Raw genomic sequence first — 56,483 nt, forward strand, 5'->3', positions numbered from 1 at the left:
GGACTTGGCCGGCAATTTTGTATTGGAGGATTTGGGCTTCATCTTCGTTCCTTCGTCACTACGACGAAGCCCAAATCCTCCTTAAATCACAACCTCAAATCTGTGCCATGGGCGCTGACGGGGGACACCTTCGTGACTGCGCCGCCATACTTGAGGCGGCTGGTCGATCCTTTCTGGCGCGAGACCGCCGCCGAGCTTCTGCGGCTGCCGCAAGCAGCTTGATCACACCAACCAGTTTTCACCATCCTTGCCTGAGTCTCCAGACCGGCCTCGCCACGGCGTTCAAGCTGATGATCGCCGCGCAAGTCAAATGGCGCAAGCTCGACGGCCTGAACCAGCTGCCCGAGATCACCCAAGGGGTTGAGTTGCGCGACGGCCTGCGCCAGCTTCAAACCGCCGACTGATCCGCCTGAGTTCAGAATTTGTCACCGACCGGTCAGACCTGCCTGGGAAGTACCCCCCAGACGAGTCATTGACCAGCCCAGATCGATCACCGCAAGATTGCGCTGATTTCACGGAGGATTCTTGTGCTCTATCGGCGGATTGTGATCGGAACTGCGACGTTTACCTTCGAAGCTGACATCGCGTTCAAGACGCACCGCAGGTCGGCACTGCGATTTATCGATAAGGTCTCGCGCAGACTGGAGATTGAATACGCCTCCGGCTTCACGGTCGACGGACATTGGGTGCCCACGGACGCAATCTTTCTTGACCCAGCTTCCTTAGAACCCGGAAGTCTTAAGGCCGTCGCGCACATCGCTACGATTGTCGGGGTATTAGGGGGCTTGGTTGCAAACTACTCTGAGATCAAAGAGGAGATCCCGCACGTCATCGAGGATATCACCTCCTCGTCCGTGTTCACCAGCATCGAGAGGTATGTCGCCGAGATCGTCGCTGAAGCTCCGCTCAACTGGCCGCCATCGAGGGTCCTCTATCCGGTCCAAACGGCCATCGTGCCCCGCACAACGGACGAACTGCTGCAGGAGTTTAATCTGCAGCGGAAGAATGTCAGCGAGCCGCAAAAGCAGAAATTGATCCGCGGGGATTGAGATGGTGCAGTTCATCGCCGGCGTTTTGGAGCAGCTAACCGACGCATTCACCCGAGTTGATGAGCTAGCTCTCGGCGGAGCATGCCGGAGCGTCGCTGCAGTGCCCGTGGAACGGCGGCTTTGGGGAGTGCAGCGAAGCAGCATCCTGTCCGGGCGACTGGCGGCTTAGGGCCGAACTGGTCGAAGTCCGCACCGAGGCGAGGATGTCGCATTGGAAGACGTGTCAGCCTCACTGCCACAAAGGAAGGATAGTGGCAAAAAAGGACGTCTATTGTGGCAATCCACAAATCACGGGAAAAATGGTCGGAGCGAGAGGATTCGAACCTCCGACCCCCTGCTCCCGAAGCAGGTGCGCTACCAGGCTGCGCTACGCTCCGACCGTAGGGTGGGCAGGTAGCGCGGGGCGGGGCGGAATGCAAGCCCCCTCAGCCGCGCGGGGGCCACAATCTTTGCAGGATCGTCGTTTTCGGCGCCGTCACCGTATCGGGGCGCACGCGCGAGGCGGTCACCGGGCGGTATTCGGAATTGCCGCCGACGCCCTCGCGCCAGAGGATGTAGATGCCCGAGCCGATGATCACCGTCGCCCCCAGGACGGTCGCCGCGTCCAGGGCCTCGCCGAACAGGAACCAGCCGTAGCCCGTCGCCCAGAGGATCTGGGAATATTGCATCGGGGCGACGATGGCGGCCTCGCCGGCGCGATAGGCCATGATCAGCAGGAAGCCCGCGATCAGGCCCAGGACGGCGATCACCCCGGTCAGGGCCAGGTCCGCCAGCTCCATCGGGCGATAGGCCAGCCCGAGGGACGCCCCGGTCAGCACGAAATTGCCCAGCATCGGCCACATGATCAGCACCAGCGGGCGCTCGGTGCTGCCCAGCTTGCGCACCACGACGGCCGCCACCGCGGTGCCGATGGCGCCCAGCAGCGCCGCGGCATGGCCCGCTTCCAGCGCCTGGCCGCCGGGGCGCAGCACGATCAGCACGCCGGTCAGCCCCATGACGACGGCGGCCCACCGATGGATGCCGACCCGCTCGCCCAGGATCGGGATCGACAGGATCGTCACCAGCAACGGGGCCGAGAACAGGATCGCATAGACCTGCGCCAGCGGCAGGGTCGAGAAGGCGTAGAAGCCGCACATGCCGCTGAGGATGTTGGCGATGGCCCGCAGCGCCACCCAGCCCGGCCGGGCCGGGCGCAGGGTGCCGGGGGTCCGGTCCCGCATCAGCACCATCGACACCATCGGGAAGGACAGCAGCGAGGCGAAGAACAGGATCTGCAGGGCCGGATAGGTACTGCCCAATGCCTTGATGACGACGTCATGGGTCGCATAGAGACCCATCGCCAGGAGGGCCAGCACCGCCCCCCTGACATTGGGCGACAGTGCCAATCAGGCCCCCGCGGCCAGCGCCGCGACGATGCGGTCGCCCATGCCGGCGGTCGAGACCGGGCTGCCGCCCTCGGGTCCCATCAGGTCGGCGGTGCGCACGCCCTCGGCCAGCACGCGCTCGACCGCGCGTTCCAGTTCGGCTGCCGCGTCGCCCTGGTCGAAGCTGTAGCGCAGCGCCATGGCGAAGGACAGGATGCAGGCGATCGGATTGGCCTTGCCCTGCCCGGCGATGTCGGGGGCCGAGCCATGCACGGGCTCATAGAGCGCCTTCGGCCGGCCATTCGCCATCGGCGCGCCCAGGCTGGCCGAGGGCAACATGCCGAGGCTGCCGGTCAGCATCGCGGCGGCGTCCGACAGCAGGTCGCCGAACAGGTTGTCGGTCAGGATCACGTCGAATTGACGGGGCTGGCGGACCAGCTGCATCAGCCCGTTATCGGCATACATATGGGTCAGCTCGACATCGGGATATTCGTTGTCATGCACCCATTGCACCTCCTCGCGCCACAGGATGCCGGATTCCATCACATTGGCCTTCTCCATCGAGCAGACCTTGCCCCGGCGCCGCCGCGCCATCTCGAAGGCAGAGCGCGCCACGCGGCGGATCTCTCCGCTGGTATAGCGCTGGGTGTTGATGCCGACGCGGCCGCCCTCGTTCTCGGGGTTGTTGTCGTCGTCATGGATGCCGCGCGGCTGGCCGAAATAGACGCCCGAGGTCAGCTCGCGCACGATCAGGATGTCCAGCCCGGCCACGACCTCGCGCTTCAGCGAGGAAAAATCCGCAAGCGCGTCAAAGCATTGCGCCGGGCGCAGGTTGGCGAAAAGGTCCATCTCCTTGCGCAGGCGCAAGAGCCCGCGCTCGGGCTTCACGGCGAAGTCCAGCACGTCGTATTTCGGCCCGCCCACGGCCCCCAGCAGCACCGCATCCGCGGCCTGGGCCTTGGCCATCGTCTCGTCCGTCAGCGGCACGCCATGCGCGTCATAGGCCGAACCGCCGACCAGGTCATGGGTGACGTCGAAGCTCATGCCGCGATTGGCCTGGAACCAGTCGATGACCTTGACCACCTCGGCCATGACCTCGGGGCCGATCCCGTCGCCGGGCAGGATGAGAAGCGAATAGCTGTCGGGCATGGGAACCTCCTTCTTGGCGCAGGAACGGTTAGACGGCGCCATGATCGCGGTCAAGTTCGCGCCGCCGCTCACGGTGAGTTGGGTTGCGATGCGCGCCCGGATCGGGCGGGATGGCGCCTCGATGGCAGGACTGCGAAGACGCAAGGAAGGATGGCCGCGATGAAACTGTGGGACGCGATCATGATCGGCACCGTCGCCCTGGGCGCGACGCTGGTGGCCGGTGCGCAGACGGTCTTCGGACAGGACCGGGTCGAGGTGCCGCTGCCCGATGTCTCGCAGCTGGACGAGGCCGAGGCCACCGAACTGGCGCGCCGGATCGGCGAGGTCGACGTGATCACCTCGAACTGCCAGGACTTCGGAATCTCGGGCGGCGAATGGACCCTGCTGGCGGGAACCGGCGACCTGCTGGCCCAGCAGCTGGGGCTGGACCCGGCGGAATACGACCGGCAGTTCAACGCCCCCGCCTATGCGCTGCTGGACGATCCCGAGGCCTGCGACCGCCTTGGCCCCGACGCGAAACCGCTGATCGGCCAGCTGGTCGAGATGGGCGGCGCCACCGAGCCCGCCCAGCCCGAGCCTGCGGAGGCCGAGGAGGCCCCGGCCGAGGATGGCGACGATACCGCCACCGCCAATGCCGATGCCGACGCGGAAGACGACAGCGCCGACTGATCCCGGAACTTGCAGGTATTGCAACTTCCCTGCCCTTCGCGCAGCTTGAGCCGCCGGAGGGGAGAGGAGACGTCACGCAATGCCAGCGCTGTCCGCGGGAATCGTCAGCCTGGTGCTGGCCTATGTGCTCAGCCAGTTCTATCGCGCCTTCCTGGCGGTGCTGACGCCCGTCCTGGGGCAGGAGCTGGGCGCGACGCCCGGCGACCTGGCGCTGTCCTCGGGGCTGTGGTTCATCGCCTTCGCGGTGCTGCAGATGCCGGTCGGCTGGGCGCTGGACCGCTTCGGGCCGCGCCTGACCGTGGCGGTGCTGCTGGCACTTGGCGGCGGCGGAGGCGCGGTGATCTTCGCGCTGGCGACCGCGCCCTGGCACCTGCACCTGGCGATGACCCTGCTGGGCATCGGCTGTTCGCCCGCGCTGATGGGCCCCTATTACATCTTCGCGCGCGAATATCCGCCCGCCGCCTTCGGCGCGCTGGCGGGGATCGTGGTGGGCTTCGGCTCGCTGGGAAACATCCTCGGCGCCACGCCGCTGGTCTGGGCGATCGAGGCGATCGGCTGGCGCGCGACGCTGTGGGCGCTGGCCGCGGTCACGGTCGCGGTGGCAGCGCTGATCGCGCTGGTGGTGCGCGACCCGGCGCGGCTGGGCGAGGATCACCCGAAGGGCTCGGTGCTGGAGGTGCTGCGCATCCGCGCGCTGTGGTTCATCCTGCCGCTGTTCTTCGTGAACTACGCGGCCTCGGCGGCGATCCGGGGGCTGTGGGCCGCACCCTATCTGGACCAGGTCTTCGCGGCGGGCGAACAGGTCATCGGCCGGGTCACGCTGGCCATGGGGCTGGCCATGGTGCTGGGCAACTTCCTGATCGGCCCCGCGACGCGGCTGGTCGGCAGCATCCGCCGCACGGCGCTGATCTTCACCGCAGCCACGCTGGTGGTCATGCTGGTGCTGGTGCTGTTCCCCGATGCCAATATCGCCGCGGCCACGGCCCTGATGGCGCTGATCGGCCTGTCGGGCGCCGGCTATCCGCTGCTGATGGCCCATGGCCGCGCCTTCCTGCCACCACATCTTGTCGGGCGCGGCGTCACCTTCCTCAACATGTTCTCGATCGGCGGGGTGGGGGTGATGCAATTCGCCTCGCGACCGGTCTATCAGGCGGCAAGCGCGGCCTATCCCCCGGCGCAGGCCTTCGCTATGTTGTTCCTGTTCTTCCTGGTCCCTGTGGCGATCGGGTTCGCCCTGTATTTCATGACGCCCGAGGCCGAGCATGGCTGAGACCCCACCCGCCACCCCGCTGGTCATCGCCCCCAACCTGAAGCGCCGCCTCTCGGGGGTCACGGCGACGGTGGTGCGGCTGATCCCGGTGCAGGCGCGGATGATCGCGATCCGCGCCACCGGCCCCGGCCTGCCGCCCGAGCTGCCGCATATCCCGCTGATCCGCGCCATCCTGATGCCGCGCGACCGCTGGCGGGTCTGGCACGCGCGCCGGAATACCGAGATGGCGCTTGGCCTGATCCTGCGCCGGCTGCTGCGGCGGCGCTATCGGCTGCTGTTCACCTCGGCTGCGCAGCGCCACCATACCGGCTTCACCCGCTGGCTGATCCGCCAGCAGGACGCGCTGGTCGCCACATCGGACAAGGCCGCCAGCTATCTGGAGCGTCCGGCGACCGTGGTCATGCACGGGGTCGACACGCAGGTCTTCCACCCCGCCGCCGACCGCGCGGCGCTGCGGCGCCAGCTGGGGCTGGATCCCGACGCGGTGCTGATCGGCTGTTTCGGCCGGGTGCGCGCGCAGAAGGGCGTCGACCTGCTGGTCCGCGCCGGGCTGCGGCTGCTGCCCGACCGGCCCCGCGCGCAGATCGTCTTCACCGGCCGCATCACCCCCGACAACCGCGCCTTCACCGAGGAATTGCAGGCCGAGATCCGCGCCGCCGGGCTGCAGGACCGCATCCGCTTCCTGGGAGAGCTGCCCTGGGACCAGGTCGTGCGCCATTACCAGGCGCTGGACCTGTTCGCCGCGCCCGCCCGCTGGGAAGGCTTCGGCCTGACCCCGCTGGAGGCCATGGCCTGCGGCGTGCCCACCGTCGCCGCCCGCGTCGGCGCCTATGAGACGCTGATCCGCGACGGCGAAACCGGCAGCCTGGTCCCGGCGGACGATCTGGACGCGCTGACCGGGGCGCTGCGGAACTGGCTGGACGACGATGCCGCCCGGCAGGCGGCGGGCCGCGCCGCCCGCGCCCATGTCGAAACCCGCCATGCCATCGAGGGCGAGGCCGCCGCGCTGGTCGCGATCTACAGGGACCTGCTGGCAAGACCATGAACCGCGCCGCCTTCTACCTTGCCCGCACGCTGCGCAACGAATCCGCGCTGACATCGCTGTCGGTCAGCCAGGGCGACCTGCTGGCCGCGACGGCGGGCAAGACGGTGGCGCTGGTGGGCAATGCCCGGTCGCTGGCGCAGGCCGGGCACGGCCGCCAGATCGACGCCGCGGGGCTGGTGGTGCGGATCAACCGCGCGCCGATGCCCGCCGCCGAAAGCCATGGCCGCCGCACCGACTGGCTGGCGCTGGCCGTGCGGCTGCCCGAGGCCGAGCGCGCCCGGATCGATCCCGGCCGGATCCTGTGGATGTCGCCCAAGCGCAAGCGGCTGGACTGGCAAAGCGCCACCAGCCCCGGATTCTACCTCCATCCCCTGCCCGATTTCCTGGCGCTGAAGGACCGGCTGGGCGCGCCGCCGACCACCGGCGCCATGCTGATCGACCTGCTGCTGCGCGCGCCGCTGGCCAGCCTGACGCTTTACGGTTTCGACTTCTTCGCCAGCCTCAGCCTGTCGGGCAGCCGCAACGCCGCCCAGGTGCCGCATGATTTCGCCGCCGAGGCCGCCTGGGTCGCCGATCGCGAACGGACCGACGCAAGGCTTTCGGTGGTCCGCTAGGGCCGCGCCCTCTTTCATTTCACCGGTGATTGCGCTAAGGCCCCCCGACCGCAGAACAAGGAATCCAGAAGATGGGGTATAAAGTCGTCGTCGCCGGCGCCACCGGGAATGTGGGCCGCGAAATGCTGAACATCCTGGCCGAGCGCCAGTTCCCCGTGGACGAGATCGCCGTCCTGGCCTCGCGCCGTTCGCAGGGGACCGAGGTCAGCTTCGGCGACAAGACCCTGAAGATTCAGGATATCGAGCAGTTCGACTTCTCCGGCTGGGACATCGCGCTGTTCGCCATCGGCTCGGACGCGACGAAGAAATACGCCCCCGTGGCCGCCAGGGCGGGCTGCGTGGTGATCGACAACAGCTCGCTCTATCGCTACGACCCCGAGATCCCGCTGATCGTCCCCGAGGTGAACCCCGAGGCGATCCACGGCTACAAGAACAAGAATATCATCGCGAATCCCAACTGCTCGACCGCGCAGATGGTGGTGGCGCTGAAGCCGCTGCACGACCGCGCCCGGATCAAGCGCGTGGTGGTCTCGACCTACCAGTCGGTGTCCGGCGCCGGCAAGGACGGCATGGACGAGCTGTGGGACCAGACCAAGGGCATGTATGTGCCCGGCCAGGAGGTCGCGCCGAACAAGTTCCAGAAGCAGATCGCCTTCAACGTCATCCCGCAGATCGACGTGTTCATGGAGGACGGCACCACCAAGGAAGAATGGAAGATGGTGGCCGAGACGAAGAAGATCGTCGACCCTTCCATCAAGGTCACCGCGACCTGCGTGCGCGTCCCGGTCTTCGTCGGCCATTCCGAGGCGGTGAACATCGAGTTCGAGGATTTCCTGGACGAGGACGAGGCCCGCGACATCCTGCGCGAGGCGCCCGGCATCCTGGTCGTCGACAAGCGCGAGCCGGGCGGCTACACGACGCCGGTCGAATGCGTGGGCGATTACGCCACCTTCATCAGCCGCATCCGCCAGGATTCCACGGTGGAAAACGGCCTGAACCTGTGGTGCGTCAGCGACAACCTGCGCAAGGGAGCCGCGCTGAACGCCGTCCAGATCGCCGAGCTTCTGGGCAACCGCGTCCTGAAGAAAGGCTGACGGGCCCGTGTTCGACTGGATCACCGGCATTCTCGAGGGCGGCGGGGCATGGGCCATCGCCGCCCTCATGCTGCTGGAAAACGTCTTTCCGCCGATACCGTCGGAACTGATCATGCCGCTGGCCGGCTTCAACGCCGCGCGCGGCGGCACGCCTCTGTGGCTGGCGATCCTGGCCGGGGGGCTCGGGTCGCTGGCCGGGGCCTATTTCTGGTATGCGGTCGGCCGCGCCTTCGGGCGCGAGCGGCTGCGCTGGCTGATCGCCCGCCACGGCCGCTGGCTGACGCTGAACCTGTCGGAATTCGAACGCGCCGAGGCCTGGTTCAACCGCCACGGCCGCGCCATCGTCTTCTTCGGCCGCTTCATCCCGACCGTGCGCACGCTGATCTCGATCCCCGCCGGCATCGAGCGGATGCATCGCGGCCAGTTCCTGTTCTACACCGCCATCGGCAGCTTCATGTGGTCGGGCGGGCTGGCCGTCGCCGGCTATCTGCTGGAGGACCGCTACGAGATGGTCGAGGACTGGATCAACCCGCTGTCCACCGCCGTCGTCGTCACCGTCGTTGCGATCTATGTCTGGCGCGTCATCCGCTGGAAGCCCGACATCCGGGACACGCGGCTTTGATCGCCCGCCCCTCTTGTCTTGCGGGGCGCGCTGACCGAACCTGAGCCGGCATTTCAGTCAGTCCGTTCAGGGGGGCTCATGTCTTTCCGCCATCTTTTCGCGGCCACGCTTTGCGTCGCCGCCACACCCGCGCTGGCCGACCGCATCGAGGCCGAGCCCCGCACCGATCACGTCACCGTCTTCCCGCAGGGCGCCAGCATCCGCTGGAACGTGGACCTGGCCGCCGCCCCTGCCGGCACGCATCAGCTGGTCCTGCCCGGCCTGCCCGCGGGCATCGACCCCTCCAGCCTGCGCATCGAGGCGGAAGGCGCGCGCGTCGGCAGCGTCTCGTTGCAGACCGGCCGCCCCGAGCCCGGCAGCGCCGATGAGCCCGCATCCGTCACCGAGGCCCGCGCCCGCCTGCGCGAGGCCCAGGCGGCGCTGGTCGATTTCGACCATGGCATCGCCCTGAAACGCGCCGAATCCGACGGCTGGCGCGAACGCGCGGCGATGATCCGCGACCTGATGCGCGGCGATGCGCGCGTCGAGGCGGACCAATTGCAGGACAGCGTCGATCAGGCGGGCGGCATGATCGCCGACCATCTGGCCCGCGCCGCCGAGGCGCTGCGCGAGGCCGACCTGCTGGAAACCGGGCGCGAGGACATCCAGCGCGACATCCGGCGCGCCGAGGAGGCGCTGGCGGCGGTGCTGAACGATTCCGCCCGCGAAACGCTGCTGGTGGTGGTGGAAAAGACCGACGAGGCGGCCAGCCTGTCGCTGACCGGCTTCACCGATGCCGCCAGCTGGGCGCCCGACTACGACCTGCGGCTGGATCGCGACGCGGGCCGGATCGAGGTCGAGCGCGGCCTTGTCGTCACCCAATCCAGCGGCATCGACTGGCAGGACGTCACGCTGACGCTGTCGACCGCGCGCCCCTCGGGCCAGGTCGCCCCGACCGAGGTCCCGGTCTGGATGCCCAGCATTTTCGACCCCGCCAAGCGGTCGGGAGGCGCGGCGCCGGACACGCCCCAACGGCGGATCGCCCCTCAGATGGCCTACGAATCGATGGCCGATGCCGCCGCCCCGGTCGTCGCGAATGCGCAGCTGGCCAGCATCGGCATGACCGTCGCCTATGACTATCCGGCCCCGGTCACGATCCGCGACGGCGCCGACGCGATGCGGCTGAAGCTGGACCAGAAGCAGCTGGAGGCCGAGGTCTTCGCGCAAGTCGCGCCGCGCTTCGACGATGTCGCCTATGTCGTCGCCGAAACCGGGAACACGCTGGGGGAGCCGATCCTGCCGGGCCAGGCGACATTGTGGCTGGATGGCGCGATGGTCGGCCAGGCCGCGCTGGCCCTGACCGCGCCGGGCGACGACCTGGAGCTGGGCTTCGGCCCGATCGACGGGATCACCGCCGAATTGCGCATCCCCGACGAAAGCCGGGGCGAACGCGGGCTGATCCGCCGCTCGAACGCGCAGGAAATGACGGAACTGTTGATCCTGCGCAACCTGACGGACAGCGAATGGCCGCTGCGCGTGGTGGACCGCGTCCCCGTCTCGCGCCAGGACGACCTGAAGATCGACTGGAGCGCCGATCCCCGCCCGACCGAGACCGACCCCGACGGGCGGCGCGGCGTGCTCTACTGGCAGGACCCGCTGCCCGCCGGGGAAACCCGCGAGATCACGCTGACCACCCGGATGCAATGGCCCGAGGGGATGGAACTGTCGCGCTAGCGTTCAGATCTCGGCCCAGCGGCGGCCGCCATCCTCGGCCTGCATCAACGTGCCGTTCTTGATGTCGTGGACGATGCCGTGCAGCGACAGCTCGCCGCTTTCCACGGCGGTCTTGACGAAGGGGAAGGTCATCAGGTTCTCGATCGAGACCATGACCGCCTCGCGTTCCAGCGCGCCGACCTGCTGGTCCTCGGGCAGGTCCTTCACCCGCTCGTAGCCGGGGCGCAGGATGTCCATCCAGCGGCCGACGAAGCTGGATTTCTCCTCCAGCTCGGGGGCGCGGCCCGAACACATCGCATGGCAGCCGGCCACGCCGCCGCAGCTGGTATGGCCGACGACGATCAGATGCGCGACATGCAGCGCCGTCACCGCATATTCCACCGCCGCCGAGGTGCCGTGCTGCAAGCCGTCGGGCGCATAGGGCGGCACCAGGTTGGCGATGTTGCGGTGGATGAAGAACTCGCCCGAATCGGCGCCGAAGATGCTGGTCACATGGACCCGCGAATCGCAGCAGGAAATCACCATGGCGCGGGGTCGCTGCCCGTCCTCGGCCAGGCGCCGGTACCAGGCGCTGTTTTCCGCGTAGGAGGTTGCCTTCCAGCCGTGATAGCGACCGACCAGGTATTGCGGCAGGGGACGAACGTTCTGCATGGGTGACCTCGCGTAGCTGCCCGCTTGATATGCGGTGATTGAGGAAAATTCGAGCGGTTTCTTGCGCTCAACCTAAGGCTTTGTTCACGGGTTCCGCGCAATCTCGCCGGACTGGAAGGCAACAAGGCAGTTGGAGCGGTCATGGCACAGATCACGGCACTTGCCGTATCCGAAACGGTGCGCGTGGATGCGCGCCGCGTGGGCGACATCGTCAACGAACTGGGCGAGACCGCGGCCCAGAACGTCATCGGGCTGGCGCTGGAGCAGCTGGCTTCGGCCCTGACCGCGACCGACCAGGCGATCAAGCACGACGACCTGGCGGCGGCGGTGGGCCATGCCGACCGGCTGGCGCGGCTGGCATGGCAGATCGGGCTTCTGTCGCTGGCCGGGGTGGCGATGGATCTGGGCGGCTGCGCGGAACGGCGCGACCTGGCATCCCTGGCCGCGGTCCGGGCACGGCTGATGCGGGTCGGCAACCGCTCGCTGACCGAGATCTGGGACCGCGCGGGCATTGCCTGAACGGCTTGCGGCAGGCGTCTTGCAGGCCGGGCGGCAGGATGTAGTCTGGCGCGGAACGCCACCCAGGAAGGAGCCCGCCATGACCCCCGAATTCGCCCCGCCTTCCGATCAGGCCCTGCCGATCTGGCCGGTGGCGCAGGGCGCGCCGGTGCCCGCCGGGGCCGGGGCGGGCGACTGGCCCTCGGCCACCGGCTTCACCGGCAAGGCCGGGGAAATCTGCCTGCTGCCCGACGGCAAGGGCGGGCTTGCGGGCGCGCTGTTCGGCCTGGGTGATCCGGCCCATGCGGGGCGCGAGCGTTTCGCCTTCGCCCGCGCCGCGGCGCTGCCGCTGGCCGACTGGTACCTGGCCGACATTCCCGAAGGTCTGGATGCCGACCAGGCCGCGCTCGGCTGGCTGCTGGGCCAGTATCGCTTCATCCGCTACAAGGGCGCGCCGCGGCCGGGGGCGCGGCTGGTCTGCCCCCAGGGCGTCGATGCCGCGCGGATCCAGGCCATCGCGCTGGGGGAATTCCTGATCCGCGACCTGATCAACACCCCGGCCAGCGACATGGGCCCCGACCAGCTGGAGGCCGCCGCCCGCGCCCTGGCCGAGGATCTGGGCGCGCGGATCACCGTGACCGCGGGCGAGGACCTGCTGGCGCAGAATTTCCCGATGATCCACGCGGTCGGGCGGGCGGCGGAACAGGCGCCCCGGCTGATCGACATCCGGCTGGGCGAGGAAGGCCCGGCGCTGACCATCGTCGGCAAGGGCGTCTGCTTCGATACCGGCGGGCTGGACATCAAGCCGCCGGCCTCGATGGGGCTGATGAAGAAGGACATGGGCGGGGCGGCGACGGCGCTTGGCCTGCTGCGGATGCTGGCCGGGACCGGCGCGGCCGGGGGGCGGCGCATCCGGGTGCTGATCCCGGCGGTGGAAAACGCCATCGCGGGCAATGCCTTCCGGCCCGGCGACGTGCTGACCAGCCGCAAGGGCCTGACGGTCGAGGTCAACAATACCGATGCCGAGGGCCGGCTGGTGCTGGCCGACGCGCTGGCCCTGGCGGCCGAGGAAGGGCCCGAGCTGATGATCTCGCTGGCGACGCTGACCGGGGCGGCGCGGGTGGCGCTGGGGCCGGACATCCCGCCCTTCTATTGCGACGACGACGCCACCGCGGATGCGCTGTCGCGCGCGGCCACGGCCGTCGCCGATCCGCTGTGGCGGATGCCCTTCTGGCAGCCATACGAGCCGATGATCGAACCGGCCATCGCCGACCTGGACAACGCGCCTTCGGGCGGGATGGCGGGCTCGATCACCGCCGCCCTGTTCCTGCGCCGCTTCGCCGAAGGGGCCGGGCGCTATGTGCATCTGGACATCTATGGCTGGCAGCCCGCCGCCGCGCCCGGACGGCCCAAGGGCGGCGTGGGCCAGGGCGCCCGCGCGATCCTCCAGGCCCTGCCCGATCTGCTGACCCCCGAGCTGCCGGCATGAGCCTGGACCGCCGCCTGACCCCGGCCACGGATCGCGTCGCCCATGACAGCCTGCAGGGCGTGCTGCAGCGCCCGGAATACACCCCCGGCCAGCCGGCGCGGGTCCGGGCGCCGCTGGCCGACCTGCAGACCGCGCCGGACGGGCGCCGCGACCGGCAGGTGAATTTCGGCGCCGACCTGACGGTGATCGAGACCCGCGGCGGCTGGTCCTTCGTGCGCATGGCGCTGGACGGCTATTGCGGCTGGCTGCCTGATGGCGCGATCACCCGCGAGCTGCCGCCGATCACCCATCGCGTGACCGCCCCGGCGACGCATCTCTATCCCGCCCCCGACATGAAACAGCAGGAACTGGCGGGCCTCTCGATCGGCGCGCGCCTGTCGGTCGAGACGGTCGAGGGCCATTTCGCACGCCTGGCGACCGGCGGCTGGGTGCCCGTCCAGCATATCGGCGACCGGCCCGCCGAGGATCCCGTGCCGGTGGCGGAAAGCCTGCTGGGCACGCCCTATCTGTGGGGCGGCAACAGCCGCTGGGGGATCGACTGTTCGGGCCTGGTGCAGGCGGCGCTGACCGCCTGCGGGATCGCCTGCCCCGGCGACAGCGACCTGCAGCGGGCGGCCTTCCCCGAAACGTCAAGCATCCGGCGCGGCGACCTGCTGTTCTGGCCCGGCCATGTGGCGCTGGCCCTGTCGGAAAGCCGGATGATCCACGCCACTGCCTGGGCCATGTCCGTCATCCACGAGGACATTGCCCCCGCCATCGCCCGCATCGACGCGGCGGGCGACGGCCCCTTCCTGGGCGCGCACCGGCCTAGAGCGTGATGCGGAACCGCGCGAAGCCGTCCGCGCCCTCGCCCGCCGGCTCGATCGCCAGCCCGGACAGGTCGTCCAGCCAGCGGGCCGCCGCCGGGCCGGTATCGAACAGCACCGTCGCGCCCTGCAGCGGCGCGAAGGACCAGTTGCCGTCCGCCTTGGGGTCGATGGTCCCCTGTTCGACGATATAGCGCACGATGATGTCGCGATTGGTGTCCGGCCCCTCGAACACAACGGTCGAGCCGTCATTGCCCGGAAAGCTGCCGCCGCCCTCGGCGCGGTAATTGTTGGTGGCGACGATGAATTCGGCATCCGGGTCGATGGGCCGGCCGTCGAAGGCCAGGTCCACGATGCGGCTCGCCTCGGGCGCCACCACCGCCCCGTCGCGGTCGTATTTCGAGGGCTGCGACAGGTCGATCCGATAGCTGACCCCGTCGATCACGTCGAAATTGTAGCTGGGAAAGGCCGGGTCCAGCAGCATCTGGTCGGGCTCTCCCGGCGTGATCCGGTTGAAGGCGCCGGCGCTGCGCTCCAGCCAGTCCCTGACCTCCGCGCCTGTCACCTTCACCGCGCGGATCGTGTTCGGATAAAGATACAGATCCGCCACGTTCCTGATCGCGATGTCGCCCGCCGGCACGTCGGTATAGTAATCCGGCCCGCCCCGCCCGCCGGCCTTGAAGGGCGCGGCCGCCGACAGGATCGGCAGCCCCTCATGCGGGGTGCCGGTCATCATCTGCCGCACATACCATTCCTGCGCCTGCGAGACGATCTGCACGGAAGGATCGTCCGCCACCAGCGCGAAATAGCTGTAGAGCGGCGCCGCCGTCCGGCCCACGGCGCGGCGAACGTAGTCCAGCGTCGCCTGGTGCTCGGCCGCGACGCTCTGCTCGACGGCCTCGACGCCCTCGACCAGCGCCACGATATTGCCATCCGCGTCGCGTTCATGGATCGGACGCGCCTCGGAGGTATGGCCAAGGATCGCCCAGCCGTCGCCCCGCCGCTCCAGCAGCAGGTCGACCAGCCCCATATGCGATCCCCAGAACCCCGCCATCACGCCGGGGTTGCCGCCGATCGTGCCCGCCGCGACATCGACGCCCTCGGCGCCCTCGTAATCGGGGCCGGGAAAGACTAGATGCGCATGGCCGGCCAGGATCACATCGATGCCCTCGACCCCGGCCAGCGGGATGGCGGCGTTCTCCATGCCCTCCTCGTGGCTGGCCGCGCCGATGCCGGAATGGCACAGGGCGATGACCAGGTCGGCCCCCTCGGCCCGCAGCTTCGGCAGCCAGGCCCGCGCCGAGGCCAGGATGTCGCGGGCGATCACCTTGCCCTCGAGATGCTGGCGGTCCCATTGCATGATCTGCGGCGGCACGAAGCCGATCACGCCGATGCGGATCGGATGCGCCTGGCCCGCGCCGTCGGTCAGCTCGCGCTCCAGGATCACATAGGGCGGCAGCAGCGTCTCGTCCTGCGCGGGATCCTGGCCCTCGGTCACCGCGACATTGGCACAGACCAGCGGGAAGCCCGCCCCGGCCAGCGCGGCCTGCAGGAAATCCAGGCCATAGTTGAATTCGTGATTGCCAAGCGTGCCGGCCTCGATCCCGACGGCATTCATCGCCGTTATCACCGGATGGGCCTGGCCCTCCTCCATGCCGCGCTCATAGGCGATGAAATCGCCCATCGGGTTGCCCTGCAGGAAATCGCCATTGTCCAGCAGGATGGAATTCGCGGCCTCGGCCCGCACCGCCTCGACCAGCGCGGCGGTGCGCGACAGCCCGACCGTATCCACCGCCTTGTCGGCGTAATAGTCATAGGGCCAGACATGCACATGCAGGTCGGTCGTCTCCATGATCCGCAGATGCGCCTGCCCCGCCGAGACGCGGGCCGAGAACGGATGCAGCACCGCAAGCGTCAGCCCCGCCGCGCCCGAGGACAGGAACCCGCGCCGGGTCATCGGAAGGATCGGGACCATGGCGAACACCTTTCTTCTGTCGTGAGAACCGCTTCGGCCCGGATCATGCGCCCGCCCGCCGCGAATGGCGATACCGAATCCGCCCCCGCCGCGCGCCCTTCGACCGGTGTCCGCAATGCCCGCTTCGCAGGCAAAGCCGCCGCCCCGGCCAAGGCAGAGATTGCAGCGCCCCGCCGCCCTGCCTAGGATGCCCGCAGAATGGAACGCGGAAAGCCCCTCGGATGACCTATTGCGTCGGTCTGAAACTGAATGCCGGCCTGGTGCTCTTGTCCGATACCCGGACCAATGCCGGGCTGGACAACATCGCCTGCTATCGCAAGATGTATTTCTTCGAGGAACCGGGCGAGCGCGTCGTGGTCGTCATGACCGCCGGCTCGCTGTCGGTGACGCAGACGACGCTGGCCCGGCTGGACGAGGCCATCACGGACGAGATGGCCGACGAGACGACCTCGATCATGCTGGCGCCCACCATGCTGCAGGTCGCCACGATCATCGGCGACACGCTGTCGCGCACCCGGCGCGAGATCATCGAACAATGCCGCGACCTCACGCAGCAGGCCTCGGCCAGCATGATCGTCGCCGGCCAGCGCAAGGGCGGCGACATGCGCATGTTCCTGATCTATCCCGAGGGCAATTTCATCGAGGCGACCGAGGACACGCCCTTCCTGCAGATCGGCGAGCACAAATACGGCAAGCCGATCCTCGACCGGGTGGTGACGCCCGCGACCAGCCTTGCCGATGCGCAGAAGGCGGTGCTGCTGTCGATGGATTCGACGCTGCGCTCGAACCTGTCGGTCGGCATGCCGCTGGACCTGGCGATCATCGAAAAGGATGCCTGCGCGATCACCGCGCGCCGCCGCATCCTGGACGGCGATGCCGATTTCATGCGGATGAGCGCCGCCTGGTCCGCCGCCCTGCGCGAAAGCTTCGTGAAGGTCACCATCTGAACCCCGCCCGCCCCGCCGCTTCTTCGTTGCGCAAATACCCCCAGGGGGGAGTCGCCGGAACGGCGACGGGGGCGGGACGCCCCCGCCCGTCCCTCAAATCGCGCCCGAACGCTTTGCCGAAGGCGATTTCCCCCAGCCGCGCAATACTGTTTTACGCAGAACTTCTCTCCCGCAGCTTTCTTTCGCGTTGAGCCGCCGCTGCCGCCGCGTTAATCAGCGCCAGTGCCAATGCCCGGAGGAGCCCATGACCGAAAAGACCAGCCGCAGCGCCCGCATCACCCCGGAAGAGGCGCTGGCCTATCACATGGAGCCCCGGCCGGGCAAATACGACATCGTCGCCTCGACCCCGATGGCGACGCAGCGCGACCTGTCGCTGGCCTATTCGCCCGGCGTCGCGGTGCCTGTCCAGGCCATCGCCGACCAGCCCGGAACCGCCTATGACTACACCACCAAGGGCAACATGGTCGCGGTGGTCTCGAACGGCACGGCGATCCTCGGGCTCGGCAACCTGGGCGCGCTGGCCTCGAAGCCGGTGATGGAGGGCAAGGCGGTGCTGTTCAAGCGCTTCGCCGACGTGAACGCCATCGACATCGAGCTGGACACCGAGGATCCCGAGGAAATCATCCAGGCCGTCCGGCTGATGGGCCCGACCTTCGGCGGCGTCAACCTGGAAGACATCAAGGCGCCCGAATGCTTCATCATCGAGCAGCGCCTGAAAGAGGTGATGGACATCCCGGTCTTCCACGACGACCAGCACGGCACGGCGGTGATCTGCGCGGCGGGTCTGCTGAACGCGCTGGAACTGTCGGGCAAGAAGATCGAGGAGGTGAAGATCGTCCTCAACGGCGCCGGCGCGGCAGGCATCGCCTGCCTGGAACTGCTGAAATCCATGGGCGTGCGGCACGAGAACTGCATCATGTGCGACACGAAGGGCGTGATCTGGCAGGGCCGGACCGAGGGCATGAACCAGTGGAAATCGGCCCATGCGGTGGCGACCGAGGCCCGCACGCTGGAAGACGCGATGCGCGGCGCCGACGTGTTCCTGGGCGTCTCGGCCAAGGGCGCGGTGACGCCCGAGATGGTCCAGTCCATGGCCGACAACCCGGTGATCTTCGCGATGGCCAACCCCGACCCCGAGATCACCCCCGAGGAGGCCCATGCAGTCCGCCCCGACGCGATCGTCGCGACCGGGCGCAGCGACTATCCCAACCAGGTCAACAACGTGCTGGGCTTTCCCTATCTGTTCCGGGGCGCGCTGGACATCCATGCCCGCGCCATCAACGACGAGATGAAGATCGCCTGCGCCCGCGCGCTGGCCGAGCTGGCGCGCGAGGACGTCCCCGACGAGGTCGCCGTCGCCTATGGCCGCAAGCTGCAATTCGGCCGCGACTACATCATCCCGACGCCCTTCGACCCGCGGCTGATCCATGTCGTCCCGCCCGCCGTGGCACGGGCCGGGATGGAGACCGGCGTCGCCCGCCGCCCGATCATCGACATGGAGGGCTATGTCCAGTCGCTGAAGGCGCGGATGGACCCGACGGCGGCGATCCTGCAGGGCATCCACGCCCGCGCGCGCCAGGCCCAGGCGCGGATGATCTTCGCGGAAGGCGACGATCCGCGCGTGCTGCGCGCGGCCGTGGCCTGGCAGCGCGGCGGCATGGGCCAGGCGCTGGTGGTGGGCCGCGAACATGACGTGAAGGAAAAGCTGGAGGCCGCGGGCCTGGGCGACGCGGTGCGCGAGATCACCGTCGTGAACGCGGCCAATTCGCGTCACCTGGATGCCTATCACGAATATCTCTATGCCCGGCTGCAGCGCCGGGGGGTGGACCGCGAGGACGCCCACAAGCTGGCCAATCGCGACCGCCATGTCTTCGCCTCGCTGATGCTGGCCCATGGCCATGGCGACGGGCTGGTCACCGGCGCCACGCGCAAGAACGCCCATGTGCTGGCCCAGGTCGGCCAGGTCTTCGACCTGCGCCCCCAGGACGGCGCGGTGGGCATCACCGGCGTGCTGCTGAAGGGCCGCATCGTGCTGATCGGCGACACGCTGGTCCATGAATGGCCCGAACCCGAGGACCTGGCCGACATCGCCACCCATGGCGCCGCCGTGGCGCGCGGGCTGGGGCTGGATCCGCGGGTGGCCTTCCTGTCCTTCTCGAATTTCGGCTATCCGGTCAGCGAGCGCGCGATCAAGATGGCCGAGGCGCCCAAGGTCCTGGACCGGCGCGGCGTCGATTTCGAATACGAGGGCGAGATGACCGTGGATGTCGCGCTGAACCCGGAATCGGCGGCGCGCTATCCCTTCAGCCGCCTGACCGGCCCGGCCAATGTGCTGGTGGTCCCCGCGCGGCATTCGGCCTCGATCTCGGTCAAGCTCCTGCAGGAAATGGCGGGCGCCACGGTGATCGGCCCGATCCTGACCGGCGTGCCGCAATCGATCCAGATCTGCTCGACCACCTCGACGGTGAACGACATCCTGAACATGGCGGCGATCTCTGCCGGAGGGCTGGGCGCCACGAAATAGGGGGCGCTGCCCCCGCCGCCTGCGGCGGCTCCCCCGGGATATTTCTGCCAAGATGAAAGCGGCTGTCTTCATCTTGGTTCAAATATCCTGCGGGGGGTCGCGGGTTGGTGCGCCATTGGTTCAAGAACCAACCGGCGACGGGTGCAAAACCCCCGGATTCACCGCGGGCTTCAGTTGGTGCCGCGATCCGCGGCCAGGTCGAACTGGCGCTGGCGCTCGCGGAATCGCGCACGGTCGGCGTTGTCGTATTCCGCAAGGCAGCGATGACAGCTGACGCCGTCCTCGAATTCGGGCCGGTCGCGATCCTCGGGCGCCAGCGGGCGGCGGCAGGCGTGGCACAGCCCGTGCCGGCCCTGCCTCAACCCATGGGTCAGGCTGACGCGCTGGTCGAAGACGAAGCATTCGCCCTGCCAGAGGCTGTCCCCTTCCGGCACGTCCTCCAGGTATTTCAGGATGCCGCCCTTGAGGTGGAACACCTCCTCGACGCCCTGCGACAGCAGGTAGTTGGTGGATTTCTCGCAGCGGATGCCACCGGTGCAGAACATCGCGATCCGCTTGCCCTGGAAGCGATGGGCGTTCTGCTGCCACCATGCCGGGAAATCGCGGAAGGACCGCGTGCCCGGATCGACGGCGCCCGCGAAGCTGCCGATGGCCACCTCGTAATCGTTGCGGGTGTCGATCACCGCCACGTCGGGCGCGCGGATCAGTTCGTTCCAGTCCTGCGGCGCCACATAATGGCCCACGGCGGCGCGCGGATCGACATCGGGCTGGCCCATGGTCACGATCTCGCGCTTCAGGCGCACCTTCATGCGGCCGAAGGGCATGGTCTCGGCCGCGCTTTCCTTCCATTCCAGCCCGGCGCAGCCCGGCAGGCCGCGGATATGGGCCAGGACCGCATCGATGCCCGCCCGTGTGCCGGCGATCGTGCCGTTGATCCCCTCGGGCGCCAGCAGCAGCGTGCCGCGCACCCCGTTCGCGCAGGCGACCCGCGCCAGCGGCCCCTTCAGGGCGGCGGGATCCGGGAAACGGGTGAAGTGGTAAAGCGCGGCAACGGTCAGCATGAGCGGGCCATAGCCAGCAAAGCCCGGCCTTGCAAGACGGGCGCCGTAGGCCGGCCGAAGATCGCGCCAAGGATCACGCCGAAGATCACGGGGCATTGACCCGACTGCCCGCAGTTTCTACCCATTGGGGGACATGCAGGAGAAAGACCGATGCCGCGGGCGCTTATCGTGATCGACATGCAGAACGATTTCTGTCCCGGCGGCGCGCTGGCCGTGGCGGGCGGGGATCAGATCGTCCAGCCGGTCAATGCGCTGATGGGCGAATTCGACGCCGTGGTGCTGACCCAGGACTGGCATCCCTCCGACCATGCCAGCTTCGCCGACAACCATCCCGGCGCCGCGCCCTTCAGGGAAACCCGGATGCCCTATGGGCCGCAGGTCCTGTGGCCGGCCCATTGCGTGATCGGGACGCCGGGCGCGGATTTCCACCCCGGCCTCGACCTCGGCCGCGCCGACCTGGTCATCCGCAAGGGGTTTCGGCCGCAGATCGACAGCTACTCGGCCTTTTACGAGAACGATCACGAAACGCCCACCGGCCTTGCCGGCTATCTGCGCGAGCGCGGGTTGACCCACCTGAGCCTGGTCGGCCTGGCCCATGACTTCTGCGTCGCCTACAGCGCCATCGACGCCGCAAGGCTGGGCTTTCAGGCCACCGTCATAGAATCAGCGACCCGTGCCATCGACCTGGACGGCAGCCGCGACCGTGCCCGCGCCGAGATGCGCGCCGCCGGCGTCATCCTGGAGTAAGCCCGATGGTCGATATCGCCACGCGCGTCTACAACCACAAATGGAAGATCGACCCGATCGTCCGCTCGCTGATCGACACCGATTTCTACAAGCTGCTGATGTGCCAGTCGGTGTTCCGCAACCGGCCCGACACGGTGGTGCGCTTCAGCCTGATCAACCGCACGACGAAGATCCGCCTGGCCGAGCTGATCGACGAGGGCGAGCTGCGCGAACAGCTGGACCATGTGCGCGGGCTGTCGCTGGCGCGCGGCGAAAGCACCTGGATGCGCGGCAACACCTTCTATGGCAAGCGCCAGATGTTCCGCCCGGATTTCATGGAGTTCCTGGAAAACCTGCGCCTGCCGCCATATCAGCTGGAAAAGCGCGACGGCCAGTACGAGCTGACCTTCGAGGGCCCCTGGCCCGAGGTCATGCTGTGGGAGATCCCGGCCCTGGCCATCCTGATGGAGCTGCGCTCGCGCGCGGTGCTGAAAGAGCTGGGCCGGTTCGAGCTGCAGGTCCTCTATGCCCGCGCCATGACCCGGCTGTGGGAAAAGATCGAGGCGCTGCGCGAATTGCCCGACCTGCGCATCGCCGATTTCGGCACGCGGCGGCGGCACAGCTTCCTGTGGCAGGACTGGGCCGTGCAGGCGATGATCGAGGGGCTGGGCGACCGCTTCACCGGCACCTCGAACTGCCTGATCGCCATGCGCCGCGACATCGAGGCCATCGGCACCAATGCCCACGAGCTGCCGATGGTCTATGCCGCGCTGGCCGACAGCGACGCGCAGCTGCGCCAGGCCCCCTACGAGGTGCTGGCCGACTGGCACGAGGAACATGACGGGATGCTGCGCATGATCCTGCCCGACACCTATGGCACGGCCGGCTTCCTGGAACATGCGCCGGACTGGCTGGCGGGCTGGACCGGGATCCGCATCGACAGCGGCGATCCGGCGGCGGGGGCCGAGACCGCGATCCGCTGGTGGCAGGACCGCGGCGAGGATCCGCGCCGCAAGCTGGTCATCTTCTCGGACGGGCTGGACGTCGAGAAGATCATCGAGCTGCATCACCGCTTCCACGGCCGGGTGAAGGTCAGCTTCGGCTGGGGCACGCTGCTGACCAACGACTTCCGCGGCCTGGTGCCGGGGGACGGGCTGGCGCCCTTCAGCCTGGTCTGCAAGGCGGTTTCCGCCGATGGCCGCCCGACGGTCAAGCTGTCGGACAACCCGGCCAAGGCGATGGGACCGGCGGCAGAGGTCGAACGCTACAAGCGGGTCTTCGGCGTCGGCGCCCAGGCCGCGCAGGAGGTCGTGGTCTGAAAGACGCGCTCAGGCCCCCGCCGCCCGCATCACCAGCCGGCAGCACAGCGCGCCAAGACCTGCGGTCAGCGGCACGGTCACCAGCCAGGCCACGCTGATCGTGGCGACATGGCTGCGGCGGATCAGGACGCGGCGGCGGACCTCTTCGGCGGGCAGCTGCATCCGGGCGCGCTTCTGGCGCCGGTCCAGCCATTCGCGCACGAAACCGACGCCGAAGACCCCGCCGACCGCGACATGGGTGGTCGAGACCGGCAGCCCTACCCCCGAGGCGGCCAGCACGATCATCGCCGTGGCCAGCGTGATGCAGAAGGCCCGGACCGGGTTCAGCCGGGTGATGCCGCTGCCGACCATGACCACCAGCCGCCGCCCGAACAGCACCGCGCCAAGCGCGATCGAGGCCCCCGCGCCCAGCAGCAGCAGCACCGGCACGCCCGCCGCGCCGCCGGTCTCGGCCGCGCGCAGGATCACCAGCAGCGGGCCGGCGACGTTGCCCGCATCGCCCGCGCCATGCGCGAAGGCCATCATCACCGCCGCGAACAGCAGCGCCGGGCGGAACAGCTGCTTCATGCCGGGCCTGTCGCCGGCGTGGGCAAGCTCGACCTCGACCTGGCGCCGCGTCGCCCATCCGGCCAGAAGGCCCGCCCCCAGCCCCGGCAGCAGGTCCAGCCACAGGGGCGAGCCCGGCCACAGCAGCAGCAGCAGATAGGTGATGAACAGGCCCACCATCGTGCCGATCAGCGCCGGCACCCAGCGGCGGGCGGCGGCGCCGCGATCTTCGGCATCGCGGATCTTGCGCTGCACGAAGGCAAGGATCCCCCCCGCCAGCACGGCCGAGGCCAGGGGGGTCAGCACCCAGGCCGAGGCGATGACCGCAAGCGAGACCCAGTCGACCGCATGCGCCCCCAGCGCGGCGATCCCCGCCCCGGCGATGGCGCCGACGATGGAATGCGAGGTGCTGACCGGCAGGCGCGCCCCGGTCGCGATGGTGATCCACATCGCCGCCGCGATCAGCGCCGACAGCATCACCAGCTGCGCCTGGACACCCGAGGCCAGCTGCGCGGTGTCGAAGATCCCCTCGGCCAGCCGCGCGGTGACGGGGCTGCCGGCCAGGACCGCGCCCGCGACCTCGGCCAGCGCGACCAGCGCCAGCCCGCCGGTCAGCCCGATCGCGCCCGAGCCCACCGCCGGACCCAGCGAGTTCGCGATGTCGTTCGCGCCGATGGCCAGGCCCAGCCAGCCCGCCACCACCAGCGCCGCGCCGATGCCGATCAAGCCGGGCTCGCGCCCGGTCAGCCCGATCGCCAGGATGACCAGCGCGACCAGCAGCAGGATCCCGGCGCCCAGCTGCAGCACCGGCCGGATCGCATGGACCTGCGCGCTTTCGACATGGGTGATGCTGCCAAGATCCTTGTCCAGAACGCGATAGTCACGCCCAGGCAGCTTCATGCGCCGCGATCCCGTGCTGGTTGCGGCATGGGGCCTAGACCTCCGCTTTCGGCAGGCCGCGCAGCAGGGCCTTCAGGCCCGGTTCGGCCACCATGCGGATGGCATCCCGGGGCGTGAACCAGCGCCGCTTGCGCTGCGCGGATTCGGGGAAATCGCCCGACAGGCGGGTGACATGCAGCGGGTAGACCCGCACCTCGACCGGCACGGCGAAGCCGCTGTCCTGGTCCTTGTCATAGCTGTAGCGGCCGATCTCCTCGCGGCCGATCCGGCCCTCGGCCCCGGCCTCCTCCCAGGCCTCCAGCGCGGCGGCGGCGGGCAGCGTCCTGCCCTCCATCGGCCAGCCCTTGGGGATGATCCAGCGGCCGGTGCCCCGGCTGGTGATCAGCAGCACCTTGCCGGTCTCGGGGTCCAGGCACAGCGCCGCGACCTGCATCGCGGGCGGCCGCTTGCCGATCAGCATCCCAAGCGATCTGCGCAGGACGTTCATTCCTCGACCTCCACCCGGCCGCGCATCGACTTGACCCCGGCGCGGACCGCCTTGGCCTTCAGCCGCCGCCGCTGGCTGCCCGCCGTGGGCCGCGTCGCGATCCGCGGCTTGACCGGCACCGAGGCGCGCCGGACCAGATCGGCCAGCCGTTCCCGCGCCAGTTCCCGGTTGCGGGCCTGGCTGCGCGTTTCCTGCGCAAGGATCACCACCGCCCCGTCCTGGGTCCAGCGCCGCCCCGCCAGCCGCTGCAGCCGGCGCTTGACCGGATCGGGCAGATTGGGCGAGCGCGCGGCCTCGAACCGCAATTCGACCGCGGTTTCCACCTTGTTCACATTTTGACCGCCCGGTCCCTGCGACCGGGTAAACTGCTCGGACAGTTCCCACTCCTCTATGATTATCTTGTCGGTCACATATAGCATGACCGCAAAATATGGCGCGTTTCAGGGCCAATAAAAGCGATAATCATGAAGAAGTGGTAAATTTTTGCGAACCTGCCGCAATATCCGGTCAACCCGGAGGGCGCTTCTACATCAGCAGATCGAAGGCGTCGATCACGGCGCCGTTGCGAATGGCGATCGAATGATCCGCCAGACCATCGCCATTGCTGTCGATGACCAGCAGCGAATCGACCTGGCGCACCTCGGGGCCATTGCCGGAAAAGCGTTCGTTTCCAATGAATTCCGCCGGCTGCGAGAACAGCGCGCGCAGATCGATCCGGTCCGCGCCATTGCCGAAATCGGTGATCGTGTCGCGCTGGAGCCCGACCGAGGAGCGCTTCGCGAAGACGAAGACATCCGCGCCGGCGCCCCCCGTCAGCGTATCGGCGCCCGCGCCGCCGGTCAGCGTGTCATCGCCCGGACCGCCGATCAGCCGGTCCGCGCCGGCCCCGCCGAACAGCATGTCGTTTCCGGCGCCACCCTGCAGCGTGTCGGCTCCGGCGGCGCCGTTCAGCCGGTCGTCGCCCGCCCCGCCGGCCAGCAGGTCGCGGCCGGCGCCGCCCTGCAGAAGATCGTCGCCCTGCGCCCCGTTCAGCGTATCGTCGCCGGCGCCGCCCCGCAGCGTGTCGCTGCCCGCGCCGCCATTCAGCCGGTCATGGCCCATGCCGCCATCCAGCAGGTCGCGGCCATTGCCGCCGCGCAGATCGTCATTGCCCGCATTGCCGTAAAGGCGGTCGTCGCCGCGCCCGCCGATGATCGTGTCGTTCCCGATCCCGCCATGAACGGTGTCATTGCCGTCACCGGTGAAGACATGGTCGTTGCCGCCGCGCAGATACATCAGGTCGTCGCCGCGGAAATTCAGCTCGATCCCGTCGGCATTGCGCACCCCCTGCGGCAGCAGGTCGGCATTGGCATTGCCGTAATAGGTATAGGATTTCGTCAGCAGCAGATCCTCGACCGCCGCGTTGTCGGTTCCCAGCGCCTCGGCGATATAGGCATCCAGCATCTGCTGGACGGGCAGATCCATCTGCCTCATCGACATGCCGAACTCGCCATCGATATTGACGATGACCTGATCGATCCGGCCATGGCTGAGATAAGGCCCATAGGACGTGCTGCGCGTCTGGAAACCGCTGCCCACCAGGATGAAATCCAGCCGGCCGAACGACATCTCGACCCGCGAGGGCATGACCCGGTCCAGCGAGGCGTAAAGGACGATCGCATCGATCATGATCGGAATATCGACGATACCGCTGTCGATGGCGGGATTGAAACGGATGACCGGCATGGAAACCTGCAAATGAAAAATGGCAGGCCGAAAAGGCATCATTCCGGCCGCCGGGTCAACAAGGCGTGAGCGGCTTTAGCGCCGCCGTGGCCGAATTACAGCCCCGCCTCCTCGTCCAGGTCCAGCATGATGTTAAGGTTCTGGACCGCGGCGCCCGAGGCCCCCTTGCCCAGGTTGTCCAGCACCGCGACGACCGTGGCGCAGCCATTGTCGTCATCGCCATGCACGCTGATGCGCATCATGTTGGTCCCGTTCAGGTCGGTCGGCACGATCCGGGCGCCGATTTCCCCGGCCTCCACGACCTCGACGAATTGCTGGCCGGCATAGTGATCGGCCAGCGCCTCGAACAGCGCGGCGGTGGTGCGCTGCTCGTCCAGGTGCAGCGGCAATTGCACCGCCATGCCCTGCGCGAAATTGCCGACCGAGGGCGCGAAGATCGGCTGCACGCGCAAGCCGGTATGGACCATGATCTCGGGGATATGCTTGTGGCGCTGGTTCAGGCCATAGACGAAATGGTCCGGCGCCCCGCCATCCTCGTATTCCGCGATCAGCGCCTTGCCGCCGCCGCTATAGCCGCTGACGGCATTGATCGCCAGGTATTCGTCCTCGTCGACCAGGCCGGCGGCGATCAGCGGCGCGATCATGGCGATCGCGCCGGTGGAATAGCAGCCCGGATTGCTGACCAGCCGCGCCGAGGCGATCCGGTCGCGCTGATCGGCGGCCAGTTCGGGAAAGCCGAAGGTCCAGCGCTCGTCCACCCGATGCGCGGTCGAGGCGTCGATCAGCCGCACATCGAGGCCCCGCGCCAGCTCGACCGCCTCGCGCGCGGCTTCGTCGGGCAGGCAGAGGATCGCGAGATCCGCCTCGGCAAAGGCCTCGCGGCGCGCATCGGCATCCTTGCGGCGGGCGGGGTCGACCTGGATCAGGCGGATCTCCTCGCGCGATTCCAGACGCTCGCGGATCTGCAGACCCGTGGTTCCGGCCTCGCCGTCGATGAAGATGCTGTATTCCATGTGATGCCCTCCGCGAATGCCGGTGCTTATAGGCGAAATCCGGGCGGCTCACAATCGGCGGGGACATTCAAATGGAACAGATCTCCGAGCGGACCAGGAAGCGTTTCTCGCGCCCGTTGTCCAGGCTGAACATGCCGCCGCGCCCCGGCACCACGTCGATGACCAGGTCGGTATGTTTCCAGGTCTCGTACTGGCTGGCCGAGATGTAGAAGGGCGCGCCGCCAATCTCTCCCAGCTTCACGTCGCGCTCGCTGACCCGGAAATCGCCCTGCGGATAGCACATCGGCGACGAGCCGTCGCAGCAGCCGCCCGACTGGTGGAACAGCACCGGGCCGTGATCGGCGACGATCTCGGCCAGCAGCTTCAGCGCCTCGGGCGTGGCGGTGACGGTGGACATCCTGCGCTTCCTTTCCGGCTGCGGCCCGGCCCTGCGGGCGTCTCTTTCGGGTATTTTGACAACGAAGAAGCCGAACATGCGTTTCTTCGTTGCGAAAATACCCCGCGGGGGGTGCGGGGGGCGCGAAGCCCCCCGCCGGGCTCAGAAGAAGCCCAGCTTCTTCGGGCTGTAGCTGACCAGCATGTTCTTGGTCTGCTGATAGTGGTCCAGCATCATCTTGTGGGTCTCGCGGCCGATGCCCGACTGCTTGTAGCCGCCGAAGGCCGCATGGGCCGGATAGGCGTGATAGCAGTTGGTCCAGACGCGGCCCGCCTTGATCGCCCGGCCGAAGCGGTAGCAGGTATTGGCATCGCGCGACCAGACGCCGGCGCCCAGGCCGTAGAGCGTGTCATTGGCGATCGACAGCGCCTCGTCCTGGTCCTTGAAGGTGGTCACCGACACGACCGGGCCGAAGATCTCCTCCTGGAAGACGCGCATCTTGTTGTTGCCGCGCAGCACCGTCGGCTCGATGTAATAGCCGCTGGACAATTCGCCGCCCAGATCGGCCGACTTGCCGCCGGTCAGCACCTCGGCGCCTTCCTTGCGGCCGATGTCGAAATAGGAGAGGATCTTCTCCTTCTGCTCGGAACTGGCCTGCGCGCCGATCATCGTCGCGGCATCGCGCGGGTCGCCCTGCTTGATCGCCTTCACGCGGGCCAGCGCGCGGTCCATGAAGCGGTCATAGATCGATTCATGGATCAGCGCGCGCGACGGGCAGGTGCAGACCTCGCCCTGGTTCAGCGCGAACATCACGAAGCCCTCGATCGCCTTGTCGAGGAAATCGTCATCCTCGCGCGCGACATCCTCGAAGAAGATGTTCGGGGACTTGCCGCCCAGTTCCAGCGTCACCGGGATCAGGTTTTCCGAGGCATATTGCATGATCAGCCGGCCGGTCGTCGTCTCGCCGGTGAAGGCGATCTTGGCGATGCGCGGGTTCGAGGCCAGGGGCTTGCCGGCCTCCAGCCCGAAGCCGTTGACGATGTTCAGCACGCCCGGCGGCAAGAGATCGCCCACCAGGTCGGCCCAGACCATGATCCCGGCCGGGGTCTGCTCGGCCGGTTTCAGCACCACGCAATTGCCGGCGGCCAGCGCCGGGGCCAGCTTCCAGCAGGCCATCAGCAGCGGGAAGTTCCAGGGGATGATCTGGCCCACGACGCCAAGCGGCTCGTGGAAGTGATAGGCCACGGTGTCGTGGTCGATTTCCGACAGCGAGCCCTCCTGGCCGCGCAGCACGCCCGCGAAATAGCGGAAATGGTCGATGGCCAGCGGCAGGTCGGCGGCCATGGTCTCGCGGATCGGCTTGCCGTTGTCCCAGGTCTCGGCGCTGGCCAGCAGTTCCAGGTTCTGCTCCATCCGGTCGGCGATCTTCAGCAGGATGCCGGACCGTTCCGCGGGCGAGGTCTGGCCCCAGCGGTCCTTGACGGCATGGGCGGCATCCAGCGCGGCCTCGATGTCGTCGGCATTCGAGCGGGCGATCTCGCCGATCTCGCCGCCGGTGATCGGGGTGGTGTTGGTGAAATATTTGCCCGATTTCGGCGCGACCCACTGGCCGCCGATGAAATTGTCGTAGCGACGGGCGAAGGGCATCACGCCGACACCCTTGAATTCATGCGTCTGGTCGTTCGGCATCGTCTTCCTCCTCTGACATTGTCCGCCGGTCTCTCCCCGACCGGGCTGCGGTAAAGCTTGGCCGACCCCGGATTCGAATCAACGCCTCCTTTGGTCGACCCCGCGGGACCTGTCTCGGCAGCGAGACAGGTCGGCGATCATTTCGCGTTCAGCCCCAGCCGGCCCATCCGCCGATAGAGCGTCGCACGCCCCACCCCCAGGGCCCGCGCGGCGGCCGAGACATTGCCCCCGGCCCGCGCCAGCGCCCGGCTGACGGCGGCGCGTTCGGCCCGCTCGAACCCCGCCAGGTCGTCGTCGCGGCCCAGCAGGTCGGCGGCAGGCCGCGGGCGGATCGCGCCTTCGCGTTCCAGCCCCAGCGCACGGCGAGCGGCGCGGGTGGCGCCGATGGCGATGTCGTCCCTGTCCACCGCCAGCAGCATCGTCGCCTCGGGATGGTCGTCCATCGCCACCACGATCCGCGCCTCGGGGAAGCTGGCGCGGAAGAACATCGCCTCGATCGCGCGGGCGGTCTGGCCGACCTGGGCCGAGATCAGCCGGTTGTAGCGCCCGGTCTGGTCGGCGCGGGCCGAGCTGACGTCCAGCGCCGCCAGAAGTCGACCGTCCGGGCCCCAGATCGGCGCGTCCATGCAGGACAGGCCGGTATTGCGGGTGTGGAAATGTTCGTCGCGATGGATGGTGACCTGCCGGCCCTCGGCCAGGCAGGTGCCGATGCCGTTGGTGCCCTGCGCCGCCTCGGACCAGTCGGCGCCCTGCCACAGCCCCCAGTCGCGGAACTGCGCGGCATCGCCGTCGCCGACCCGCTGGTCCAGCACCACGCCATCGGCATCGGTCAGCAGCACGTTGCAGCCCGGCAGCGCGACCAGGCTGTAGAGTTGGTCCAGCTGCGGCCCGGCCACGCGCAGGAAATGCGCCATCGCCTCGCGCCGCTGCGCCAGTTCGGCGCGGCCGACCCGTTCCGGCCGCCGCCGGTCGGCAGGGTCCAGCCCGTGCTTCAGCATGGAGCGTCGCCAGGATGCGGCAAGGGCCGATGTCGCGGATTTCGACTGCGACTGCTCGGCCACCAGATCCGCGTGGCTGCGTTGCGTCATGATTCCTCTCCCGGTGGGGCGAGTATATCAGGAAAGGCCGGCGGCGGTTTACGACTTTGGTCGAAGGGCGACGATCCGGCGCAGCCCCGGGCCGAGGGATCGCTGCTTATGCCGGGATCGCCGCGCGGGGCTGGTAGGGCGGCAGCTCCACCCCCTCGCGATACAGCAGCGACTGGCCCTGATGAAACAGGTGCAGCGCCTGCGGATCGGCGGTCAGCCGCACCCGGCGGCCGTCCAGCGCCGGGTGGATGCCGGGCAGCTTGGCGATGACCGGCACGGGCCTGTCCCGCGTGCCGAAATAGAGCAGCGTGACCTCGCCCAGGGCCTCGGTCAGGTCCACCACGCCCTCGAAGATCGCCTCGCCCTCGGTCTCGCGCATGTCCTCGGGGCGGATGCCGACATTGACCGCCATGCCCTGATCCTCGTGCCGGGTCGGGATCCCCACATGCGCCACGCCGCCGCCGTCCAGCGCCACCACCGTCTCGGCGCCGGTCTGCGCGACCTTGCCGGGCAGCAGGTTCATCGCCGGGCTGCCGATGAACTGCGCCACGAATTCGTTGATCGGGCGCTCATACAGCTCCAGCGGCGCGCCGACCTGCGCGATGCCGCCGCCGGCCAGCACCACGATGCGGTCGGCCAGGGTCATCGCCTCGGTCTGGTCGTGGGTGACATAGATCATCGTGCGGTCGGGCATCGAGGCCTTCAGCTGCGCGATCTCGATCCGCGTCGCCACGCGCAAAGCGGCGTCCAGGTTCGACAGCGGCTCGTCGAACAGATAGACTTGCGGGTCGCGGACGATGGCCCGGCCGATGGCCACGCGCTGGCGCTGGCCGCCCGACAGCGCCTTGGGCAGCCGGTCCAGATAGGGCGTCAGCTGCAGCATCCGGCCGGCGCGGTCGGTGGCCTCGCGGATCTCGGATCTCGACTTGCCGGCGATCTTCAGCGCGAAGGCCATGTTGTCGCGCACCGTCATATGCGGATAGAGCGCGTAGGACTGGAACACCATGGCGATGCCGCGCTGGCTGGGCGGGATGTCGTTCATCCGCTGCCCGGCGATTTCCAGCACCCCGCCCGAGATCTGTTCAAGCCCCGCGATCATCCGCAGAAGCGTGGACTTGCCGCAACCCGAGGGGCCGACGAACACGATGAACTCGCCCGACCGGATATCGAGGTCGATGTCACTCAGCACCTGCACGTCGCCATAGGACTTGGCGACGCCCGTCAGTTTCAGATCGGCCATGTTGCAGCCTCCTCCCTCTCGCTATCCCTCGATGATCTGGACCTGCCACGGGTTCAGCCCGCCCGCCTCCTCCTCGGACAGGTTGGCGCGGATCAGCAGGCACTGCGCCTCGTCCTGGCGGCGGAAGCTGAGGACCGGGCCATCCGCCTGCATCCCGAACTGCCTGCCGCCGCGCAACGCGCTGTGCTTGCGGCGCAGCCCGATGGCCCAGCGATAATGGTGCAGCACCGATTGCGCATCGGCCTCTTGCCCGACGACGGTGCGCTGCAGATGGCTGTGCGGCACCGGCAGCCAGGGCTGGCTGGTCGAGAAACCGCCATTGACGCCCATGTCCCAGACCATCGGCGTCCGGCAGCCGTCGCGGCCCTTGAATTCGGGCCAGAACTCGATGCCGTAAGGGTCGCGCAGATCCTCGAAGTTCAGCTCGGCCTCGGGCAGGCCCAGCTCCTCGCCCTGGTAGAGACAGACCGAGCCGCGCAGGCACAGCAGCACCGTCGCATAGGCCTTGGCCGCCTGGTCGGACAGGTTCCAGCGGCTGATATGGCGCACCACGTCGTGGTTCGACATCGCCCAGCAGGGCCAGGCATTCGGCGCCACCTGGTCCAGCCGCTCGAACACCTCCAGGAAGCGTTCCGCGGGAAGGCCGTCGCCCGACAGGAAGTCGAAGACATAGGACATCTCGATCCGGCCGGGCACGCCGGTATATTCCTCCAGCAGCTCCAGCCCGCGCTCGCTGTCGCCGATCTCGCCCACCACGGCGGCGCCGTAGGGGCGGATCACCTGCGCGAAACGTTCCAGGAAGGCCAGGTTCTCCGGCTGCGACTTGTCGTAGCGGTGGCTTTGGTGATTGTAGGGGTTCACGGCGGGCGCGGTGTCGGCCTTGCGCAGATCGGGCGCAAGCGGCGGGTTGTCGCGCAGCTGGGCGTCGTGGAAATAGAAGTTGATCGTGTCCAGCCGGAAGCCATCCACGCCCTTTTCCAGCCAGAATTTCGCCATCTCCAGCAGCGCGTCCTGCACTTCGGGGTTGTGGAAGTTCAGGTCCGGCTGCTGGGCCAGGAAGTTGTGCAGGTAATACTGTTCGCGCCGCGCGTCCCATTGCCAGGCGCTGCCGCCGAAGATCGACAGCCAGTTGGTCGGCGCGGTGCCGTCGGGCTTGGGATCGGACCAGACATACCAGTCGGATTTCGGATTGTCGCGGCAGGCGCGGCTTTCGCGGAACCACGGGTGCTGGTCCGAGGTATGCGACATCACCAGGTCGATCATCACCTTCAGCCCCAGCTCGTGGGCGCGCTCGACCAGCCAGTCGAAATCCTCCATCGTCCCGAAGATCGGATCGATGCCGCGGTAATCGCTGACATCATAGCCGAAATCCTTCATCGGAGAGCTGAAGAAGGGCGAGATCCAGACCGCATCCACCCCCAGCGAGGCGACATAGGGCAGGCGCTGCGCGATACCGGCAAGATCGCCGATCCCGTCCCCGGTCGTATCCTGGAAGCTGCGCGGATAGATCTGATAGATGACTCCGCCCTTCCACCATTCCACTGTCTTTCCGTTCAATTCATCCACCTTTCACGGACCCGGCCAGCAGTCCCCGGACCAGGTATTTCTGCATTGCGAAGAACACCGCCAGCGGCACGGCAATCGAGATGAAGGCCGATGTCGCAAGGATTTCCCATTCGCCACCCTTCGATCCCATCAGCTCGCGCAGCACGCCGGTCATGACCAGCTGTTCGCGCGTGTTGCCCAGGAAAACGGTCGCCACCAGCAGGTCGTTCCACACCCACAGGAACTGGAAGATCGCGAAACTGGCCAGCGCCGGGAAGGACAGCGGCAGGATGATGCGCCGGAAGATTTGGAACTCGGTCGCGCCATCGACGCGGGCGCTTTCGATCACCTCGCGCGGCAGGCCGATCATGTAGTTCCGAAGCAGATAGATCGCCAGCGGCAGGCCGAAGCCGGTATGGGCCAGCCAGATGCCCAGATAGCCCTTGCCGATGCCGATCTCGTTGTGCATCCGCAAGAGCGGGATCAGCGCCACCTGCAAGGGCACGACCAAGAGCCCGACCACCGCCGCGGTCAGCAGCGCCCGGCCCGGAAAGCGCATCCAGGCCAGGGCATAGGCGGCGAAGGCGGCGATCAGGATCGGGATCACCGTGGCCGGGATCGTCACCGTCAGCGTGTTCATGAAGGCCCGGCCCAGCCCCTCGGCGGTCAGCACGCGCTGGTAATTGGCGGCGGTGAATTTCGGCGGCGCCTTGGTGGTCAGGAAGATCCGCTCGCCGCGCCGCATCTCGAAGGGGGTGGGCGAGGTCAGCACATAGGCGCCGTCCTCGGCCACGGTCAGCTGCCAGCCGTCGCTGGTCTCGACCGTCTCGCCCGGCTGATGGGCGCCGGGATCGCGGGCGCGGGTGCCCCAGGCGACCAGTGACTGGCCCTCGGCCAGCACATTGCCCTCGATGACGTAAAGCCCGTCGCGCTGCACCGCATCCGCGTCGGTTCCGGTCCGCACGAAGCCGGTCTGTTCCGACGCCGAGAAGGACTGCCACCAGCCGCTGGAGGCGATCTGGTCGCGGTCGCGGAAGGACGAGACCAGCAGCCCCAGCGTCGGGATCGTCCACAGCAGCACCAGAAGGAAGGCCGAGATGTTGACCGCCCAGACCAGCGTGGATTTCTGTCCAGCCATGCCCTCCATCAGCCTGCCTCCCTGCGCGCGTTGCGGATGTTCCAGATCATGATCGGCGTCACCAGGATCATCAGCACGATGGCGATGGCCGAGCCGCGCCCGTAATCGGGCGTGCCGCGGAACATCCAGTCATACATCAGGTTCGCCAGCACCTGCGTGCCCCATTGGCCGTTGGTCATCACGAAGACGATGTCGAAGACCTTCAGCACCACGATGGTGATGGTGGTCCAGACCACGGCGATGGTGCCCATGATCTGCGGCACCTTGATCTTGAAGAACACCTGCCAGGGCGAGGCGCCGTCCAGGATCGCGGCCTCGATGGTTTCCTCGGGGATGCCGCGCAGTGCGGCCGACAGGATCACCATGGCAAAGCCGGTCTGGATCCAGACCAGCACCAGCATCAGGAAGAAGTTGTTCCAGACCGGCAGGGTCAGCCAGATCTGCGGCTGGCCGCCAAGGCTGGTCACGATCCAGTTCAGCAGGCCGATCTGGGTCTCGCCTGCGGCGCGGTATTCGTAGATGAACTTCCAGATCACCCCCGCGCCGACGAAGCTGATCGCCATCGGCATGAAGATCAGCGACTTGCCGATATTGCCCCATCTGATCCGGTCGGTCAGCTGCGCGGCGATCAGCCCGAACAGCGTGGACAGCGCCGGCACGACCAGCAGCCACAACATGTTGTTGCGCATCGATTCGCGGAACTTGCCGTCGCCCAGCAGCCAGCTGTAATTCGCCCCGCCGACGAAGCGGCTGCCATTGGCATTGTGCAGCGACCGCCAGAAGCTGTCGATCACCGGATAGACCAGGTAGAGCGTCAGGAACAGGATCGCCGGTCCCAGGAACAGCCAGGGCCGGACCTGGTTCGCCTTGCGGATATTGTCGCCGGCATTGGGGCCGCGCGGCGGCCAGATCCGGTCCAGGATCATGTTCGATCCCCAGAACCAGGCCACGCAGCCGAAGACGCCCACGGCGATCGTGCTGACGGCCAGCCAGAACAGGTCCATCCCTTTGTCCCCCGTTGTTGTTTCGGACGCGCCGGTGTTGTTTCCGTCGCGCCCGGTCCGCGCCTTTGCGGCGTCAGTTCAGCGTCGACCAGGTCTGCTGGATCCGGTCGGCCACCTGTTGCGCCGGCCTGCCGCCGACGAAATCGACCATGCCGGTCCAGAACGCCCCCGCGCCGATCGCGCCCGGCATCAGGTCCGAGCCGTCGAAGCGGAAGGTCGTCGCATCCAGCAGGATCTGGCCCATCTTCTTCAGCGTCTCGTCCCCGTAAGCCTCGGGATTGACGCCGGAATGGGGGGTCACGAAACCCTTCTGCGCCATCCAGATCTCATGCGCGGCCGGGGTCTTGAGGAATTCGACGAAGGCGGCCGCGGCGGCATTGTCGGACAGAAGCGCGAACAGCGTGCCGCCGCCCAGCACGGGCTGGCCCAGGTCGCCCTCGGCCGGGGCGGGGAAATAGAAGAAATCCGCATCCTCGCCGATCACCGTGCCGCCGGGGAAGAAGGACGGGATGAAGCTGGCCTGGCGATGCATGTAGCAAGCCGGCGGGCTGTCGAACAAACCCTTGGGGCTGTCGCGGAAATCGGTCGAGGACACCCCGCGCGTGCCGCCGGCCACGAAATCGTCATTGCCGGCGAACCAGCCGAATTCCTCGATCGCGGCGACCACCTTGGGATCGTTGAAGGGCAACTCGTTGGTGGTCCAGGCGTCGTAATCCTCGGGGCTGTTCATGCGCAGCATCAGGTCCTCGACCCAGTCGGTCGCGGGCCAGCCCGTCGCCCCGCCCGAACCCAGCCCGATGCACCAGGGCGTCTCGCCATCCTCGGCGATCTGTTCGGTCAGCGCCTTCAGATCCTCATAGGTTTCGGGGATCTCATAGCCGGCATCCTCGAAATTCTCGGGGACGTACCAGACCAGCGACTTCACGTCGGCCTTGTAGGGAAAGGCATAGAGCGCCTGTTCGCCGTCGGGGCCGGCATAGGTCCCCAGCGCCGCCCAGCTTTCGCCCGCCGCGTAATTGTCGCGCAGCCATTCCGCGGTGTCCTCGCCCAGGGGCTTCAGATGGCCCTTCTCGGCCAGGTCGGCGGCAAGCCCCGGCTGGGGAAAGACCGCCATGTCGGGGGGCGATCCCGCCTCGCTGTCGATGACGATCTGCTGCTCGAAACTGTCCGAGCCGGAATAGTTGACGCGGGCGCCGGTCGCATCCTGGAAATAGGCGATGACCGAGGTGAACAGCTCCTGGTCGGCACCCAGCCAGGGGCCCAGCAGAGTGAAGGATTGCCCCTCCAGATCGGGATGGGCGGCCTTGAAATCCTCGAGGCTCTGCCAGTTGATCCGGTCGTCGCTGCCCGGCTCGATCACAAGCTGGGCCGCGGCGCCGCCCGCCGACAGGGCCGCCGCCGACAGCGCCGTGGCGGTCAGATAGAGAATGGTCCTCACGTCTTCCTCCCTCGATGTGCCGGATTCGGCGCAGGGCCCCGGCAGTTAGCGATAACAACACACGCGCCGACCATCTGTCAAACGCTTATCATCAATGCGCCGGAAACTGGTCCGACCGGCGCCGCGTCCTGGTTTTTGCCAAAGCCGGACTTCATCCGGAAAGCACCATAATTTCCAATGTTTTCCGTGAAAATATGGATCTCCTGACCATCTCCATCCGATCCCATGCTTCCGCGCCCTGCCTTGAAAGCGCTTTCGATATTCGCGGACCCCGGCCGCTGCGGAACGGCCGTCCCGCCGTGACGAAACGCCCCGGCGCGGCCGCATCATCGGTTCAACCCTAAGCTGCCGAATCCCCTGTGCCAATCCCGTCCTGGCCGGGCGAAAGCCCCGCGCCGGCCCTGCCGCGTGATTCGAAAGACGGCATCGCAATGATTTGACCCGCGACCGCCTTGCCGCCCGAACCGGCCGAATCGCGTGAAACATCGGCATTTCAGGGCGTTGGGCCCGGCGAATGGCAGGGAAAATGTCCCGAGGATTGCGACCTTTGTCGGGTTGACCCAACCCCGTCGTGATCTACATTGATTACCAGTCGCCACGGCGACGCCCATGGCCTGGAGGAGGAATTGCATGGCTTGGACCAAACCGACCCTTAAGGAAATCGCCTGCGGCATGGAAATCAACATGTACGCACCGGCCGAGGACGAACCGGTTCTGTTCTGATTCCCTCAGGACATGAATGGGTTGAAGACCCCGTCCGACGGTCTCGGACGGGGTTTTTCGTCTGAAACGGCATGTGAATCGGGGAATTGATGCGGATCATCCTGCTGGGCGCGGCGGCTGGCGGCGGTTTGCCGCAGTGGAATTGCGGCTGTTCGAATTGCGACGCGGCGCGGGCGGGGCGCATCCCGGCGATGAGCCAGAGTTCGATCGCGGTCAGCGCGGATGGCGAAAGCTGGGCGATCCTGAACGCCTCGCCCGATATCCGCCAGCAGCTGGCCGCGACCCCGGCGCTGCACCCGACCGGGCTGCGGCAGTTGCCGCTGCGCTCGGTCCTGCTGACGAATGGCGATATCGACCATGTGGCCGGGCTGCTGACATTGCGCGAAAGTCAGCCGTTCGAGCTGTTCGCCACGCAGGCCATCCACGACGCGCTGGCCGCCAACCCGATGCTGGGCGCGGTCCGCGCCGATCTGGTGCCGCGCCTGGCCGTCGCGCTGGACCGGCCGGTCGAACTGGCCCCCGGCCTGCAGGCCACCCTGTTCGCCGTGCCGGGCAAGGTGCCGCTGTATCAGGAGGGCGAGGTGGTCGAGACCGGCCTGCTGGGCGAGACCACCGTCGGGGTGGAGCTGACGGCAAAGGGGCGGCGCGCGCTCTATATCCCCGGCTGCGCCGAGATGCCGGGCTGGCTGAAGGACCGCATCGCGGGTGCCGACGCGCTGCTGTTCGACGGCACATTGTGGTCGGATGACGAGATGATCCGCATGGGGCTTGGCGCCAAGACCGGGCGCCGCATGGGCCATATGCCGGTCAGCGAAACGCTGGAGATGCTGGAGGATATCGACGTGGACCGTCGCGTGCTGGTGCATCTGAACAATTCGAACCCGCTGTGCGACCCGGAAAGCCCCGAAGCCGCCGAGGCCGGGGCGAAGGGCTGGCATGTCGGCCGCGACGGAATGGAGATCGAGCTGTGAAAGACATCGTCAACGCCGCCCAGTCCCGCGAAAAACAGTCCCGCGAGGATTTCGAGGCCAGGCTGCGCGCCATCGGGGCGGAACGCTATCACGACCGCCACCCGTTCCACGCGCGGCTGCATGGCGGGGAATGCAGCCCCGACGAGGTGCGGGCCTGGGTCATCAATCGCTGGATGTACCAGTCGCGCATCCCGATGAAGGACGCCGCCTTCATGTCGCGCGTCGAGGATCCCGACCTGCGCCGCCACTGGCGCAAGCGGATCGAGGACCATGACGGCGGTACCGAGGAAGGCGGCGGGATCCGCCGCTGGCTGGCCCTTGCCCGCGCGGTGGGGCTGGATCCCGACTATGTCGCCAGCGGCAGGGGCATCATGCCGGCCACCCGCTTCGCGGTCGATGCCTATGTCCGCTTCGTGCGCGACATGCCGCTGCTGGATGCCGTCGCCGCCAGCCTGACCGAGCTGTTCGCGCCGAAGATCCATGCGCAGCGGATCGAGGGCCTGCTGGCCCATTACGATTTCGCCGACGACACCAGCCTGGCCTATTTCCGCAAGCGCCTGACCGAGGCGCCCGAGGACGTGGCCTTCGGGCTGGACTATGTGCTGACCCATGCCGACACGAGGGAAAAGCAGGACGCGGCGGCGGCGGCGCTGGTCTTCAAGACCGACGTGCTGTGGGCGCAGCTGGACGCGCTGTGGCACGGCTATGTCGAGGGCAACATCCCGCCCGGCGCCTGGCGTCCCGGAGAGGGGCTGCTGCCATGACCGTCCAGCCAGCCATCCCCCGGCCAGCGACCGCGCAATCCAGGCCGCAACCGACGGCCCGGCCCGCGCCGCTGATCGGGTCGGACGACATCCCCTATCTGCCGCGCGGCGTGCGGCTGGCCGATGACCGGGTGCGCGGCATCCGCGTCCTGCAGGCCCCCGAGCGCGCCTTGCAGCTTGACCCGATCGGCGATGCGATCCTGTCGGAACTGGACGGCAACCGCAGCATGGCGGCGATCGTCAGCGACCTGGCCGCGCGCTATCACGCGCCCCGGGACCAGATCGCCGGCGACGTGCGCGATTTCCTGACCGGCCTGATCGAGCGCCGCATGGTTTTCCTGAGGAAGCAGCCATGAAGGACCAGCCGGTTTCCCCGCAGCCCCGCGACATCGACGGCAACCCGGTCACGCCCGGCCTGCCCATGGCCATGCTGGCCGAGATCACCCATCGCTGCCCGCTGGCCTGCCCCTATTGCTCGAACCCGCTGGAGCTGGTGCGCGCGCAGGGCGAGATGCCGGCCGAGGACTGGGCCCGCGTCTTCCGGCAGGCCGCCGACCTGGGCGTGCTGCAGGTCCATGTCTCGGGCGGGGAACCCGGCGTGCGCCGCGACCTAGCGCAGATCGTCGAAGCGGCGCGGGATGCGGGGCTCTATGTGAACCTGATCACCTCGGGGATCGGCATCACCCGCGAAAGGCTGGAGGAGCTGGACCGCGCCGGCGTCGATCACGTGCAGCTGTCCTTGCAGGGCATCCGGCCCGACATGGCCGACCGGATCAGCGGCCATCCGGGGTCCTGGGACAAGAAGATGGGCTTCGCAGCTTGGGTGGCCGAGATCGGCTTTCCGCTGACCATCAATGCCGTCGTCCACCGCCAGAACATGGAGCGCCTGCCAGACATGATCGACCTGGCCGAGACGCTTGGCGCGCGGCGGATCGAGGTGGCGACCGTGCAGTTCCACGGCTGGGCCGACCTGAACCGCAAGGCGCTGATGCCCACCCGCGAACAGGCCGCCTTCGCGCGGGCCGTGGTCAACGAATCGCGCCTCCGGCTGCGCGGGCGGATGGTGATCGACTATGTGCCCGCCGACCACCACGCGATCTATCCCAAGGCCTGCATGGGCGGCTGGGGCTCGACCGGGCTGAACGTCTCGCCCGACGGGACGGTGCTGCCCTGCCATGCCGCGCCCTCGATCAAGTGGATGCGCTTCGAGAATGTCCGCGAACGCTCGCTGTCCGACATCTGGCACCTGTCGGAGTCCTTCAACGCCTTTCGCGGCACCGAATGGATGCCCGAGCCCTGCCGCAGCTGCGAGCGCAAGACCGTCGATTTCGGCGGCTGCCGCTGCCAGGCGATGGCGCTGGCCGGCGATGCGCGGGCGACCGATCCGGTCTGCTCGAAATCGCCGCTTCATGCCGGGCTGGTCGCCCAGGCCGAGGAGGACGCGACCGGCGATACGGCCGAGTTCATCTATCGCCGCATCAGGAAATGATCCGCCACGGCGAATCGGCGGCCGCGTCATCGGCGCCGCGCGGCTGCCGGAATGCGGCGCCCGCGGGCGGGGATGCCCGCCAGGACCGCATTTTCGGCGGGGAATGACGGTCCAAGGTTGCAGGATCCCGCGACGGGGCTTGCTTTGCCCGGCCCCCCTCCTACAATCGCCCCCAGGACCAGGCGGCAGGAGGAGGCCGCCATCCACAAGCTCACGGGAGGAATAGAAATGACAGCCGCAGCCGTGCAGGCCAAGCCGTCGTCCACGCCCCGGCCAAGTGCGGACCGGGTCCGCGAGATCCTGATCGTCGACGACCATCCGCTGATGTGCGATGCCCTGGCACTGACGCTGAAGATCAGCTTCGGGTTGAAGAATGTCCGCACCGCCCGCAGCCTTGGCGCGGCGATCGAACAGATCCGCGCGCAGGGGGCGCCCGACGCGGTGATCCTGGACCTGAACCTGCCGGACGCGCGCGGCGCCGAAGGCATCGTGACGCTGCGCCGGCAGCTGCCCGAGGTGCCGATCACCATGATCTCGGCCGATCTGGAGGCCGCGATGATCTCGGCCGCGATGGCGGCGGGGGCGCAGGGCTATATCAGCAAGTCGCTCAGCCGCGAGGCGCTGGTGGACAGCCTGCGCCGCATGTGGGAGGGCGAATTCGTCACCCCCGAGGGTTACGAGCCCGAACAGGCCCAGGCCGAGGACGAGGCCCGCGCCGAACTGGCCCGCCGCTTCGCCACGCTGACGCCGCAGCAGATGAAGATCCTGCGGCTGATCTGCCAGGGCAAGGCGAACAAGGAGATCAGCTACGAGCTGTCCATCGCCGAGGCCACGGTGAAGACCCACATCACCGCGATCATGTCCAAGATCAACGCCCGCCGCCGCACCCAGGCCGTGCTGCTGGCGAACACGATCCGGCTGTTCGAGGCCGGCTGATGGACGCCGCCCCGGCCGCCCTTCCGGGTCCCGTGGCGGTGCAGGCCGATTGCGACGCGCCCGACCTGGCCGAGCGGCTGCTGGCCACGCTGGAACCCTCGGCGCCGACGCTGGTCTTGCTGTTCGGCGGCCGGGGCGACCGGCTTGGCCCGGTGGGCGCGCGCCTTTCCGCCGCGCTGGGGCCGGATTGCGCGGTGGCCGGCTGTTCCTCGGCCGGAGAGATCGGGCCCGATGGCTATACCGCCGGCAGCATGGTCGCGATCGGCTTTCCGCGCGCCAGCTTCCGGGCCAGCGCGCTGGTGCTGCCCGACCTGGGAACGCTGCCGGTCTCGGACTGGATGGCGGCGCTGCGCCGCCATCACGCGGCCTTCGGACCCGATCCGCGCCGGTCGCTGTTCGGCCTGCTTCTGGTCGACGGCATGGCCGGGCAGGAGGACGCGCTGGTCGCCACCATCGACGCGGCGCTGCCCTCGGTGCCGGTGCTGGGCGGCTCGGCCGGGGACGGGCTGGATTTTCGCCGCACCACCCTGCTGGCCCAGGGCGAGGCCCGCGACGACATCGCCGTCTTCGTCCTGGTCGAGACCGACCTGGCGGTCAGCGAAGTCACCTTCGCCCATTTCAGCCCCACCCAGACCCGCGCCGTCGTCACCGCCGCGATCCCCGAGAAGCGCCGCATCCTAGAGCTGAACGCCGAACCCGCCGCCGACGAATATGCGCGCCTGACCGGCATCGAGCGGGCGCGGCTGACGCCCACGGAATTCGCCCAGCACCCGCTGCTGCTGCGCATGGGCCGCCGGCACCATGTCCGCGCCATCAGCGCGCTGACCGAGGATGGCGGGCTGTCGCTGATGTCGGCGATCGATCCGGGCACGGTGCTGACCCTGGGACGGGCCGAGGACATGACCCAGGGCTTCGCCGAGGCGATGGATTCGCTGCCCTGCCCGCCGCTGATGGTGCTGGGCTTCGACTGCATCCTGCGGCGGCTGGCCCTTGAACGCGCCGGCCTGACCGATACGATGTCGGACATGTTCACGCGGTATCGGGTGGCCGGTTTCAGCACCTATGGCGAACAGCACAGCGGCATGCATGTAAACCAGACCTTCGTGGGAATCGCCTTCATGCCTCCGGCCGTGCAGGAACGGGGGGATGGCGCGCATGTTGCGTGACGACGACCTGCCCCAGCGCAAGGTCGAGAAGCTTCTGCGCATCAACAGCGTCCTGATCGACCGCATCGACCGGCTGGAGGAGACCCGCGGCTCGGCCTGGTCGATGTTCCAGGCCGCCGTCGCGCTGGAGCAGGAGGTCCTGGCCCGCACGCGGCAGCTGGAAAAGGCGATGGCCGACCTGTCGCAGCGCAACCGCGAGCTGGCCGTGGCCCGCGCCAGCGCCGAAGAGGCCAACCGCTCGAAGACCCGCTTCCTGCGCGCGGCCAGCCACGACCTGCTGCAGCCGCTTTCCGCGGCGCGGCTGTTCCTGTCGGCCCTGTCGGACACGCAGCTGGACGAAAATCAGCAGGAGCTGGCGCAACGCCTGTCGGGCGCCTTCGAATCGGTCGAGCAGTTGATGCACGCCGTGCTGGATATCTCGCGGCTGGACAGCCAGCGGATCGAGTTCCACCGCCAGCCGGTTCAGGTCAACGACCTGTTCCGCCGCCTGGCCATCGAATTCGCCCCGGTGGCCGAGGCGAAGGGGTTGCGCCTCAGCTTCGTGCCCACCCATGCGGTGGTGGAAAGCGATCCGGTCTTTCTGCGCCGGATCGCGCAGAACCTGATCTCGAACGCGATCAAGTACAGTAACCGTGGCGGCGTCCTGGTCGGCATCCGCAAGCGCGGCCCGATGGGCTGGCTGCATGTCTACGACACCGGCGTCGGCATTCCGGCCGTGGACCGCAACCGCATCTTCGACGAGTTCCAGCGCCTCAACCACGACACGGCGACGCCCGGCATGGGGCTGGGCCTGTCCATCGTGCGCCGCGCCTGCAACAAGCTGGGCCACCCGATCCGGCTGGAATCCGAGGCGATGCGCGGCACGGTCTTCCGCGTCGGCCTGCCGCTGGTCGAGGCGCGGACCGAACCGCGCCGCAAGGATCCGCCCGACGCCGCGATCCTGGCGTTGCGCGGCCGCGTCGCGCTGGTGGTCGAGAACGATGCCGGGATGCGGCACGGATACGAGATGATCCTGCGCGACCGGCTGGGCATGGTCGCGCGCCTGTCGGGCGGCACCGACGAGGCCCTGGCGACGATGGGCGAGGAACCCCCCGACGTGATCGTCGCCGATTACAGCCTGGAAAACGGCGATACCGGCCTGACCGCGATCCGCGCCCTGCGCGAACGGGCGGGCCGCGAGGTTCCGGCGGTCATGGTCACCGCCCATCGCGACGCAAGCGTCAATCGCGGCTGCGCCGCGCTTGGCGTGCCGATCCTGGCCAAGCCGATCCGCCCGGCCGAGCTGACCGAGATCCTGGGCCAGCTGCTGGGCTGACCGGCTCGGTCCGGCTTCAGTCCAGCTTCAGCCCGGTCAGGAAATCCACGAAGTTGCGCATCGCCGCCGTCATCAGCTTGCGCGAGGGATAGACCAGGCTGACCGGAATGTCCGGCAGCGCGAAATCGCCCATCACCGGCACCAGAAGGCCCGAGGCGATGTCGTCCTCGACCACGAAATCCGGCAGCAGCGCGATGCCCTTGCCATTGACCGCAAGCGACCGCAGCATGTCGCTGTTGTTGGTCGAAAAGGCGGGCTGGATCTTCTGATAGATCACCTCGCCGTCGCGGCGCAGCGGCCATGTGCCCGAGCCGCGCAGATTGGTGTAATGCAGGCATTTATGCGCGGTCAGGTCGGCGGGCCGCAGCGGCACGCCGTTTTCCGCCAGATAGTCGGGCGTCGCCACCATATGCACGCCGACCTCGTGCAGCTTGCGCGCCAGCAGCGTGGAATCGCCCAGCTGGCCGATGCGGATGACGGCGTCGAACCCGTCGCCGATCAGGTCGGCATTGCCGTCGTCCAGCACGATCTCCAGCTGGATGTCCGGGAACTGCTCCATGAAGCGCAGGATATGGGGCTGCAGGATCTTCAGCGTGTAGAAGATCGGAGAGCCGATCTTCAGCGGCCCCGACGGATGGCCGATGGCGCAGCGCAGGCTTTCGTTGGCGCTGTCCAGCAGGCGCAGCACCTCGCGGATCTTCTCGGCATAGGCCAGGCCCAGGGTCGTCGGCGTCACCGCCCGCGTGGTCCGCACCAGCAGGCGCGTGCCCAGATCGGCCTCCAGATCCGCGATATGCTTGCTGCACAGGCTTTTCGATATGCCCATGCGCCGCGCGGCGCCGGCAAAGCTGCCCTCGTCCAGAATGCAGAGGAATGTGCGCAGGACCGCGATATCCATGTCGTCTTTCGTTGCCCGGATGTTCAGGCCGGCCGCAAGGCCCGCCGGATCGGCGACAGGATGCGCCAGTTCGCGGGAAAGGAAAACCGGGCGGACGCAAGGGCCACCCGGAATGGGTGCAGGGATGCCGCAGGTCTGGCGGCATCCCCCGCGGCCGCGGCCTCAGTCGCGGCTGGGCGCGTCGATCACGCCGCTGGAGGGAAAGCGCGTGACGGTCACCTTGTCATTGGGCGACAGGTTCATGTTCACCAGGTCCTTGCTGCCATAGACGCGGCTGGCGGGCAGCTCGACGGTCTGGTCGGCGGTGGCGAAAACCGGGGCGTTGTCGTGGCGATCCATCGTTTCGCGGAAGGAATCGGCCTGCGCCACACCGGCGACAAGGCCCAGGGCGGTCAGGGCAAAAGCGATCTTTTTCATGGTCTTGTTCCTTGTTCTGCAAACGCATCGCTGCGTTTCGTGAACAGGAAATATGACCGCGCTGTGGCAAGTATTAGGCAGGTTTTGTCGCGCACTTTGTTCGACGCTGTTGAACAATCACGCCCGCGCGATCAGCCCGCCAGCCAGGCCAGCCCGCCCCCCAGGCAGAGCCCCGCCAGCCCTGCCGCCATCGCGGGCAGCCAGCGGATGCGGCGCGGAACGGGCGGCTGCTGCGCGTCGGGATGAGCGCGCCGCCACAGCATGTCCTCGACGATGCGCGGCAGCAGCGGGCCATATCGGCCCAGGGTCTGGACGATCTCGGTCGCGTCGCGCGCCATCGCCTTCGGGCCCAGGCTGCTCTTGATATAGTCGGTGACGACCGGCTTGGCGGCCTGCCACATGTTCAGCTGCGGATCCAGCGAGCGCGCGACGCCCTCGACCACGACCATGGTGCGCTGCAGCAGGATCAGCTCGGTCCGGGTCTGCATCCCGAAACGCTCGGTCACCTCGAACAGGTAGGCCAGCAGGTTCGCCATCGAGATCTTGCTGGCATCGGCGCCGAAGATCGGCTCTCCGACCGCGCGCAGGGCACGGGCGAAGGCGGCCTCGTCGCGGTCGCGGGGGACATAGCCCGCCTCGAAATGCACCCGCGCCACGCGGCGATAGTCGCGGCGGATGAAGCCCATCAGGATCTCGGCATAGACGCGGCGGGTATAGGCGTCGATCTCGCCCATGATGCCGAAGTCATAGGCCAGGATGTCGCCATTCGCCGCGACCTTCAGGTTGCCGTGATGCATGTCGGCATGGAAGAAGCCGTCGCGCAGCGCGTGCTGCAGGAACAGCTGGATCACCCGGCGGGCCAGGTGGGTGACGTCATGGCCGGCGGCGATCAGCGCCTCGCGGTCGCCAAGCGGCAGCCCCTCGGCCCAGTCGGCGGTCAGCACCCGGCGCGAGGACAGGTCCCAATGCGGCGCGGGAATCGCGAAGCCCTCGTCGCCTTTCGTGTTTTCCGCGAATTCCGAGGCCGAGGCGGCCTCCAGCCGGAAATCCAGCTCTCCGTTCACCACCGATTCGAAATGGCTGACCACGTCGCGCGGCCGCAGCCGGCGGGTCGCGGGGGACAGCGCCTCGATGATGCCGGCGGCGAAATGGAAGGCGTCGATGTCGCGGCGAAAGGCGCCCTCGATGCCGGGGCGGACGACCTTGACGGCCACCTCCTGCCCGGTCTCGCGGATCCGCGCCCGGTGGACCTGGGCGATCGAGGCCGCCGCCACGGGTTCGGAAAATTCCGAGAAGATCATGTCGACCGGGTGGCCCAGCTCCGCCCCGATGATCCGCTTGGCCTGGTCGGTCGGGAAGGGCGGCAGCCGGTCCTGCAACATGCGCAGCTGGTCGGCCAGTTCGGTGCCGACGACATCGGCGCGGGTGGAAAGGATCTGGCCGAACTTGATATAGGCCGGCCCCAGCGCGGTGATCGCCCGCGTGACCGGCGGCAGCGCCGGATCGCCCCGGTAGCCCAGCCAGCGGAACGGCCAGCCCAGCACCCGCGCCGCCAGCCGCAGGCGCGGCGGCGCGTCCAGCGCGTCCAGCGCGACGCCCATCGCGCCGGATCGTTCGAAGGTCGCGCCGGTGCGGATCAGGCGCAGGACATTGTGCGGGCCGCGCATCTACAGCTTCCAGCCCGAATGCAGCGCGGCGATGCCCATCGACAGGTTGCGCCATTGCACCCGGCCGAAACCGACATCGCGGATCATCTGGGCAAAGCTCTCCTGATCGGGGAACTTGCGGATCGATTCGACCAGATATTGATAGCTGTCGCGGTCGCCCGTCACCGCCTGGCCCATCGCCGGGATGACGTTGAAGGAATAACGGTCATAGGCCCATTGCATCGCCGGCACCGGGATCTGGCTGAATTCCAGCACCAGCAGCCGCCCGCCGGGACGCAGCACGCGATAGGCCTCGGCCAGCGCGTCGGCGACGCGGGTGACATTGCGGATGCCGAAGCTGATCGTGTAGCGGTCGAAGCTGTCGTCGGCGAAGGGCAGCGCCATCGCGTCGCCTGTGACCCAGGCCAGCCGGTCGGCCTTCTCGGCGGCCTCGGCACGCTTGCGGCCCTCGACCAGCATCTGTTCGGTCATGTCGCAGACGGTGACGCGGGCGCCCGGCGCGCGGTCCAGGAAGCGGAAGGCGATGTCGCCCGTGCCGCCCGCCACGTCCAGCAGGTGCTGGCCGTCGCGCGGCGCCAGCCAGTCCATCATCGCGTTCTTCCAGACCCGGTGGATGCCCGCGCTCATCAGGTCGTTCATCAGGTCATAGCGCGAGGCCACGCTGGAAAAGACGCCATGGACCAGACCGGCCTTGTCGTCCTCGTCCACGGTCCGGAAACCGAAATGGGTCTGTTTCTTCTCGCTCATCGCGCTTGCCGTTTCTGTTCTCTGGGGCCAGATAAGTCCGGCGCGCCGCGCGCACAATGCAGCGAAAGGAACCGGATTGCCAGAACTGCCGGAAGTCGAAACCGTCCGACGCGGCCTTCAGCCGCATCTGGAGGGCCAGCGGATCCTGCGGGCCGAGGCCCGTCGCCCCGACCTGCGCTGGCCGCTGCCGCCCGACCTGGTGCAGGTGCTGACCGGCGCCAGGGTGACGGCGCTGCGCCGGCGGTCGAAATACCTGCTGGCGGACCTGGATCGCGGCGGCACGGTGCTGATGCATCTGGGCATGTCCGGGCGGATGCTGGTCGAGGGCGCGGGGCTGGCGGGCTTTCACCGCGACCCCTCGGTCCTGGCGCGTCACGATCATGTCGTGCTGACGACCGAGGCCGGCACGACCATCACCTTCAACGACGCCCGCCGCTTCGGCATGGTCGACCTGATCCGCGAGGGCGCGTCCCATCCGCTGCTGGACCATCTGGGGCCCGAGCCCTTCGACGATGCCTTCACCCCCGCCTATCTGGCGCTGCGCTTCGCGAACCGCCGCGTTCCAGTGAAACAGGCGCTCCTGGACCAGCGCATCGTCGCCGGGCTGGGCAACATCTATGTCAGCGAGGCGCTGCACCGCGCCGGCATCGATCCGCGCCGGGCCGCCGGCCGCATCGGCGCGGCACGGCTGGCGGCGCTGGCTGGCCATGTCCGCGACGTGCTGTCCGACGCCATCGCCGCGGGCGGATCCAGCTTGCGCGACCACCGGCAGGCCAGCGGCGAGCTGGGATATTTCCAGCACAGCTTCCGCGTCTATGACCGCGAGGGCCAGCCCTGCCCCGCGCCGGGCTGCAGCGGCGCCATCCGCCGCATCGTGCAATCGGGACGCTCCAGCTTCTTCTGCCCGGTCTGCCAGCGATAAGGCCGGCCTTGGCTTTCCTGCGCCCTTGCTGCTAGGAATCGCGGCAACGGTTCTTAGCAAGGGGTCCTGTCCATGGCCTACGAAACCATCATCGTCGAGATCGAGGACGAGGTCGCGCTGATCCGCCTCAACCGCCCCGAGGCGCTAAACGCCCTGAACTCGGCCCTGGTGCGGGAACTGGCGGGCGCGCTGACCGATGCCGACCGCAACGACAAGGTGCGCGCCATCGTGCTGACCGGCAGCGAGAAGGCCTTCGCCGCCGGGGCCGACATCAAGGAGATGTCGCAGAAAAGCTTCGTCGACGTCTACAGCCAGGACATGTTCGGCACCGAGATCAAGGTGATCGAGGGCATCCGCAAGCCGATCATCGCGGCGGTCAGCGGCTATGCGCTTGGCGGTGGCTGCGAGTTGGCGATGATCTGCGATTTCATCATCGCCGCCGAGAACGCCAAGTTCGGCCAGCCCGAGATCAACCTGGGCGTCATCGCCGGCATCGGCGGCACCCAGCGCCTGACCCGCTTCGTGGGCAAGTCCAAGGCGATGGACATGCACCTGACCGGCCGCTTCATGGACGCGGCCGAGGCCGAGCGCTCGGGCCTGGTCAGCCGGGTGGTGCCGACCGCGAAGCTGATCCCCGAGGCGATGGCCGCCGCCCGCAAGATCGCCGAGAAATCCCAGGTCTCGGTCAAGGCCGCGAAAGAGGCGGTGAACCGCGCCTATGAGACGACCATGGCCGAGGGCATCCTGTTCGAGCGGCGCAACTTCCACGCGCTGTTCTCGACCGAGGACCAGAAGGAAGGCATGGCGGCCTTCCTGGAAAAACGCGAGCCGCAGTTCCGCGACCGCTGATTCGGGCTTTCCTTTTGCCGATTCCTGGCCTATAGGCCCTCGCTTACATGCGCGTGGGCCCGCTTAGGCAAGAATCATGACCGTTTCCGAAGGGAAGTGGCGCCATGGGTCTTTTGCGCGAACGAAACGCTGAAGACTCGATAGGACCCGATCCATGGCCAATACGCCCCAGTCCAAGAAACGCGCGCGCCAGACCCTGCGCCGCACCGACGTGAACAAGGCCCGTCGCTCGCGCATCCGCACCTTCCTGCGCAAGGTCGAGGAAGCCATCGCCAGCGGCAATGCCGACGCCGCCCGCGAAGCCCTGAAGAACGCCCAGCCCGAACTGATGCGCGGCGTGACCAAGGGCGTCGTCCACAAGAATACTGCAGCGCGGAAAATCTCGCGCCTGTCGTCGCGCGTCAAGGCGCTGTCGGCGGCCTGATGCCGCACCCTCCGGGGTTCGGAAATCGCTGCAATCCGGCCCGCTAAGGGCATCAATCTCAGATCGGGCGCAAGCTTCCGGCTTGCGCCCGATCTGCTTTTTCTGCGCCTGCGAAACTTGTTAACGTGGCGTTAATAATCCTTAATTTTCAGGGCCATCCGAAAATTTTTCTGTCGAGTCAAAGACCTCGCAGATTCGGCTCGGCAAAGCCCCTGTCAAGCGCATAGTTCGGTTGCGCCGCTCATGCGGCTGTTGCTAACTTCTTCCTGCGATTCACATCGCCTTGGGGGACAGGTCGCGTCCTGGACCGAATCTCAGATAGGAAGCAAGACGCGACCGGGCGGAGATCGGGGGGTCATCCTCTGCTGCCCAGGGATCCGCGACGGCCGGCTGCCACCGGTCTCTGCCGGGTCCCGTCTATTGGTTGGTACGGGCCATACGCCCATTCATGTGGTCTTCCCGACCGCAGGAATGGCCTGTTGTTCGTTCCGGTCCCCAGGGAAGAGGTGACGCATCTGGCCCGCCGGCAAATCGGCGGGGATGGGGACAGGAATGACAGGTCGGATGATGATGGAAAAAATCTGGGGGCAGGCATGTGCGAAGCTGGAAAAGACCGTCGGTCCGAATAACTTCAACCACTGGATCAAGCCGCTGCAGCTGACCGCGCTGGAAGACGGCGTGGCCAGCTTCGCCAGCCCGACGCGCTTCATCTCGGACTGGGTGAACCGCCATTTCGCCGACGACATCCTGGTCGAGCTGTCGCGGCAGGGCTCTCCGGTCGAACGCCTGCGCTTCGATGTCGGCGGCAAGCGGCCCGCCGCCGCCGCCAATGCCGCGTCCGCCGACAGCGCCCCTGCCCGGCCCGCCGCCCGCGCCCGCACGGGCGGATCGCGGCCCGACCTGGGGGCGCCGCTGGATCCGCGCTTCACCTTCGGCAATTTCGTCGTCGGCAAGCCCAACGAGCTGGCCCATGCCGCCGCCCGCCGCGTGGCCGAGGGCGGCCCTGTGGGCTTCAACCCGCTGTTCCTCTATGGCGGCGTGGGCCTGGGCAAGACCCACCTGATGCACGCCATCGCCCATGACTATCAGTCCCGCCACCCGGCGGCCGAGGTTCTCTACCTGTCGGCCGAGCAGTTCATGTACCGCTTCGTGCAGGCGCTGCGCGAAAGCACGATCATGGATTTCAAGGGCATGTTCCGCAACGTGAACATGCTGATGGTCGACGACGTGCAGTTCATCGCCGGCAAGGACAGCACGCAGGAAGAATTCTTCCACACTTTCAACGCGCTGGTCGATCAGGGCAAGCAGATCGTCATTTCCGCCGACCGGGCCCCGGCCGAGATCAAGGGGCTGGAGGAACGCATCAAGTCGCGCCTCAGCTGCGGGCTGATCGTGGATCTGCACCCGACCACCTACGAGCTGCGCCTGGGCATCCTGCAATCCAAGACCGAGGCTTTCCGCGCCCAGCATCCCGACCTGGAGATGGGGCCGGGCGTGCTGGAATTCCTGGCCCACCGGATCACCACCAATGTCCGCGTGCTGGAGGGCGCGCTGCAGCGGCTGTTCGCCCATGCCAGCCTCTTGCGCCGGGAAATCACGCTGGACGTGGCGCAGGAATGCCTGGCCGACATCCTGCGCACCAATGACCGCAAGATTTCCATCGACGACATCCAGCGCAAGGTGGCCGAGCATTACAACATCCGGCTGGCCGACATGATGGGGCCGAAACGCGCCCGCACCGTCGCCCGCCCGCGCCAGATCGCCATGTATCTGTCCAAGCAGCTGACCAGCCGGTCCCTGCCCGAGATCGGCCGCCGCTTCGGCGGGCGCGACCACACCACGATCATGCACGGCGTGCGCAAGATCGAGGAGCTGGCGGCCGCGGATCACGCGCTGGCCGAGGATATCGCGCTGCTGAAGCGGCTGCTGGAGGCCTGAGCGCCCGCCACCGCGCCCCCTCTGCGCGCCTGTCAGGAAAACCTTGTGACCCCGCCGCGTCGGGGTTACAAAACAGGTCCGACGCAGGGGCCTGAATGGCCATAGGGACAGGGAAAAGCGATGAAATTCTCGATCGAGCGCGCCGTTCTGGTCAAAGCCGTCTCGCAGGCCCAATCCGTTGTCGAGCGTCGCAACACCATTCCGATCCTTGCCAATGTGCTGATCGAGGCCGCGCCCGACGGCGTCAGCTTCCGCGCCACCGACCTGGATACCGAGGTCGTCGACCGCGCCGTGGCCCAGGTCGAACGGCCCGGCGCCACCACCGTCAGCGCCATGATGCTGAACGAGATCGCCCGCAAGCTGCCCGACGGGGCGCTGGTCAACCTGACCTCGGACGAGGCGACGGGGCGGCTGTCGGTGCAGGCCGGCCGGTCCAGCTTCAGCCTGGCGACGCTGCCGCGCGAGGATTTCCCGGTCATGGCCACCAGCGAATACGGCGCCAATTTCACCGCCCCCGCGGGCGTGCTGCGGCGGCTGTTCGACAAGTCGAAATTCGCCATCTCGACCGAGGAGACGCGCTATTACCTGAACGGCGTCTACATGCATGTGGCGCAGGCCGCCGATGGCGGGCCGGTGCTGCGCTGCGTGGCCACCGACGGCCACCGGCTGGCGCGGATCGACGCGCCGCTTCCGGCCGGGGCCGAGGACATGCCCGGCGTGATCGTGCCGCGCAAGACCGTGGCCGAGCTGCGCAAGCTGCTGGACGAGGACGACGCGGACATCGCCGTTTCGATCAGCGAGACCAAGGTGCGCTTCGCCACGCCCGAGATCACCCTGACCTCGAAGGTCATCGACGGCACCTTCCCCGACTATTCGCGCGTGATCCCGGTGAACAACGCCCGCAAGCTGGAGGTGGACGCCAGCGACTTCGCCCGCGCCGTGGACCGGGTGGCCACGGTCAGCAGCGAACGCTCGCGCGCGGTCAAGCTGGCGCTGGACAGCGACCGGCTGGTGCTGTCCGTGAACGCCCCCGACGCCGGCGCCGCCGAGGAGGAGCTGATCGTGGCCTATGCCGACGATCCGCTGGAAATCGGCTTCAACGCCAAATACCTGCAGGAAATCGCCAGCCAGGTGGACCGCGACAATGCGGTCTTCATGTTCAACGGCTCGGGCGATGCCGCGCTGATCCGCGAAGGCAGCGATGACAGCGCGGTCTATGTCGTCATGCCGATGCGCGTGTGAGCCTGACCCGGCTTTCGCTGGCCCAGTTCCGATCCTGGCCGCGCCTCGATCTGGCACTGGACGCAGATCCACTGGCGATCTTCGGCCCGAACGGATCGGGCAAGACCAACATCCTGGAAGCGGTCTCGATGCTGGCGCCGGGACGCGGGCTGCGCGCCGCCGCCGCGCCCGACCAGGCGCGGCAGGGCAAGGGCGCGGGCTGGCGCATCCGCGCCGCGATCGGCGACCGGGATGTCGAGACGACCGCCCCGCCGGGCCAGGCGCGGCAGGTGACGATCGACGCCAAGGCGGTGCCGCAGACGGCGCTGGGGCGGCTCTTGCGGGTGATCTGGCTGGTGCCTGCGATGGACCGGCTGTGGACCGACGCGCCGGAAACCCGCCGCCGCTTCCTGGACCGCGTGACGCTGAGCCTGCTGCCCGACCATGCCGAGACCGCGCTGGCCTATGACAAGGCGATGCGCGAAAGGAACCGCCTGCTGAAGGACCAGGTCGCCGATCCCGGCTGGTATCGCGCGCTGGAAGCGCAGATGGCCGAGGCGGGCGCGGCGCTGACCCGCAACCGGCTGGAGGCCATCGCCCGGATCGCCGCCGCCCAGGACGAGACCGGCGGCTTTCCCGCCGCGCGGCTGGCGCTGCTGCCCGGCGAGGGCCATGCCGACGACCCCGAGCCGGACAGCATCGCCGCGCGGCTGGCGGCGATGCGGGGCCGCGACCTGGCCGCCGGGCGCAGCCTGACCGGCCCGCACCGCGCCGACCTGGGCGCGCATTGGGGGCCGCAGGACATGCCCGCCGCCCTGTCCTCGACCGGAGAGCAGAAGGCGCTGCTTCTGTCGCTGGTGCTGGCCAATGCCCGCGCGCTGTCCGACCAGCCGGTGGTCCTGCTGCTGGACGAGGTCGCCGCCCATCTGGACGCCGACCGGCGCGCGGCGCTTTACGACCGGATCGCCGCCCTGCCCGCCCAGAGCCTTCTGACCGGCACCGGGCCCGAGCTTTTCGAGGCCTTCGGCACCCGCGCCCGGCGGCTTCGGGTAGCAAAACCGGACGGGATTGCCTCGCAGGCGCAAGAGATGCTCTGAAACCCGCCTAAAACGCAGAAAAAGCCGGGCTTTCCCGTGACTTTGCCTGCCGGAGGGCTTATATCGGCGACAGACGAACAGGACAATTTCACACATGACCGACACCACCCCTCAGCCCGCAGAATACGGCGCGGATTCCATCAAGGTTCTCAAAGGGTTGGAAGCCGTCCGCAAACGGCCCGGCATGTATATCGGCGATACCGACGACGGCTCGGGCCTGCATCACATGGTCTATGAGGTCGTGGACAACGGCATCGACGAGGCGCTGGCCGGCCATGCCGACTATGTCCATGTGAAGATCCATGCCGACAGCAGCGTCTCGGTGCGCGACAACGGCCGCGGCATCCCGGTCGACATGCATCCGACCGAGGGCGTTTCCGCGGCCGAGGTCATCATGACCCAGCTGCATGCGGGCGGGAAGTTCGACAGCAATTCCTACAAGGTCTCGGGCGGGTTGCACGGCGTCGGCGTCTCGGTCGTGAACGCGCTGTCGGACTGGCTGGAGCTGCGCATCTGGCGCAATGGCAAGGAACATTACGCCCGTTTCGAACATGGCGACGTGGTCGAGCATCTGCGCGTCACCGGCGACGCCGCGCCGGGCGAGAAGGGGACCGAGGTGCGCTTCCTGGCCTCGGCCAAGACATCCGAGACGGCCGGCACCTTCAGCAACCTGGACTATGTCTTCAAGACGCTGGAAAACCGCCTGCGCGAGCTGGCCTTCCTGAACAGCGGCGTGCGCATCATCCTGGAGGACGAGCGCCACGCCGAGGTCCAGCGGACCGAGCTGTTCTATGAGGGCGGCGTGCGGGAATTCGTGAAATACCTGGACCGCTCCAAGGCTGCGGTGATGTCCGAGCCGATCTTCATGACCGGCGAAAAGAACGGCATCGGGGTCGAGGTCGCGATGTGGTGGAACGACAGCTACCACGAAACCGTGCTGCCCTTCACCAACAACATCCCGCAGCGCGACGGCGGCACCCACCTGGCGGGCTTCCGGGGTGCGCTGACGCGGGTCATCAACAACTATGCCCAAAGCTCGGGGATCGCGAAGAAGGAGAAGGTCGATTTCACCGGCGACGACGCGCGCGAGGGGCTGACCTGCGTGCTGTCGGTGAAGGTGCCCGACCCGAAATTCTCCAGCCAGACCAAGGACAAGCTGGTCAGTTCCGAGGTGCGCCCGGCGGTCGAGGGGCTGGTGGGCGAGAAGCTGGCCGAATGGTTCGAGGAAAACCCGGCCGAGGCGCGCCAGATCGTCGGCAAGATCATCGAGGCCGCGCTGGCCCGCGAGGCCGCCCGCAAGGCGCGCGAGCTGACGCGGCGCAAGACCGCCATGGACGTGGCCAGCCTGCCCGGCAAGCTGGCCGACTGCCAGGAGAAGGACCCAGCCCTGTCCGAGCTGTTCATCGTCGAGGGCGATTCGGCCGGCGGCTCGGCCAAGCAGGGCCGGTCGCGCAAGAACCAGGCGGTGCTGCCCCTGCGCGGCAAGATCCTGAACGTGGAACGGGCGCGGTTCGACCGGATGCTGTCCTCGGAAACCGTGGGCACGCTGATCACCGCGCTGGGGACCGGCATCGGACGCGACGAATTCGACCTGTCCAAGCTGCGCTACCACAAGATCGTCATCATGACCGATGCCGATGTCGACGGCGCCCATATCCGCACGCTGCTGCTGACCTTCTTCTTCCGGCAGATGCCCGAGCTGATCGAGGCCGGGCATCTCTATATCGCGCAGCCGCCGCTCTACAAGGTCGGGCGCGGCCGGTCCGAGGTCTATCTGAAGAACGAGGCCGCGCTGGAGGATTACCTGGTCCAGCAGGGGGTCGAGGGCGCGACGCTGCGCCTTGGCTCGGGCGAGGAGATCCTGGGCAACGACCTGGCCCGCGTGGTCGAGGAGGCCCGCATCGCGCGCCGCATCCTGCGCGCCTATCCGACCCATTACCCGCCCCATATCACCGAACAGGTGGCCATCGCCGGCGCGCTGCTGCCCGGCCGGATCGATGCCGATGCCCAGGCCGCGGCCGATGCCGTCGCCCTGCGCCTGGACCTGGTGGCCGAGGAATACGAGCGCGGCTGGTCCGGCCGCCCGACCCAGGACGGCGGCATCCGCCTGTCGCGCCTGCTGCGCGGGGTCGAGGAGACGCGCACCCTGGACGGCCAGATGCTGC

At 68.0% G+C, this 56,483-nt stretch carries 52 protein-coding genes, 1 tRNA gene and 2 pseudogenes (1 of these 55 running past the window's edge); 32 read left to right on the forward strand and 23 right to left on the reverse strand.

Annotated elements, in window-relative coordinates:
• The 3 genes and pseudogenes from C9E82_RS24775 to C9E82_RS07910 form a co-directional block, all read left to right on the forward strand.
• Positions 1-222 (forward strand): annotated as a pseudogene (locus C9E82_RS24775) (hypothetical protein); the annotation flags it as partial.
• Between the two features lie 26 nt (positions 223-248).
• Positions 249-404, forward strand: a pseudogene (locus C9E82_RS07905) (IS256 family transposase); the annotation flags it as partial.
• A gap of 141 nt (positions 405-545) precedes the next feature.
• A complete protein-coding gene (locus C9E82_RS07910; protein ID WP_183154052.1) occupies positions 546-1,049 on the forward strand; it encodes a hypothetical protein in 504 nt (167 codons plus the stop codon).
• A gap of 300 nt (positions 1,050-1,349) precedes the next feature.
• Here C9E82_RS07910 and C9E82_RS07915 read toward each other — a convergent pair.
• From C9E82_RS07915 to leuB, 3 genes are all read right to left on the reverse strand, one after another.
• Positions 1,350-1,426, reverse strand: a tRNA-Pro gene (locus tag C9E82_RS07915).
• Between the two features lie 48 nt (positions 1,427-1,474).
• On the reverse strand, positions 1,475-2,428 hold the full coding sequence (locus C9E82_RS07920; protein WP_119900315.1) for a DMT family transporter: 954 nt from the start codon (positions 2,426-2,428) through the stop codon (positions 1,475-1,477).
• Positions 2,429-2,434: 6 nt separating this feature from the next.
• The gene (leuB, locus tag C9E82_RS07925) at positions 2,435-3,562 is read right to left on the reverse strand and encodes a 3-isopropylmalate dehydrogenase (RefSeq protein WP_119900313.1); all 1,128 of its coding nucleotides are present in this window, start codon (positions 3,560-3,562) and stop codon (positions 2,435-2,437) included.
• A 159-nt stretch (positions 3,563-3,721) separates the two neighbouring features.
• Between leuB and C9E82_RS07930 the strand changes: the two genes are divergently transcribed.
• The 7 genes from C9E82_RS07930 to C9E82_RS07960 all read left to right on the forward strand — a co-directional run bounded on the left by C9E82_RS07930 (position 3,722) and on the right by C9E82_RS07960 (position 10,589).
• On the forward strand, positions 3,722-4,231 hold the full coding sequence (locus C9E82_RS07930) for a hypothetical protein (RefSeq protein ID WP_147393132.1): 510 nt from the start codon (positions 3,722-3,724) through the stop codon (positions 4,229-4,231).
• Between the two features lie 79 nt (positions 4,232-4,310).
• Positions 4,311-5,501 carry an MFS transporter gene (locus tag C9E82_RS07935; protein WP_119900311.1) on the forward strand — a complete coding sequence of 397 codons (1,191 nt, stop codon included), beginning with the start codon at positions 4,311-4,313 and terminating at the stop codon, positions 5,499-5,501.
• A complete protein-coding gene (locus C9E82_RS07940; RefSeq protein WP_119900310.1) occupies positions 5,494-6,546 on the forward strand; it encodes a glycosyltransferase family 4 protein in 1,053 nt (350 codons plus the stop codon). The genes C9E82_RS07935 and C9E82_RS07940 overlap by 8 nt, the downstream gene beginning before the upstream one ends.
• Positions 6,543-7,160 (forward strand): glycosyltransferase family 29 protein, encoded by a 618-nt coding sequence (locus C9E82_RS07945; RefSeq protein WP_119900309.1) that lies wholly within the window; start codon positions 6,543-6,545, stop codon positions 7,158-7,160. Before C9E82_RS07940 ends, C9E82_RS07945 begins: the two co-directional genes overlap by 4 nt.
• 71 nt (positions 7,161-7,231) lie before the next feature.
• The gene (locus C9E82_RS07950; RefSeq protein ID WP_119900308.1) at positions 7,232-8,254 is read left to right on the forward strand and encodes an aspartate-semialdehyde dehydrogenase; all 1,023 of its coding nucleotides are present in this window, start codon (positions 7,232-7,234) and stop codon (positions 8,252-8,254) included.
• A 7-nt stretch (positions 8,255-8,261) separates the two neighbouring features.
• The gene (locus tag C9E82_RS07955; protein ID WP_119900307.1) at positions 8,262-8,876 is read left to right on the forward strand and encodes a DedA family protein; all 615 of its coding nucleotides are present in this window, start codon (positions 8,262-8,264) and stop codon (positions 8,874-8,876) included.
• A gap of 78 nt (positions 8,877-8,954) precedes the next feature.
• Positions 8,955-10,589 (forward strand): DUF4139 domain-containing protein, encoded by a 1,635-nt coding sequence (locus tag C9E82_RS07960; RefSeq protein WP_119900306.1) that lies wholly within the window; start codon positions 8,955-8,957, stop codon positions 10,587-10,589.
• A gap of 3 nt (positions 10,590-10,592) precedes the next feature.
• On the opposite strand, the gene C9E82_RS07965 is transcribed toward C9E82_RS07960, so the two are convergent.
• On the reverse strand, positions 10,593-11,240 hold the full coding sequence (locus tag C9E82_RS07965; protein WP_119900305.1) for a carbonic anhydrase: 648 nt from the start codon (positions 11,238-11,240) through the stop codon (positions 10,593-10,595).
• Between the two features lie 141 nt (positions 11,241-11,381).
• On the opposite strand from C9E82_RS07965, the gene C9E82_RS07970 reads away from it, so the two are divergent.
• The 3 genes from C9E82_RS07970 to C9E82_RS07980 all read left to right on the forward strand — a co-directional run bounded on the left by C9E82_RS07970 (position 11,382) and on the right by C9E82_RS07980 (position 14,045).
• Positions 11,382-11,759, forward strand: a complete 378-nt coding sequence (locus C9E82_RS07970) for a hypothetical protein (RefSeq protein WP_119900304.1) — start codon at positions 11,382-11,384, stop codon at positions 11,757-11,759.
• Between the two features lie 79 nt (positions 11,760-11,838).
• Positions 11,839-13,227, forward strand: a complete 1,389-nt coding sequence (locus C9E82_RS07975) for a leucyl aminopeptidase family protein (protein ID WP_119900303.1) — start codon at positions 11,839-11,841, stop codon at positions 13,225-13,227.
• Positions 13,224-14,045, forward strand: coding sequence for a C40 family peptidase (locus C9E82_RS07980; RefSeq protein ID WP_119900302.1), 822 nt, complete (start codon positions 13,224-13,226; stop codon positions 14,043-14,045). The genes C9E82_RS07975 and C9E82_RS07980 overlap by 4 nt, the downstream gene beginning before the upstream one ends.
• Here the strand turns inward: C9E82_RS07980 and C9E82_RS07985 are convergent.
• Positions 14,035-16,008: a bifunctional 2',3'-cyclic-nucleotide 2'-phosphodiesterase/3'-nucleotidase gene (locus tag C9E82_RS07985; protein WP_119900301.1), complete on the reverse strand. Its 1,974-nt coding sequence runs from the start codon at positions 16,006-16,008 to the stop codon at positions 14,035-14,037. The genes C9E82_RS07980 and C9E82_RS07985 overlap by 11 nt on opposite strands.
• A gap of 221 nt (positions 16,009-16,229) precedes the next feature.
• Here C9E82_RS07985 and C9E82_RS07990 point away from each other — a divergent pair, with 221 nt between their 5' ends.
• Positions 16,230-16,955, forward strand: coding sequence for an Ntn hydrolase family protein (locus C9E82_RS07990; protein WP_119900300.1), 726 nt, complete (start codon positions 16,230-16,232; stop codon positions 16,953-16,955).
• A gap of 244 nt (positions 16,956-17,199) precedes the next feature.
• Positions 17,200-19,479 carry an NADP-dependent malic enzyme gene (locus C9E82_RS07995; RefSeq protein WP_119900755.1) on the forward strand — a complete coding sequence of 760 codons (2,280 nt, stop codon included), beginning with the start codon at positions 17,200-17,202 and terminating at the stop codon, positions 19,477-19,479.
• 170 nt (positions 19,480-19,649) lie between these two features.
• On the opposite strand, the gene trhO is transcribed toward C9E82_RS07995, so the two are convergent.
• Positions 19,650-20,540, reverse strand: coding sequence for an oxygen-dependent tRNA uridine(34) hydroxylase TrhO (gene trhO / locus C9E82_RS08000; RefSeq protein WP_119900756.1), 891 nt, complete (start codon positions 20,538-20,540; stop codon positions 19,650-19,652).
• Between the two features lie 150 nt (positions 20,541-20,690).
• Here trhO and pncA point away from each other — a divergent pair, with 150 nt between their 5' ends.
• Entirely contained in the window at positions 20,691-21,287 is a 597-nt protein-coding gene (gene pncA / locus C9E82_RS08005; protein ID WP_119900757.1) for a bifunctional nicotinamidase/pyrazinamidase, read from the forward strand.
• 5 nt (positions 21,288-21,292) lie between these two features.
• Positions 21,293-22,585 carry a nicotinate phosphoribosyltransferase gene (gene pncB, locus C9E82_RS08010; RefSeq protein WP_119900758.1) on the forward strand — a complete coding sequence of 431 codons (1,293 nt, stop codon included), beginning with the start codon at positions 21,293-21,295 and terminating at the stop codon, positions 22,583-22,585.
• Between the two features lie 9 nt (positions 22,586-22,594).
• On the opposite strand, the gene C9E82_RS08015 is transcribed toward pncB, so the two are convergent.
• The 13 genes from C9E82_RS08015 to C9E82_RS08075 form a co-directional block, all read right to left on the reverse strand.
• The gene (locus C9E82_RS08015; protein ID WP_119900759.1) at positions 22,595-24,031 is read right to left on the reverse strand and encodes an inorganic phosphate transporter; all 1,437 of its coding nucleotides are present in this window, start codon (positions 24,029-24,031) and stop codon (positions 22,595-22,597) included.
• Between the two features lie 34 nt (positions 24,032-24,065).
• Positions 24,066-24,518, reverse strand: a complete 453-nt coding sequence (locus C9E82_RS08020; RefSeq protein WP_240643685.1) for an NUDIX hydrolase — start codon at positions 24,516-24,518, stop codon at positions 24,066-24,068.
• Entirely contained in the window at positions 24,515-24,937 is a 423-nt protein-coding gene (arfB, locus tag C9E82_RS08025; RefSeq protein WP_119900760.1) for an alternative ribosome rescue aminoacyl-tRNA hydrolase ArfB, read from the reverse strand. The genes C9E82_RS08020 and arfB overlap by 4 nt, the downstream gene beginning before the upstream one ends.
• 106 nt (positions 24,938-25,043) lie before the next feature.
• Entirely contained in the window at positions 25,044-26,243 is a 1,200-nt protein-coding gene (locus C9E82_RS08030; protein ID WP_183154053.1) for a calcium-binding protein, read from the reverse strand.
• 95 nt (positions 26,244-26,338) lie between these two features.
• Positions 26,339-27,256, reverse strand: coding sequence for an N-acetyl-gamma-glutamyl-phosphate reductase (argC, locus tag C9E82_RS08035; protein ID WP_119900762.1), 918 nt, complete (start codon positions 27,254-27,256; stop codon positions 26,339-26,341).
• Between the two features lie 67 nt (positions 27,257-27,323).
• A complete protein-coding gene (locus C9E82_RS08040) occupies positions 27,324-27,653 on the reverse strand; it encodes a DUF779 domain-containing protein (RefSeq protein ID WP_119900763.1) in 330 nt (109 codons plus the stop codon).
• A gap of 141 nt (positions 27,654-27,794) precedes the next feature.
• Entirely contained in the window at positions 27,795-29,321 is a 1,527-nt protein-coding gene (gene adh, locus C9E82_RS08045; protein ID WP_119900266.1) for an aldehyde dehydrogenase, read from the reverse strand.
• A 137-nt stretch (positions 29,322-29,458) separates the two neighbouring features.
• The gene (locus tag C9E82_RS08050) at positions 29,459-30,409 is read right to left on the reverse strand and encodes a GAF domain-containing protein (RefSeq protein WP_183154054.1); all 951 of its coding nucleotides are present in this window, start codon (positions 30,407-30,409) and stop codon (positions 29,459-29,461) included.
• A gap of 106 nt (positions 30,410-30,515) precedes the next feature.
• Entirely contained in the window at positions 30,516-31,649 is a 1,134-nt protein-coding gene (locus C9E82_RS08055) for an ABC transporter ATP-binding protein (protein ID WP_119900267.1), read from the reverse strand.
• Positions 31,650-31,670: 21 nt separating this feature from the next.
• The gene (locus C9E82_RS08060; RefSeq protein WP_119900268.1) at positions 31,671-33,206 is read right to left on the reverse strand and encodes an alpha-amylase family glycosyl hydrolase; all 1,536 of its coding nucleotides are present in this window, start codon (positions 33,204-33,206) and stop codon (positions 31,671-31,673) included.
• A 1-nt stretch (position 33,207) separates the two neighbouring features.
• A complete protein-coding gene (locus C9E82_RS08065; protein ID WP_119900269.1) occupies positions 33,208-34,341 on the reverse strand; it encodes a carbohydrate ABC transporter permease in 1,134 nt (377 codons plus the stop codon).
• Positions 34,341-35,336, reverse strand: coding sequence for a carbohydrate ABC transporter permease (locus tag C9E82_RS08070; protein WP_119900270.1), 996 nt, complete (start codon positions 35,334-35,336; stop codon positions 34,341-34,343). Before C9E82_RS08070 ends, C9E82_RS08065 begins: the two co-directional genes overlap by 1 nt.
• Positions 35,337-35,409: 73 nt before the next feature.
• Positions 35,410-36,741 carry an ABC transporter substrate-binding protein gene (locus tag C9E82_RS08075; RefSeq protein ID WP_420849856.1) on the reverse strand — a complete coding sequence of 444 codons (1,332 nt, stop codon included), beginning with the start codon at positions 36,739-36,741 and terminating at the stop codon, positions 35,410-35,412.
• 663 nt (positions 36,742-37,404) lie between these two features.
• Here C9E82_RS08075 and pqqA point away from each other — a divergent pair.
• The 8 genes from pqqA to C9E82_RS08115 all read left to right on the forward strand — a co-directional run bounded on the left by pqqA (position 37,405) and on the right by C9E82_RS08115 (position 44,138).
• A complete protein-coding gene (gene pqqA / locus C9E82_RS08080) occupies positions 37,405-37,497 on the forward strand; it encodes a pyrroloquinoline quinone precursor peptide PqqA (RefSeq protein ID WP_076522366.1) in 93 nt (30 codons plus the stop codon).
• An 89-nt stretch (positions 37,498-37,586) separates the two neighbouring features.
• Positions 37,587-38,468, forward strand: a complete 882-nt coding sequence (pqqB, locus tag C9E82_RS08085) for a pyrroloquinoline quinone biosynthesis protein PqqB (protein WP_119900272.1) — start codon at positions 37,587-37,589, stop codon at positions 38,466-38,468.
• Entirely contained in the window at positions 38,465-39,232 is a 768-nt protein-coding gene (gene pqqC, locus C9E82_RS08090) for a pyrroloquinoline-quinone synthase PqqC (protein ID WP_420849855.1), read from the forward strand. The genes pqqB and pqqC overlap by 4 nt, the downstream gene beginning before the upstream one ends.
• Complete coding sequence (gene pqqD / locus C9E82_RS08095; RefSeq protein ID WP_119900273.1) at positions 39,229-39,588, forward strand: pyrroloquinoline quinone biosynthesis peptide chaperone PqqD; 360 nt, start codon at positions 39,229-39,231, stop codon at positions 39,586-39,588. Before pqqC ends, pqqD begins: the two co-directional genes overlap by 4 nt.
• A complete protein-coding gene (gene pqqE / locus C9E82_RS08100; protein WP_119900274.1) occupies positions 39,585-40,721 on the forward strand; it encodes a pyrroloquinoline quinone biosynthesis protein PqqE in 1,137 nt (378 codons plus the stop codon). Before pqqD ends, pqqE begins: the two co-directional genes overlap by 4 nt.
• A 228-nt stretch (positions 40,722-40,949) precedes the next feature.
• Positions 40,950-41,657, forward strand: coding sequence for a response regulator (locus C9E82_RS08105; protein ID WP_119900275.1), 708 nt, complete (start codon positions 40,950-40,952; stop codon positions 41,655-41,657).
• Entirely contained in the window at positions 41,657-42,823 is a 1,167-nt protein-coding gene (locus C9E82_RS08110) for an FIST N-terminal domain-containing protein (protein WP_119900276.1), read from the forward strand. Before C9E82_RS08105 ends, C9E82_RS08110 begins: the two co-directional genes overlap by 1 nt.
• Positions 42,804-44,138 (forward strand): ATP-binding response regulator, encoded by a 1,335-nt coding sequence (locus tag C9E82_RS08115; RefSeq protein ID WP_240643648.1) that lies wholly within the window; start codon positions 42,804-42,806, stop codon positions 44,136-44,138. Before C9E82_RS08110 ends, C9E82_RS08115 begins: the two co-directional genes overlap by 20 nt.
• 16 nt (positions 44,139-44,154) lie before the next feature.
• Here the strand turns inward: C9E82_RS08115 and C9E82_RS08120 are convergent, their stop codons facing one another.
• From C9E82_RS08120 to ubiE, 4 genes are all read right to left on the reverse strand, one after another.
• The gene (locus C9E82_RS08120) at positions 44,155-45,036 is read right to left on the reverse strand and encodes a LysR family transcriptional regulator (RefSeq protein ID WP_119900277.1); all 882 of its coding nucleotides are present in this window, start codon (positions 45,034-45,036) and stop codon (positions 44,155-44,157) included.
• 162 nt (positions 45,037-45,198) lie between these two features.
• A complete protein-coding gene (locus tag C9E82_RS08125; protein ID WP_119900278.1) occupies positions 45,199-45,453 on the reverse strand; it encodes a hypothetical protein in 255 nt (84 codons plus the stop codon).
• Positions 45,454-45,584: 131 nt separating this feature from the next.
• Entirely contained in the window at positions 45,585-47,120 is a 1,536-nt protein-coding gene (gene ubiB, locus C9E82_RS08130) for a 2-polyprenylphenol 6-hydroxylase (RefSeq protein ID WP_122449239.1), read from the reverse strand.
• Positions 47,121-47,867, reverse strand: a complete 747-nt coding sequence (gene ubiE, locus C9E82_RS08135) for a bifunctional demethylmenaquinone methyltransferase/2-methoxy-6-polyprenyl-1,4-benzoquinol methylase UbiE (RefSeq protein WP_119898798.1) — start codon at positions 47,865-47,867, stop codon at positions 47,121-47,123. It lies immediately after the preceding gene.
• Between the two features lie 76 nt (positions 47,868-47,943).
• On the opposite strand from ubiE, the gene mutM reads away from it, so the two are divergent.
• The 7 genes from mutM to gyrB form a co-directional block, all read left to right on the forward strand.
• Positions 47,944-48,789, forward strand: a complete 846-nt coding sequence (gene mutM / locus C9E82_RS08140; RefSeq protein ID WP_119898799.1) for a bifunctional DNA-formamidopyrimidine glycosylase/DNA-(apurinic or apyrimidinic site) lyase — start codon at positions 47,944-47,946, stop codon at positions 48,787-48,789.
• 72 nt (positions 48,790-48,861) lie between these two features.
• The gene (locus tag C9E82_RS08145; RefSeq protein ID WP_119898800.1) at positions 48,862-49,638 is read left to right on the forward strand and encodes an enoyl-CoA hydratase; all 777 of its coding nucleotides are present in this window, start codon (positions 48,862-48,864) and stop codon (positions 49,636-49,638) included.
• 154 nt (positions 49,639-49,792) lie between these two features.
• Complete coding sequence (gene rpsT / locus C9E82_RS08150) at positions 49,793-50,062, forward strand: 30S ribosomal protein S20 (protein ID WP_119898801.1); 270 nt, start codon at positions 49,793-49,795, stop codon at positions 50,060-50,062.
• 567 nt (positions 50,063-50,629) lie between these two features.
• On the forward strand, positions 50,630-52,000 hold the full coding sequence (gene dnaA / locus C9E82_RS08155; RefSeq protein WP_240643588.1) for a chromosomal replication initiator protein DnaA: 1,371 nt from the start codon (positions 50,630-50,632) through the stop codon (positions 51,998-52,000).
• A 120-nt stretch (positions 52,001-52,120) separates the two neighbouring features.
• Positions 52,121-53,242 (forward strand): DNA polymerase III subunit beta, encoded by a 1,122-nt coding sequence (dnaN, locus tag C9E82_RS08160; RefSeq protein WP_119898802.1) that lies wholly within the window; start codon positions 52,121-52,123, stop codon positions 53,240-53,242.
• Positions 53,239-54,318 carry a DNA replication/repair protein RecF gene (recF, locus tag C9E82_RS08165; RefSeq protein ID WP_119898803.1) on the forward strand — a complete coding sequence of 360 codons (1,080 nt, stop codon included), beginning with the start codon at positions 53,239-53,241 and terminating at the stop codon, positions 54,316-54,318. Before dnaN ends, recF begins: the two co-directional genes overlap by 4 nt.
• A gap of 94 nt (positions 54,319-54,412) precedes the next feature.
• Positions 54,413-56,483 carry the 5' portion of a DNA topoisomerase (ATP-hydrolyzing) subunit B gene (gyrB, locus tag C9E82_RS08170; RefSeq protein WP_119898804.1) on the forward strand. 368 nt of this gene lie beyond the right edge of the window, so 2,071 of the gene's 2,439 nt are visible here — the first part of the coding sequence; its start codon is at positions 54,413-54,415; the stop codon falls past the right edge of the window.

The organism is Paracoccus sigandri (genome assembly GCF_003709565.1).
In the GTDB taxonomy this organism is placed as follows: Bacteria; Pseudomonadota; Alphaproteobacteria; order Rhodobacterales; family Rhodobacteraceae; genus Paracoccus; species Paracoccus siganidrum.

What these genes read in the sequence shown, in the direction of transcription:
- leuB (WP_119900313.1), bottom strand. Translation starts at nt 3,562, where the DNA reads ATGCCCGACAGCTATTCGCTTCTCATCCTGCCCGGCGACGGGATCGGC.
- C9E82_RS07930 (WP_147393132.1), top strand. Translation starts at nt 3,722, where the DNA reads ATGAAACTGTGGGACGCGATCATGATCGGCACCGTCGCCCTGGGCGCG.
- C9E82_RS07935 (WP_119900311.1), top strand. Translation starts at nt 4,311, where the DNA reads ATGCCAGCGCTGTCCGCGGGAATCGTCAGCCTGGTGCTGGCCTATGTG.
- C9E82_RS07940 (WP_119900310.1), top strand. Translation starts at nt 5,494, where the DNA reads ATGGCTGAGACCCCACCCGCCACCCCGCTGGTCATCGCCCCCAACCTG.
- C9E82_RS07945 (WP_119900309.1), top strand. Translation starts at nt 6,543, where the DNA reads ATGAACCGCGCCGCCTTCTACCTTGCCCGCACGCTGCGCAACGAATCC.
- C9E82_RS07950 (WP_119900308.1), top strand. Translation starts at nt 7,232, where the DNA reads ATGGGGTATAAAGTCGTCGTCGCCGGCGCCACCGGGAATGTGGGCCGC.
- C9E82_RS07960 (WP_119900306.1), top strand. Translation starts at nt 8,955, where the DNA reads ATGTCTTTCCGCCATCTTTTCGCGGCCACGCTTTGCGTCGCCGCCACA.
- C9E82_RS07965 (WP_119900305.1), bottom strand. Translation starts at nt 11,240, where the DNA reads ATGCAGAACGTTCGTCCCCTGCCGCAATACCTGGTCGGTCGCTATCAC.
- C9E82_RS07970 (WP_119900304.1), top strand. Translation starts at nt 11,382, where the DNA reads ATGGCACAGATCACGGCACTTGCCGTATCCGAAACGGTGCGCGTGGAT.
- C9E82_RS07975 (WP_119900303.1), top strand. Translation starts at nt 11,839, where the DNA reads ATGACCCCCGAATTCGCCCCGCCTTCCGATCAGGCCCTGCCGATCTGG.
- C9E82_RS07980 (WP_119900302.1), top strand. Translation starts at nt 13,224, where the DNA reads ATGAGCCTGGACCGCCGCCTGACCCCGGCCACGGATCGCGTCGCCCAT.
- C9E82_RS07985 (WP_119900301.1), bottom strand. Translation starts at nt 16,008, where the DNA reads ATGGTCCCGATCCTTCCGATGACCCGGCGCGGGTTCCTGTCCTCGGGC.
- C9E82_RS07990 (WP_119900300.1), top strand. Translation starts at nt 16,230, where the DNA reads ATGACCTATTGCGTCGGTCTGAAACTGAATGCCGGCCTGGTGCTCTTG.
- C9E82_RS07995 (WP_119900755.1), top strand. Translation starts at nt 17,200, where the DNA reads ATGACCGAAAAGACCAGCCGCAGCGCCCGCATCACCCCGGAAGAGGCG.
- trhO (WP_119900756.1), bottom strand. Translation starts at nt 20,540, where the DNA reads ATGCTGACCGTTGCCGCGCTTTACCACTTCACCCGTTTCCCGGATCCC.
- pncA (WP_119900757.1), top strand. Translation starts at nt 20,691, where the DNA reads ATGCCGCGGGCGCTTATCGTGATCGACATGCAGAACGATTTCTGTCCC.
- pncB (WP_119900758.1), top strand. Translation starts at nt 21,293, where the DNA reads ATGGTCGATATCGCCACGCGCGTCTACAACCACAAATGGAAGATCGAC.
- C9E82_RS08015 (WP_119900759.1), bottom strand. Translation starts at nt 24,031, where the DNA reads ATGAAGCTGCCTGGGCGTGACTATCGCGTTCTGGACAAGGATCTTGGC.
- C9E82_RS08020 (WP_240643685.1), bottom strand. Translation starts at nt 24,518, where the DNA reads ATGAACGTCCTGCGCAGATCGCTTGGGATGCTGATCGGCAAGCGGCCG.
- arfB (WP_119900760.1), bottom strand. Translation starts at nt 24,937, where the DNA reads ATGCTATATGTGACCGACAAGATAATCATAGAGGAGTGGGAACTGTCC.
- C9E82_RS08030 (WP_183154053.1), bottom strand. Translation starts at nt 26,243, where the DNA reads ATGCCGGTCATCCGTTTCAATCCCGCCATCGACAGCGGTATCGTCGAT.
- argC (WP_119900762.1), bottom strand. Translation starts at nt 27,256, where the DNA reads ATGGAATACAGCATCTTCATCGACGGCGAGGCCGGAACCACGGGTCTG.
- C9E82_RS08040 (WP_119900763.1), bottom strand. Translation starts at nt 27,653, where the DNA reads ATGTCCACCGTCACCGCCACGCCCGAGGCGCTGAAGCTGCTGGCCGAG.
- adh (WP_119900266.1), bottom strand. Translation starts at nt 29,321, where the DNA reads ATGCCGAACGACCAGACGCATGAATTCAAGGGTGTCGGCGTGATGCCC.
- C9E82_RS08050 (WP_183154054.1), bottom strand. Translation starts at nt 30,409, where the DNA reads ATGACGCAACGCAGCCACGCGGATCTGGTGGCCGAGCAGTCGCAGTCG.
- C9E82_RS08055 (WP_119900267.1), bottom strand. Translation starts at nt 31,649, where the DNA reads ATGGCCGATCTGAAACTGACGGGCGTCGCCAAGTCCTATGGCGACGTG.
- C9E82_RS08065 (WP_119900269.1), bottom strand. Translation starts at nt 34,341, where the DNA reads ATGGAGGGCATGGCTGGACAGAAATCCACGCTGGTCTGGGCGGTCAAC.
- C9E82_RS08070 (WP_119900270.1), bottom strand. Translation starts at nt 35,336, where the DNA reads ATGGACCTGTTCTGGCTGGCCGTCAGCACGATCGCCGTGGGCGTCTTC.
- pqqA (WP_076522366.1), top strand. Translation starts at nt 37,405, where the DNA reads ATGGCTTGGACCAAACCGACCCTTAAGGAAATCGCCTGCGGCATGGAA.
- pqqB (WP_119900272.1), top strand. Translation starts at nt 37,587, where the DNA reads ATGCGGATCATCCTGCTGGGCGCGGCGGCTGGCGGCGGTTTGCCGCAG.
- pqqD (WP_119900273.1), top strand. Translation starts at nt 39,229, where the DNA reads ATGACCGTCCAGCCAGCCATCCCCCGGCCAGCGACCGCGCAATCCAGG.
- pqqE (WP_119900274.1), top strand. Translation starts at nt 39,585, where the DNA reads ATGAAGGACCAGCCGGTTTCCCCGCAGCCCCGCGACATCGACGGCAAC.
- C9E82_RS08105 (WP_119900275.1), top strand. Translation starts at nt 40,950, where the DNA reads ATGACAGCCGCAGCCGTGCAGGCCAAGCCGTCGTCCACGCCCCGGCCA.
- C9E82_RS08110 (WP_119900276.1), top strand. Translation starts at nt 41,657, where the DNA reads ATGGACGCCGCCCCGGCCGCCCTTCCGGGTCCCGTGGCGGTGCAGGCC.
- C9E82_RS08115 (WP_240643648.1), top strand. Translation starts at nt 42,804, where the DNA reads ATGGCGCGCATGTTGCGTGACGACGACCTGCCCCAGCGCAAGGTCGAG.
- C9E82_RS08120 (WP_119900277.1), bottom strand. Translation starts at nt 45,036, where the DNA reads ATGGATATCGCGGTCCTGCGCACATTCCTCTGCATTCTGGACGAGGGC.
- C9E82_RS08125 (WP_119900278.1), bottom strand. Translation starts at nt 45,453, where the DNA reads ATGAAAAAGATCGCTTTTGCCCTGACCGCCCTGGGCCTTGTCGCCGGT.
- ubiB (WP_122449239.1), bottom strand. Translation starts at nt 47,120, where the DNA reads ATGCGCGGCCCGCACAATGTCCTGCGCCTGATCCGCACCGGCGCGACC.
- ubiE (WP_119898798.1), bottom strand. Translation starts at nt 47,867, where the DNA reads ATGAGCGAGAAGAAACAGACCCATTTCGGTTTCCGGACCGTGGACGAG.
- C9E82_RS08145 (WP_119898800.1), top strand. Translation starts at nt 48,862, where the DNA reads ATGGCCTACGAAACCATCATCGTCGAGATCGAGGACGAGGTCGCGCTG.
- rpsT (WP_119898801.1), top strand. Translation starts at nt 49,793, where the DNA reads ATGGCCAATACGCCCCAGTCCAAGAAACGCGCGCGCCAGACCCTGCGC.
- dnaA (WP_240643588.1), top strand. Translation starts at nt 50,630, where the DNA reads ATGATGGAAAAAATCTGGGGGCAGGCATGTGCGAAGCTGGAAAAGACC.
- dnaN (WP_119898802.1), top strand. Translation starts at nt 52,121, where the DNA reads ATGAAATTCTCGATCGAGCGCGCCGTTCTGGTCAAAGCCGTCTCGCAG.